Annotated in this window: 57 protein-coding genes, 1 rRNA gene and 1 riboswitch (1 of these 59 only partly in view); of the genes, 17 read left to right on the top strand and 41 right to left on the bottom strand. The window is 37.9% G+C overall.

The features are described from left to right. Window positions 1–831: ribosomal RNA gene (locus NYE67_RS01980) — 16S ribosomal RNA — on the bottom strand; it reaches 724 nt to the left of the window's first position. A 478-nt stretch (window positions 832–1,309) separates the two neighbouring features. Then, on the bottom strand, window positions 1,310–1,684 hold the full coding sequence (locus tag NYE67_RS01975) for a membrane lipoprotein lipid attachment site-containing protein (RefSeq protein WP_340726823.1): 375 nt from the start codon (window positions 1,682–1,684) through the stop codon (window positions 1,310–1,312). Between the two features lie 226 nt (window positions 1,685–1,910). Here NYE67_RS01975 and NYE67_RS01970 point away from each other — a divergent pair, with 226 nt between their 5' ends. Further along, the gene (locus NYE67_RS01970) at window positions 1,911–2,300 is read left to right on the top strand and encodes a (deoxy)nucleoside triphosphate pyrophosphohydrolase (RefSeq protein WP_340726822.1); all 390 of its coding nucleotides are present in this window, start codon (window positions 1,911–1,913) and stop codon (window positions 2,298–2,300) included. A gap of 252 nt (window positions 2,301–2,552) precedes the next feature. On the opposite strand, the gene NYE67_RS01965 is transcribed toward NYE67_RS01970, so the two are convergent. Continuing rightward, window positions 2,553–3,464 (bottom strand): HNH endonuclease, encoded by a 912-nt coding sequence (locus NYE67_RS01965; protein WP_340726821.1) that lies wholly within the window; start codon window positions 3,462–3,464, stop codon window positions 2,553–2,555. Between the two features lie 195 nt (window positions 3,465–3,659). On the opposite strand from NYE67_RS01965, the gene NYE67_RS01960 reads away from it, so the two are divergent. The 3 genes from NYE67_RS01960 to NYE67_RS01950 all read left to right on the top strand — a co-directional run bounded on the left by NYE67_RS01960 (window position 3,660) and on the right by NYE67_RS01950 (window position 6,625). Beyond that, window positions 3,660–5,363 carry an ABC transporter ATP-binding protein gene (locus NYE67_RS01960; protein WP_340726820.1) on the top strand — a complete coding sequence of 568 codons (1,704 nt, stop codon included), beginning with the start codon at window positions 3,660–3,662 and terminating at the stop codon, window positions 5,361–5,363. Window positions 5,364–5,428: 65 nt separating this feature from the next. Further along, entirely contained in the window at window positions 5,429–6,349 is a 921-nt protein-coding gene (locus tag NYE67_RS01955; RefSeq protein WP_340729002.1) for a dipeptidase, read from the top strand. A gap of 78 nt (window positions 6,350–6,427) precedes the next feature. Further along, a complete protein-coding gene (locus NYE67_RS01950; RefSeq protein WP_191701199.1) occupies window positions 6,428–6,625 on the top strand; it encodes a YwbE family protein in 198 nt (65 codons plus the stop codon). Between the two features lie 56 nt (window positions 6,626–6,681). Here NYE67_RS01950 and NYE67_RS01945 read toward each other — a convergent pair whose 3' ends face one another. From NYE67_RS01945 to NYE67_RS01915, 7 genes are all read right to left on the bottom strand, one after another. Next, complete coding sequence (locus NYE67_RS01945; RefSeq protein WP_340729001.1) at window positions 6,682–7,707, bottom strand: M14 family zinc carboxypeptidase; 1,026 nt, start codon at window positions 7,705–7,707, stop codon at window positions 6,682–6,684. A 348-nt stretch (window positions 7,708–8,055) separates the two neighbouring features. Beyond that, entirely contained in the window at window positions 8,056–8,688 is a 633-nt protein-coding gene (locus NYE67_RS01940; RefSeq protein WP_340729000.1) for a 3-oxoacid CoA-transferase subunit B, read from the bottom strand. Beyond that, window positions 8,688–9,386, bottom strand: coding sequence for a CoA transferase subunit A (locus tag NYE67_RS01935; RefSeq protein WP_340726817.1), 699 nt, complete (start codon window positions 9,384–9,386; stop codon window positions 8,688–8,690). Before NYE67_RS01935 ends, NYE67_RS01940 begins: the two co-directional genes overlap by 1 nt. A gap of 131 nt (window positions 9,387–9,517) precedes the next feature. After that, on the bottom strand, window positions 9,518–10,147 hold the full coding sequence (locus NYE67_RS01930) for a general stress protein (protein ID WP_340726816.1): 630 nt from the start codon (window positions 10,145–10,147) through the stop codon (window positions 9,518–9,520). Between the two features lie 134 nt (window positions 10,148–10,281). Next, window positions 10,282–12,255 carry a methyl-accepting chemotaxis protein gene (locus tag NYE67_RS01925; RefSeq protein ID WP_340726815.1) on the bottom strand — a complete coding sequence of 658 codons (1,974 nt, stop codon included), beginning with the start codon at window positions 12,253–12,255 and terminating at the stop codon, window positions 10,282–10,284. A gap of 240 nt (window positions 12,256–12,495) precedes the next feature. Then, complete coding sequence (locus NYE67_RS01920; RefSeq protein WP_340726814.1) at window positions 12,496–13,059, bottom strand: nitroreductase family protein; 564 nt, start codon at window positions 13,057–13,059, stop codon at window positions 12,496–12,498. A 75-nt stretch (window positions 13,060–13,134) separates the two neighbouring features. Beyond that, window positions 13,135–13,638, bottom strand: coding sequence for an amidase domain-containing protein (locus tag NYE67_RS01915; protein ID WP_340726813.1), 504 nt, complete (start codon window positions 13,636–13,638; stop codon window positions 13,135–13,137). Window positions 13,639–13,799: 161 nt separating this feature from the next. On the opposite strand from NYE67_RS01915, the gene NYE67_RS01910 reads away from it, so the two are divergent. Beyond that, on the top strand, window positions 13,800–14,822 hold the full coding sequence (locus NYE67_RS01910; protein ID WP_340728999.1) for a DUF2804 domain-containing protein: 1,023 nt from the start codon (window positions 13,800–13,802) through the stop codon (window positions 14,820–14,822). Window positions 14,823–14,898: 76 nt separating this feature from the next. Here NYE67_RS01910 and NYE67_RS01905 read toward each other — a convergent pair whose 3' ends face one another. Continuing rightward, window positions 14,899–15,318, bottom strand: coding sequence for a hypothetical protein (locus NYE67_RS01905; protein WP_340726811.1), 420 nt, complete (start codon window positions 15,316–15,318; stop codon window positions 14,899–14,901). Window positions 15,319–15,580: 262 nt separating this feature from the next. Next, the gene (locus NYE67_RS01900) at window positions 15,581–15,895 is read right to left on the bottom strand and encodes a hypothetical protein (RefSeq protein WP_340728998.1); all 315 of its coding nucleotides are present in this window, start codon (window positions 15,893–15,895) and stop codon (window positions 15,581–15,583) included. A gap of 135 nt (window positions 15,896–16,030) precedes the next feature. On the opposite strand from NYE67_RS01900, the gene NYE67_RS01895 reads away from it, so the two are divergent. Continuing rightward, a complete protein-coding gene (locus NYE67_RS01895) occupies window positions 16,031–16,378 on the top strand; it encodes a hypothetical protein (RefSeq protein ID WP_340726809.1) in 348 nt (115 codons plus the stop codon). 33 nt (window positions 16,379–16,411) lie between these two features. Here NYE67_RS01895 and NYE67_RS01890 read toward each other — a convergent pair whose 3' ends face one another. After that, the gene (locus NYE67_RS01890) at window positions 16,412–16,843 is read right to left on the bottom strand and encodes an NUDIX hydrolase (protein ID WP_340726808.1); all 432 of its coding nucleotides are present in this window, start codon (window positions 16,841–16,843) and stop codon (window positions 16,412–16,414) included. A gap of 274 nt (window positions 16,844–17,117) precedes the next feature. On the opposite strand from NYE67_RS01890, the gene helD reads away from it, so the two are divergent. Both helD and NYE67_RS01880 read left to right on the top strand, forming a co-directional pair. Beyond that, window positions 17,118–19,394 (top strand): RNA polymerase recycling motor HelD, encoded by a 2,277-nt coding sequence (gene helD / locus NYE67_RS01885; protein ID WP_340728997.1) that lies wholly within the window; start codon window positions 17,118–17,120, stop codon window positions 19,392–19,394. 279 nt (window positions 19,395–19,673) lie between these two features. Then, window positions 19,674–20,153: a hypothetical protein gene (locus NYE67_RS01880; protein ID WP_340728996.1), complete on the top strand. Its 480-nt coding sequence runs from the start codon at window positions 19,674–19,676 to the stop codon at window positions 20,151–20,153. A gap of 266 nt (window positions 20,154–20,419) precedes the next feature. On the opposite strand, the gene NYE67_RS01875 is transcribed toward NYE67_RS01880, so the two are convergent. After that, complete coding sequence (locus tag NYE67_RS01875) at window positions 20,420–21,292, bottom strand: GNAT family N-acetyltransferase (protein WP_340726805.1); 873 nt, start codon at window positions 21,290–21,292, stop codon at window positions 20,420–20,422. A gap of 334 nt (window positions 21,293–21,626) precedes the next feature. Here NYE67_RS01875 and NYE67_RS01870 point away from each other — a divergent pair, with 334 nt between their 5' ends. Continuing rightward, complete coding sequence (locus NYE67_RS01870; RefSeq protein ID WP_340726804.1) at window positions 21,627–23,630, top strand: sensor domain-containing protein; 2,004 nt, start codon at window positions 21,627–21,629, stop codon at window positions 23,628–23,630. 41 nt (window positions 23,631–23,671) lie between these two features. Here NYE67_RS01870 and NYE67_RS01865 read toward each other — a convergent pair whose 3' ends face one another. Together NYE67_RS01865 and NYE67_RS01860 are read right to left on the bottom strand one after the other, a co-directional pair. Further along, entirely contained in the window at window positions 23,672–24,160 is a 489-nt protein-coding gene (locus tag NYE67_RS01865) for a threonine/serine exporter family protein (RefSeq protein WP_340726803.1), read from the bottom strand. 50 nt (window positions 24,161–24,210) lie between these two features. Beyond that, window positions 24,211–24,957, bottom strand: a complete 747-nt coding sequence (locus NYE67_RS01860; RefSeq protein WP_340726802.1) for a threonine/serine exporter family protein — start codon at window positions 24,955–24,957, stop codon at window positions 24,211–24,213. Window positions 24,958–25,139: 182 nt separating this feature from the next. Here NYE67_RS01860 and NYE67_RS01855 point away from each other — a divergent pair, with 182 nt between their 5' ends. Next, a complete protein-coding gene (locus tag NYE67_RS01855; RefSeq protein WP_340726801.1) occupies window positions 25,140–26,540 on the top strand; it encodes a polysaccharide deacetylase family protein in 1,401 nt (466 codons plus the stop codon). Between the two features lie 49 nt (window positions 26,541–26,589). On the opposite strand, the gene NYE67_RS01850 is transcribed toward NYE67_RS01855, so the two are convergent. After that, window positions 26,590–27,348 carry a LamB/YcsF family protein gene (locus NYE67_RS01850; protein ID WP_340726800.1) on the bottom strand — a complete coding sequence of 253 codons (759 nt, stop codon included), beginning with the start codon at window positions 27,346–27,348 and terminating at the stop codon, window positions 26,590–26,592. 84 nt (window positions 27,349–27,432) lie between these two features. Between NYE67_RS01850 and pxpB the strand changes: the two genes are divergently transcribed. Beyond that, window positions 27,433–28,134, top strand: a complete 702-nt coding sequence (pxpB, locus tag NYE67_RS01845; RefSeq protein WP_340726799.1) for a 5-oxoprolinase subunit PxpB — start codon at window positions 27,433–27,435, stop codon at window positions 28,132–28,134. Then, complete coding sequence (locus tag NYE67_RS01840) at window positions 28,128–29,054, top strand: 5-oxoprolinase subunit C family protein (RefSeq protein WP_340726798.1); 927 nt, start codon at window positions 28,128–28,130, stop codon at window positions 29,052–29,054. Before pxpB ends, NYE67_RS01840 begins: the two co-directional genes overlap by 7 nt. Before the next feature lie 49 nt (window positions 29,055–29,103). Here the strand turns inward: NYE67_RS01840 and NYE67_RS01835 are convergent, their stop codons facing one another. From NYE67_RS01835 to NYE67_RS01790, 10 genes are all read right to left on the bottom strand, one after another. Next, the gene (locus NYE67_RS01835) at window positions 29,104–30,426 is read right to left on the bottom strand and encodes an ABC transporter permease (protein ID WP_340726797.1); all 1,323 of its coding nucleotides are present in this window, start codon (window positions 30,424–30,426) and stop codon (window positions 29,104–29,106) included. After that, the gene (locus NYE67_RS01830; RefSeq protein ID WP_340726796.1) at window positions 30,416–31,114 is read right to left on the bottom strand and encodes an ABC transporter ATP-binding protein; all 699 of its coding nucleotides are present in this window, start codon (window positions 31,112–31,114) and stop codon (window positions 30,416–30,418) included. Before NYE67_RS01830 ends, NYE67_RS01835 begins: the two co-directional genes overlap by 11 nt. A gap of 382 nt (window positions 31,115–31,496) precedes the next feature. Continuing rightward, window positions 31,497–33,635 (bottom strand): beta-propeller domain-containing protein, encoded by a 2,139-nt coding sequence (locus NYE67_RS01825; RefSeq protein ID WP_340728995.1) that lies wholly within the window; start codon window positions 33,633–33,635, stop codon window positions 31,497–31,499. 169 nt (window positions 33,636–33,804) lie between these two features. Next, a complete protein-coding gene (locus NYE67_RS01820; RefSeq protein WP_340728994.1) occupies window positions 33,805–34,203 on the bottom strand; it encodes a VOC family protein in 399 nt (132 codons plus the stop codon). A gap of 29 nt (window positions 34,204–34,232) precedes the next feature. After that, window positions 34,233–34,610 (bottom strand): VOC family protein, encoded by a 378-nt coding sequence (locus NYE67_RS01815; protein WP_339214928.1) that lies wholly within the window; start codon window positions 34,608–34,610, stop codon window positions 34,233–34,235. Between the two features lie 38 nt (window positions 34,611–34,648). Beyond that, window positions 34,649–35,293 (bottom strand): alpha/beta hydrolase, encoded by a 645-nt coding sequence (locus tag NYE67_RS01810; RefSeq protein WP_340728993.1) that lies wholly within the window; start codon window positions 35,291–35,293, stop codon window positions 34,649–34,651. Between the two features lie 26 nt (window positions 35,294–35,319). Next, entirely contained in the window at window positions 35,320–36,120 is an 801-nt protein-coding gene (locus NYE67_RS01805; RefSeq protein ID WP_340728992.1) for a protein phosphatase 2C domain-containing protein, read from the bottom strand. A 149-nt stretch (window positions 36,121–36,269) separates the two neighbouring features. Further along, on the bottom strand, window positions 36,270–36,647 hold the full coding sequence (locus tag NYE67_RS01800; RefSeq protein WP_340728991.1) for a VOC family protein: 378 nt from the start codon (window positions 36,645–36,647) through the stop codon (window positions 36,270–36,272). 211 nt (window positions 36,648–36,858) lie between these two features. Then, window positions 36,859–37,059, bottom strand: a complete 201-nt coding sequence (locus NYE67_RS01795; protein WP_191701229.1) for a cold-shock protein — start codon at window positions 37,057–37,059, stop codon at window positions 36,859–36,861. A 331-nt stretch (window positions 37,060–37,390) separates the two neighbouring features. Then, on the bottom strand, window positions 37,391–38,194 hold the full coding sequence (locus NYE67_RS01790) for a carbonic anhydrase (RefSeq protein WP_340728990.1): 804 nt from the start codon (window positions 38,192–38,194) through the stop codon (window positions 37,391–37,393). 244 nt (window positions 38,195–38,438) lie between these two features. Between NYE67_RS01790 and NYE67_RS01785 the strand changes: the two genes are divergently transcribed. Both NYE67_RS01785 and NYE67_RS01780 read left to right on the top strand, forming a co-directional pair. Beyond that, window positions 38,439–38,753: a DMT family transporter gene (locus NYE67_RS01785; RefSeq protein WP_340728989.1), complete on the top strand. Its 315-nt coding sequence runs from the start codon at window positions 38,439–38,441 to the stop codon at window positions 38,751–38,753. Window positions 38,754–38,784: 31 nt separating this feature from the next. Continuing rightward, entirely contained in the window at window positions 38,785–39,129 is a 345-nt protein-coding gene (locus tag NYE67_RS01780) for a DMT family transporter (protein ID WP_340728988.1), read from the top strand. A gap of 24 nt (window positions 39,130–39,153) precedes the next feature. Here the strand turns inward: NYE67_RS01780 and NYE67_RS01775 are convergent, their stop codons facing one another. From NYE67_RS01775 to NYE67_RS01750, 6 genes are all read right to left on the bottom strand, one after another. Continuing rightward, window positions 39,154–39,873 carry a ZIP family metal transporter gene (locus NYE67_RS01775; protein WP_340728987.1) on the bottom strand — a complete coding sequence of 240 codons (720 nt, stop codon included), beginning with the start codon at window positions 39,871–39,873 and terminating at the stop codon, window positions 39,154–39,156. Window positions 39,874–40,011: 138 nt separating this feature from the next. After that, window positions 40,012–40,341, bottom strand: coding sequence for a four-helix bundle copper-binding protein (locus tag NYE67_RS01770; RefSeq protein WP_340726786.1), 330 nt, complete (start codon window positions 40,339–40,341; stop codon window positions 40,012–40,014). A gap of 66 nt (window positions 40,342–40,407) precedes the next feature. Beyond that, window positions 40,408–40,866, bottom strand: coding sequence for an NUDIX domain-containing protein (locus tag NYE67_RS01765; RefSeq protein ID WP_340728986.1), 459 nt, complete (start codon window positions 40,864–40,866; stop codon window positions 40,408–40,410). A gap of 134 nt (window positions 40,867–41,000) precedes the next feature. Then, on the bottom strand, window positions 41,001–42,191 hold the full coding sequence (locus NYE67_RS01760; protein ID WP_340728985.1) for an acyl-CoA dehydrogenase family protein: 1,191 nt from the start codon (window positions 42,189–42,191) through the stop codon (window positions 41,001–41,003). 10 nt (window positions 42,192–42,201) lie between these two features. Continuing rightward, the gene (locus NYE67_RS01755) at window positions 42,202–43,374 is read right to left on the bottom strand and encodes a saccharopine dehydrogenase family protein (RefSeq protein WP_191701237.1); all 1,173 of its coding nucleotides are present in this window, start codon (window positions 43,372–43,374) and stop codon (window positions 42,202–42,204) included. A gap of 137 nt (window positions 43,375–43,511) precedes the next feature. After that, entirely contained in the window at window positions 43,512–44,990 is a 1,479-nt protein-coding gene (locus tag NYE67_RS01750; RefSeq protein WP_191701238.1) for an aldehyde dehydrogenase family protein, read from the bottom strand. Window positions 44,991–45,248: 258 nt separating this feature from the next. Here NYE67_RS01750 and NYE67_RS01745 point away from each other — a divergent pair, with 258 nt between their 5' ends. Continuing rightward, window positions 45,249–46,046, top strand: a complete 798-nt coding sequence (locus NYE67_RS01745; protein ID WP_340728984.1) for a TIGR00266 family protein — start codon at window positions 45,249–45,251, stop codon at window positions 46,044–46,046. Window positions 46,047–46,263: 217 nt separating this feature from the next. On the opposite strand, the gene NYE67_RS01740 is transcribed toward NYE67_RS01745, so the two are convergent. From NYE67_RS01740 to NYE67_RS01720, 5 genes are all read right to left on the bottom strand, one after another. Next, window positions 46,264–47,088: an undecaprenyl-diphosphate phosphatase gene (locus tag NYE67_RS01740; protein WP_340728983.1), complete on the bottom strand. Its 825-nt coding sequence runs from the start codon at window positions 47,086–47,088 to the stop codon at window positions 46,264–46,266. A 22-nt stretch (window positions 47,089–47,110) separates the two neighbouring features. After that, window positions 47,111–48,181, bottom strand: coding sequence for a metallophosphoesterase (locus NYE67_RS01735; RefSeq protein WP_191701241.1), 1,071 nt, complete (start codon window positions 48,179–48,181; stop codon window positions 47,111–47,113). A 243-nt stretch (window positions 48,182–48,424) separates the two neighbouring features. Beyond that, complete coding sequence (locus NYE67_RS01730) at window positions 48,425–50,620, bottom strand: sensor histidine kinase (RefSeq protein ID WP_340728982.1); 2,196 nt, start codon at window positions 50,618–50,620, stop codon at window positions 48,425–48,427. Between the two features lie 186 nt (window positions 50,621–50,806). Further along, window positions 50,807–51,499, bottom strand: a complete 693-nt coding sequence (locus tag NYE67_RS01725) for a response regulator transcription factor (RefSeq protein WP_340728981.1) — start codon at window positions 51,497–51,499, stop codon at window positions 50,807–50,809. A 128-nt stretch (window positions 51,500–51,627) separates the two neighbouring features. After that, the gene (locus NYE67_RS01720; protein ID WP_340728980.1) at window positions 51,628–52,494 is read right to left on the bottom strand and encodes an EamA family transporter; all 867 of its coding nucleotides are present in this window, start codon (window positions 52,492–52,494) and stop codon (window positions 51,628–51,630) included. Between the two features lie 118 nt (window positions 52,495–52,612). On the opposite strand from NYE67_RS01720, the gene NYE67_RS01715 reads away from it, so the two are divergent. Both NYE67_RS01715 and NYE67_RS01710 read left to right on the top strand, forming a co-directional pair. Beyond that, entirely contained in the window at window positions 52,613–52,843 is a 231-nt protein-coding gene (locus NYE67_RS01715; protein ID WP_340728979.1) for a DNA-binding protein, read from the top strand. A gap of 178 nt (window positions 52,844–53,021) precedes the next feature. Beyond that, entirely contained in the window at window positions 53,022–53,990 is a 969-nt protein-coding gene (locus NYE67_RS01710; RefSeq protein WP_340728978.1) for a hypothetical protein, read from the top strand. Between the two features lie 98 nt (window positions 53,991–54,088). Here NYE67_RS01710 and NYE67_RS01705 read toward each other — a convergent pair whose 3' ends face one another. From NYE67_RS01705 to NYE67_RS01695, 3 genes are all read right to left on the bottom strand, one after another. Further along, window positions 54,089–55,075 (bottom strand): homoserine dehydrogenase, encoded by a 987-nt coding sequence (locus NYE67_RS01705; protein WP_340728977.1) that lies wholly within the window; start codon window positions 55,073–55,075, stop codon window positions 54,089–54,091. Between the two features lie 228 nt (window positions 55,076–55,303). Next, on the bottom strand, window positions 55,304–55,702 hold the full coding sequence (locus NYE67_RS01700; protein ID WP_191701248.1) for a hypothetical protein: 399 nt from the start codon (window positions 55,700–55,702) through the stop codon (window positions 55,304–55,306). A 188-nt stretch (window positions 55,703–55,890) separates the two neighbouring features. After that, complete coding sequence (locus NYE67_RS01695) at window positions 55,891–57,195, bottom strand: O-acetylhomoserine aminocarboxypropyltransferase/cysteine synthase family protein (RefSeq protein ID WP_340728976.1); 1,305 nt, start codon at window positions 57,193–57,195, stop codon at window positions 55,891–55,893. 116 nt (window positions 57,196–57,311) lie between these two features. Then, window positions 57,312–57,426, bottom strand: a riboswitch (SAM riboswitch). Window positions 57,427–57,671 lie beyond the last annotated feature (245 nt).

The raw sequence follows: 57,671 nt of genomic DNA, 5'->3' as shown, positions 1-57,671 counted from the left end.
CATCGTTTACGGCGTGGACTACCAGGGTATCTAATCCTGTTTGCTCCCCACGCTTTCGCGCCTCAGTGTCAGTTACAGACCAGACAGTCGCCTTCGCCACTGGTGTTCCTCCAAATCTCTACGCATTTCACCGCTACACTTGGAATTCCACTATCCTCTTCTGCACTCAAGTTCCCCAGTTTCCAATGACCCTCCCCGGTTGAGCCGGGGGCTTTCACATCAGACTTAAGGAACCACCTGCGCGCGCTTTACGCCCAATAATTCCGGACAACGCTTGCCACCTACGTATTACCGCGGCTGCTGGCACGTAGTTAGCCGTGGCTTTCTAACAAGGTACCGTCAAGGTAGCGCCAGTTACTACGCTACTTGTTCTTCCCTTGCAACAGAGTTTTACGAACCGAAATCCTTCTTCACTCACGCGGCGTTGCTCCATCAGACTTTCGTCCATTGTGGAAGATTCCCTACTGCTGCCTCCCGTAGGAGTCTGGGCCGTGTCTCAGTCCCAGTGTGGCCGATCACCCTCTCAGGTCGGCTACGCATCGTTGCCTTGGTGAGCCGTTACCTCACCAACTAGCTAATGCGCCGCGGGTCCATCTTATAGTGACAGCCGAAACCGTCTTTCAACTTTCAAACATGTGTTTAAAAGTGTTATTCGGTATTAGCCCCGGTTTCCCGGAGTTATCCCAATCTATAAGGTAGGTTACCCACGTGTTACTCACCCGTCCGCCGCTAAATCAGAGAGAAGCAAGCTTCTCTCATCATCCGCTCGACTTGCATGTATTAGGCACGCCGCCAGCGTTCGTCCTGAGCCAGGATCAAACTCTCCATAAAAGTAGTTTGAAAGCTCATTTGCTTTGCTAGCGATTCAACTTAATTAAAAGTTAAAATCTATTGTTTGCTTCATTTAAGAAGCTTGTTTCATTAACGTTGCTTGTTCAGTTTTCAAGGTTCATTTTGTCCGTTTGTCGCGTTTTCTCTCGGCGACTTGTATAACTATACACGCCATTTAAATAAACGTCAACACTTTTTAAAATGTTTTTTTCTCTTTTTTTATTCTTTCTTTTCTCTTCTTATTATATACACGTAAAAAATAAATTTTCAAATACCGTTACTTACCCCCTAAAGTGAGGGAAATCCACTTGGTAACTTAGCTGTTATCAGAAATTCAAACACATTATTCAGAAGTGAGATGTCTCTTCTATACCTTTTCAATAATTAATAGGATTGCTGTTGGAGTTGTTACATCCGTAACTGGATTGAGAGAGGCAATGAAACTGGCATTACCAATCATACAATTTCTCTATTCTCCTTAAAAACCTGTAAGACTATCTATTGGTGTATCCTGCCCGTTTACTTTCACGTTTATCGTGTCAAACTCTGCATCACCACGATTGAGTTTATATACATACATTTTCAACTCGTTATTTTTTTGACCCGTGCTATCCAGTTTTATGTTTAATATGTTATCAACTACTTCAAGGTCCGGGGTAACATTATCAGTAGATTGAAAAATAATATAGCTGGCATTCTTATCGATATTATTAATCCATTGAAGCTGATAGTCGGGGTTTATAATTTCCTGTACTTTATTAGGAATGTTTTGAATTTCAGTAATACTCATTTTCGATGAATTACAAGCTGTTAATATAAATGTAAATAACAATAAACATAATAATTTTTTCATTTCAATTCTCCCCCCTCTTTAATTAGTTTTATCTTCAAACCCTCTAGTACATCATTAATGGCTCTAATCTTGCTGTTTTTGTAAATTTGCAAACCCAATTAAATACCATATATATACAAAAGTATATACTATAGGGCAAGTGAACAGTTATTTAAAACCTTATTAACCTCTACTAAACACTCACAAGCTATAATTAGGTTATTAATTAAGAATGGAATGATTAATTTTGAAAAAACAAGTACATGTCGTTGGAGCTATTATCGAAAACGATAAACAGGAAATTTACTGTGCACAACGTAGCCCTCAAATGTCATTACCAAACTATTGGGAGTTTCCAGGTGGAAAGATTGAGAAAGATGAAACACCACAGCAAGCATTAAAACGCGAGATTTTAGAAGAATTTACTTGTGAAATTGTTGTAGGCGATAAAGTTGAAGATACAACTTATGATTATGGTACGTTTATCGTTCGTCTTGAAACCTATATGGCTAAAATTGTGAATGGAACACCTGTTGCTTTAGAGCATTCAGATACGAAGTGGGTAAAGCGTGCATCACTCAATGAACTAGATTTTGCACCAGCAGATATTCCAACCGTTGAAAAGTTATTAAAATAATTATTTAAAGGTGTGCTTTTATGGAGCAGTTAGTTAAAAACTTGAAGCTTCTTTTCAACCTAAGAGAAACTCACGTAGTGACAGAGACTGGTAGAAATGAGATTATGCCAGATGGGAGCCCGTAGTAACAATGAATATCGTATTAGATACTCCAGTCCAATACGATATTTATCATTATTTAGTAGAGGAATAAAATAAAGCAAGGTGTTATCCAAAATGTACTTTGGAATAGCGCCTTGCCTTTGCTATAAACTATTCTTCTCCCCTAAAAATCTCCCGCTTATGCCATTTAAAATACGGCTTGTTCTCCTCTACTCGTGCTACTCGCATTTTTTCATGAATGTCGTATTTTCCATAGTCGATTCGGTCAATTTCTGAGGAGATATGGATTTTCCCGGTGCCATCAAATGCGATATAGCCATTGTCATATAAAGCATCATGATTGCGGCACAGCAAAATTCCATTGTATGGATCTAGTCGTTCCTCATTTGTTGCGTCTTTCCATGGCTTCGAATAGCTTGCATGTAATAATTCAGGTAAAGAGATACCACATAAAGCACAATGATTGTCCCATAATGGCAATAATTGCTTTCTGAATTTTTCTTGGCCTTTGCGGATTTTCACTTTTGCTTTTGCTTCTGTTTCGATGAGAACCGGTGCCAATGTTTTGCGTTCCTTTTGCGCAATCAAGCCAATTGCAAATTCCAGTTGCTCTACATTTTCTTCATAGATATTCGCATCACTCATGAGCTCAAGTAATTTAATTGCCAGCATTTCATTGCATGGATATAAAAAGCCTTGATTCCCATCACCATTTTCCTGAAACGGGGAATATTTAACTGGTAATAACGGTTGGATTTCATCAAAATTCAATTTAATATTAATGGGAGAGGTTAACTCTTCGTATTCAGCAGAAAAAAGATGGCCGACTGCTCCATTATCCTCTAATGGATTAATCCCCTCATAACAATCTTCCTGAGCGGTACTGATGGCAACAATTTCCCCTTTGACACAGTGAAAAATCGCATCTCCCTTTTTCACTTCTTTCATCCGCTCCCAAGAATGCGGTGTTTGACCACTACTATCCAAAATCGAGCACCATACGACTTGTTTTTCCTTTGCCTCATCGTATGTACGGCCTTGCATTACAATATAAAAATTCATTCGTACACCTTCAATTCTTTTCCTATAAGTGTATCATTTCTAATTTCCTATTATAAATAACTTGCCTAAAAACATTTTCTTTGTAAATCATTATTTCGCCTCTCGAAAAATTCCCAAGAAATGTTATAATCCATTTAACCAAAAATATTACAACAAGTTACACTCGGTTTAGGTTGTGTACAGAAAGGACTTGAAATGCTAGCAAGATTTTTCACATACTACAAGCCTCACAAACGATTATTCATTATTGATTTCTCCTGTGCAGTGTTTGTAGCTATTTTGGAATTACTGTTTCCGTTGGCGGTGAAATGGTTTATTGATGACCTGCTCCCGACTAATGATTGGGGTATGATCACTAAAATCAGTGCCCTTTTATTACTGACTTATATATTAAGTACAGTGATGAACTATATCGTAAACTATTTGGGACATAAGCTTGGGGTCAATATCGAAACCGATATGCGCCAGCAGCTATTCAACCATGTACAGCGTCAGCCGTATACGTTTTTCGATAATATGAAGACTGGTCATTTAATGAGTCGGATTACAAATGACTTGTTTGATATTGGCGAATTTGCGCATCACGGTCCGGAAGATTTATTCATTGCCATGATGACATTCATCGGGGCATTTACGATTATGTTCAATATTAATGCAACGCTTGCGACGATTATTTTATTTTTCGTACCACTTTTAATAGCCGTAATGTATTGGAGCAATAAGCGCATGAAAAAGGGCTGGAGCGTTATGTACAGTGAAATTGCAAACGTCAATGGCAGGGTGGAAGACAGCTTCTCAGGTATTCGAGTTGTGAAATCATTTACAAATGAAGAATTCGAAACAACACGCTTTAAAGATCAAAACGGCTTGTTCCGTAAAGCGAAAATCTATGCCTACAAAGTAATGGCAGGTACACATTCAAGCATTTACTTTTTAACGCGTCTACTGACATTGCTAGTGCTTGTTGTTGGTGCTTGGCTTTCATTTAATGACAACCTTTCAGCCGGTGAGTTTGCGAGCTTCATTTTATTCACGAATGTTCTAATTAAGCCGATCGACAAAATCAGTGCCTTACTGGAAATGTATCCAAAAGGAATGGCCGGCTTTAAACGTTTCTGTGATTTGCTGGACCAGGAGCCGACAATTGTTGATAGTCCAAACGCAATTGCTATTGAACATTTAGACGGGAATATCGAATTTAAAAATGTAAGCTTTAAGTATGCGGACAGTAAGCAAGTTTTAAACGACCTATCCTTTAAAGTGGAAGCTGGCAAAACGGTTGCGTTCGTAGGGCCATCTGGTTCAGGGAAAACGACGATAAGTGCGCTTATTCCCCGTTTTTATGATATTACGGATGGGGCAATTACAATCGATGGCTACGATATTCGTGATTTGACGCAACAATCACTTCGCAGGCAAATCGGAACTGTTCAACAAGATGTGTTTTTATTTACAGGAACTATTAGGGAAAATGTAGAATATGGTAAACTAGGTGCGAGCTTTGAAGAAATTAAAGCGGCCGTTGAACAGGCAAATTTACTGGAGTTCATCGAAAACTTACCAGATGGCTTTAATACAGAGATTGGTGAACGTGGTTTGAAATTATCAGGTGGACAAAAACAACGTCTTGCCATAGCGCGTATGTTCTTGAAAAACCCGCCGATTTTAATTTTAGATGAGGCGACGTCTGCGCTTGATACAGCCACAGAGCGTATTATCCAACAATCATTAAATGATTTAGCGAAAAACCGTACAACATTAATTATTGCTCACCGTTTAGCTACGATCCGTGATGCAGATTATATTTTCGTTGTAACACCAAATGGCATTGAAGAACAAGGTACGTATGAAGAACTTGTCGCAAAAGGCGGCATTTTCGCAGGGCTTCATCATGCTTAGAAATTTTCAGGTGAATGATTTAGGTCATTCACCTTTTTAAAAAAATTAGAAAGGTAGGTATCCTTATGAGCATTCCGATTATTGATTTACACTGTGATGCATTGTTACGCATGCAAAAGAACGGATATAAATTTCTTAATTCCCCTAAGCTTGATGTGAATTATGAAAAATTAGTTGAAGGTCATGTGATAGCACAAGCGTTTGCTATTTATGTTGATTCTGAGCTTTCGCTTGTAGAAAAACGTGCAACTGCGATCAAGCAAATTGAGTGCTTTCGTAATGAGGTATTACGCGAAGGTGTAGTACATATTAAAAAATGGGCAGATTTCGAAACACTTCAACCTGGACAAATCGGGGCATTTTTAACAATTGAAGGTGTCGATTTTTTCGGTGGGGACCTTAAAATTTGGCATCCATTTCATCAGCTTGGCGTATTATCAATTGGACTCACTTGGAACTACCCTAACGAAGCAGCAGATGGAGCACATAGCCAATATGGGCGTGGAGTAACACCGTTTGGTAAAGAAATTATTAAACTTAACAATCAGCATAAGATTTTCACTGACGTTTCTCATCTGAATGAACAAAGCTTTTGGGATGTTATAGAGCAGGCGGACTATGTCATTGCCACGCATTCGAATGCGAAAACTGTATGTGATCATGTTCGCAATTTAAACGACGCCCAAATACGGGCGATGATTGAAAAAAATGCGCCCATTCATATCGTGTTATATCCTGAATTTATAAACGGAACAAATCGTGCGAGTATGGGGGACGTAATTCGTCACATCGATTATATTTGCTCGCTTGGTGGAAAAGAATTAATTGGTTTAGGCTCAGATTTTGATGGAATCGATTATAAAGTTGAAGGACTTGAACATGCAGGGATTTATCAAAACTTTATTAATGAACTTCTCAAATATTATAGTGAAGAGCAAGTACGAGGCTTTGCTTATGCCAATTTTATAAATCATTTACCTAAATAGTTTTTAACCCTACTTCCATGTAGGGTTATTTTTTTTGACGTGCTATACTTAGGAAAGTCTAGTGAAAGGACGGATTTAATGAACGGCAAAAATCGTAGCGATGTATACCCTGGTCTGGAAGTTGATATCGTATTAAAAAAGGACCAACGTACAGGGACGACAACACGGGGCGTAGTAAAGGATTTATTGACGAACTCTAGCTCACATCCACACGGCATAAAAGTCCGCTTAACAGATGGACAAATCGGCCGTGTATGTCAAACATATCCGAAGTGAAAATTAAAACAAAAAACTCCCCCTCCTACATTTTAGGTGGGGGAATTTTTTATACTTTATTTTTGAGTATCCAATGTATCCCAGAAACTGATATCTGCAGTTTCAATTGAACGATCTGCTATTGCTCGAACCGCAGAATCAAGTGTTGTAATCGTTTGTTTGATTAAATAACCATTACTTTTTTGACCAATAACTGCCGACTCATTGAAATGATCGGACATTCCGCGCATTTCAAAAAGGAGTGTAGCAATATCATATTGAACCGCGGCACCATTTCTGCCGATATTCTCACCATTGCCGCCATTATATTTCGCTAAATGTCCCCATCCAGTAGAATCCACAGCATTAAATACAACAGCTCCTAATTTTTTCGATTTCTCTAATACTTCCGGCTTTACTTTATCATTTGTAGGATAAAGCATAGATCCTGATACTAATTTTCCGTCTCGTCTTGCTTGAGTACCTTGATGATGCAGGTCAATCATGTAGTCAATATCATACTTTTGTAAAACATTTTTATGTAGAGCCTGTGTTTCTGGGTGCACTTTATCAACATGATCACGATTTAAATCTGCCCCTACAGCATTGTATCGTGTTAAATTACGTCCACCATCAGCGATATAGTCATCAAGAGAAAAATCGACATCTCCCATTGCACCATCTGCATTTAACATAGGCACAATAAGAATATTGACCTTATCAAGAACACCTTTTGTTTTACCTGTTCCCAGATGTTTGATATATTCCAATGCACCTTCAGTAGTTAAATGTTCATTACCATGCTGTTGCGTTAAAAATAATATAGTCGGGTTATTTGGATTCTTAATATATTTTGCCATGTAAATATCTCGATCTTTTACAGTTTGACCAATCACTTCAAGCTGCATAGCATCTTGTTTCGCTTCTTGCTTTTTAAGATAATTAACCATTTCATCGTAAGTATATAGAATAGAAGTTTGAATCGATTCATTTCCACCATAGTTTGGTCCCTCACCTACAGCATAGGTAGTTAATGCAGCTGGTGTAACAGCTCCTAGTGCCAAAATTCCAGTTAAAGATAGCGCAAATACTTTCTTTTTCATAAGACCCCTCCACTCAAAAAAGTTCTGAATTAATAAAATAATCCGTACATTAAGAGTATCGATTAGTTCTTTAATCGTATATAGAGGAATTCTATCAATTTTCTTTAATAAAATTAGAGAATTTGTTACAATTTTCTATTTATAGGATATATTTATATACTCATTTTTTCGCCAAATATACATAGAGTAAAAGTCACTTAAAATTTACACCGGACAATCTTAATTTTTTTGTGGTATGGCAGTTATTCTACATTTACTTTATTGTGACATTTGCAATAGCGATAAAATAGACGGTATTGTTTATATAATACTCGTCTATTTTTATAATAAGGTTCTTCAACTTCTTTATTACAACTTTACTTCAAACTCAGCTTCTGTTTTTTCTTGCACTTCCTCTAATGTCACACCTTCTTGAAGCTCAACTAGTTGCATCGTGCCATCAGTAAAATCAAATACAGCTAATTCCGTAATTAGACGGTGAACAACGGCTTTACCGGTTAAAGGTAATGTACATTCGCGCTTTAATTTGGACTCACCGTATTTATTTGTATGCTCCATAATAACGATTACTTTTTTCGCGCCAACTACTAAATCCATTGCGCCACCCATTCCCTTTACTACTTTCCCGGGAATCATCCAATTCGCAAGATCTCCTTGCTCTGACACTTCCATTCCACCGAGGATCGCTAAATCAATATGCCCGCCTCGTATCATCGCAAAGCTTTCAGCACTATCAAAAAATGTTGCACCAGCCTTTGCAGTTACCGTTTCCTTCCCAGCATTAATTAAATCGGCATCGATTTCCTCTTCCGTTGGATATGGTCCAATGCCAAGAAGCCCATTTTCAGATTGAAGCATTACATTAAACTGTGGAGGGATTTCATTCGCAATGAGTGTTGGTATACCGATTCCTAAATTGACATACATACCATCTTCAATTTCCTTTACAGCACGGCGAATAATCTTTAAGCGTGCATCCATTATGCTTCCCCCTTTACAGTGCGGCGTTCTATCCGTTTTTCAAAGGAGTCGCTGTGCACAATATGCTGCACGTAAATACCTGGTAAATGAATTTCATCCGGATCAAGCTCGCCAACTTCTACAAGCTCCTCCACTTCCACTATCGTAACTTTCCCGGCTGTAGCACAGAGCGGATTGAAGTTGCGTGAAGTTTTACGAAATACTAAATTACCAGAGCGATCGGCTTTCCACGCTTTAACAAGAGCAAAGTCTCCTGTAATCGCTCGCTCAAGTAAATACATCTTGCCATCAAATTCTTTTGTATCTTTTCCTTCTGCAATCGGCGTTCCAACACCTGTTGCAGTATAAAATGCCGGAATGCCTGCACCACCTGCCCGGATACGTTCAGCCAGGGTCCCTTGTGGTGTTAGCTCTACATCAAGCTCACCATTTAAATATTGCTGTTCGAATGTTTTATTTTCGCCTACATATGAAGCAATGATTTTCGTAATCTGCTTGTCTTGTAACAGGATGCCAAGCCCAAAATCATCGACACCGCAATTATTACTGACAACCGTTAAATTCTTTGTCCCTTTATTCTTTAATGCCTGAATTAAATTTTCTGGAATGCCACATAAGCCGAAGCCCCCCACTAATAAAACAGCCCCATCTTCTATATGTTGTATCGCCTGCTGTACAGAAGCTACTACTTTGTCCATGTTCTCTATCCCCTTTCACATCTTTACAAAATATTCTACAAAACTACAAATTCCCCTTCAAAAACCATATATTCCGTTGATTAAATCAAAAAGGAGCCACAACTGCTCACATGTCAGTTGGGCTCTCATGATCACTTTTTATGTGGACCTTGATAAATACTTAGTTCCTTTGTATGCGGGTCGCGAACGTAACGCTGGTTGTCCTTCAATGGAATGATATCCGGATCTTCTACTTCATCGCCACGTCCAAACTCACCTGCTACTTCGCTATTCGGAGGCAACGGATCATACTTCTTTTTTTGCTCCTCAAATGGAATTGGTCGCTCCTCTTCAATATCCCAGCGGATCAAATTCGATGGATTAGAGCGGTTCGTAATCCAATTATCAAGGGTATGTCCTTCCCAACCCTCTTCATCAAATGGATCACTTCCTGTTATGAGGACTTTACCCCCATCATTTATAATCTTTTCATATTCAAGACGTTCATTTTCCGGTAAGTTTAGGCGGCGTAATTTTTCCTCTATCGGTGTTTCCTTCGTAAATAGCGTTTTAAGAATACTGCGGACACCATTTGTCGTAATTAGAGAAATTTGCTGATGACGAGCAATGGAATGGAACTCGTCCACATCTTTAGTTAATACGTAAACATGGGTTCTATCTATCTCCTCGCCCGGTTCACCGCCACGTAATTCTTGGAGTTTCTCTAGCAATTCCCCTTTAGTATAGGCGACATCAATCGACTGTTTTGGTTCATTAAACATTTGCATCCCTCCATTAATTCTTCTTACTGCCCTTTTCCCCATCTACATTACACAAAACCTATTTTGAAATAGCAATCGCCTATAATAATGCAAAAAAAGAGCCGCCAGTAGTATGTTTGGCGACTTCTTTTTCATTAGATTTTATATTCTTTTACGATTTGATTCAGCTGATCTGCGAGTTCGGCTAACTGTTCTGTTGTCTCTGCGACGTTACTCATCGTTGCACTCGTTTCAATAACCGTGGCAGTCGTTTCTTCCACACTTGCTGTTGTTTCCTCAGTAATTGCCGAAATTTCCTGCATGGATTGATTAATCTCTTGTCCTTTACTACTCATTGTTTGTAATTGCCCAAGGACTTGTTTTGTAAATGCATCCATTTGTAAAACAGATCGTTCAATTTCTTTAAACGTATCAGCAGTATTCGAAAGCTGATCGGTACCCGTTTCGATTGTCGTAAATCCTTGCTGTAGTGAGTTACTTAACTCATTTGAACCATGTTGAATCGTTGTGACAATCGCGGAAATTTCTATCACTGATTTTGCCACTTGTTCAGCAAGCTTCCGTACTTCCTCTGCTACAACGGCAAATCCTTTTCCATGTTCCCCAGCCCGCGCTGCTTCAATAGAGGCATTTAGTGCTAGTAAGTTCGTTTGATTAGCTACATCTTCAATTATATTTACAAAAGATGTGATTTTTCCAACACGCTCACCTAATTCCTCCATTTTATGAATTGCGGTATCCATAATGTAGTGGATTTCCTGCATATGTCCATTGGAAGTTTGCATCATTTTTGTTCCTTCCGATGAAAGTAAAAGTACATTACCGGAAACTGATTCGAGCTTTGTCCCTTGTTCTGCCGTTTCCTTTAAATCGTTTGAAAACTTATTAACAGCCTCATAGACTTCGGTAATTTCATTTGTTTGCAATTCGATGCCACGTGATAATGTTTCCATTGTTTCAGCAATAGCCTGAGACCCTGTCGACACATCACTTGTTGACAGAGCGAGACTAGCACTTTTTGAATTTACACTGCTTGATGCTTTCGAAACTTCACCAATCATTCTATGTAGATTTTCCTGCATTATTTTCATATCTGTCATTAGCTGGCCGATTTCATCTTGACGGTTATGCTCTTCCATTCGTTGTGTTAAATCACCTTCACTTAATACATGCAGAAGTTTAGATGTATGTATGATAGGCTTTGTTAATGTGCGACTGTAAGTTAGCGCAACGACTATTGCTAGTATAATAGTGATTATTAAGATGACGGCACCACCATTTATCATCGAGAACATAGCAGATTGCGTCTTTCCAATATTTTGGGTTAAATGGATGCCTCCGATAACAGTAGTTGCTGTAGGATCTTGCAAAGGTAAAAAGCTCTCAATTACTTTTTTATCTTGATTTTTTAATTGGCTTGCTTCTCCATTTAAAACAGCAGAAATTGCATTTCCTGTTAGTTTACTCCCGATATTTTCCTTTTCAGATGCTTCAAAAATCTCTCCATTTGCATCTATCAGCTGCAGCTTTGCATTTGGAAATAAGCTTTGAACACTTGTCACAAATTCATTTCGAACCCCCATTTGTAATGTACCGATTGTTCGCCCATTCCATTCAATTGGTGCAAAGGCTCTCACTGCCAAACCGCTTGTACCATATTCAAACCCACTATACGTATTTCCTTGCAGGGCACCTTGAATAGCGACAATTTCGGATTTATCATCTCCGTAAGCAGATGGATTATGGCCTCTTACATGCACTGCTCCCTTTTCATCGCCAATTTCAAAAATGGCTAGCTTATGCTGTGCACTAAGTTTATTAAATAACGCTTCACCACCGGATTTTATTAAGGTGCGGTCTTCCTCTAAGAGTAGTTGCTGTATTTCCGGATCTTTCGCATAGAGCTCAACTAAATATTGTAAATCAGATGCCGTCTGTTCAAAATACTTCGTTACAGAATGTTCCATTTCATTTTGTTGAGAATATTGCACTTCTTCAAAACTATTAAATGCTGCAAAGTAATTGTAAATAACTGTAGCAAAAACGGGAATAATACCAACTAATAAAAATATTAATATTAGTCGCGTTTTTAAACTTTTATAGCGCATAGTTGCTCCTTCTTAAACACCTGTTTATTTTTTCCTCATATAATTGCATTTTATTATGTATTTATCTCGATTTCAAACTAATTTTTATGTTTAAGAGAAAAAAGTCTTCAAAGCAAGGGTATGCCATGTTACAAATCTTTAAACAGGTGGAAGTCACACCCATATAATTGATGAAATCCCTTAACGAACAAAAAAAGAATGCACGGGGAAATGTTGATTCCCTCATGCATTCTCATATTATTAAATCTCGAACTCTGTCACAAAATCCGTAAGCTCTTTACGCACTCTTGCTTTTGGCAGTTCATCAAAATAGCCGAACTGGAACATTGAAATTACTCGTTCATGTGGCTGTGCTTTTAATGCTTCACGGAATTTCGGATTATCTAAAAATCCAGGTGTTTTCCAGCATGTACCGATGCCTTTTTCCCATGCAAGCAGCTGTACGTTTTGTAAATAGCAAGAAGCCGCGGCGTAATCTTCCAGGCGTTCTTTTTGACGAACATCCTCCGTCACTAATACAAATGCGTAAGCACCCGCTAATGTGAACTTTTTCATTTGAGCAGCAAGAGCCTCTTCTGAAAGTTCTTCCCATTTTGGGATAGCTAGATTTCTTAGTAATTCATGTACTTTTGGAAGTTGCTCGCCCGCGCCTACTACTATACGCCAAGGCTGACGGTTGCCGTGATTTGGCGCCCATTTTGCTTCATCTAAAATCCCCAACACTGCTTCCTTTTCAACTTGCTGTCCGTTAAATAGTTTAATTGATCGACGTTGTAATACTGCATCTCTTACTGATAATGTCATCGACAAAACCCCCTTCTGTTACTAATACTACCTTATCATGAAATTTCAACATTTAACATATGTTAGAAGGTTGCTTTACAACGTAAACTCATCCTCAATATGAAAGAAATAGTAAGTCATTTGTGGTGTATAGGCTGTGGAGTCCTCATAAGAATATTCCCGGTCGGCACTGTTCGACGTATGGGCATTTACATATGGAATACCTCCCTCAATTCGCGTAACAATTGTACTATGATCAATTCTTCCATCCCCCTGGAAATCATAAAAAATGACATCCCCTAGCTGTAACTGTTCAACTGAATTTACTCTTGTTGCCCGGAGTCCACGCTTTGACGTTTCCAAATACCAACGGAGTGAATGAGCAACAGACCAGCTATAGCTCCAGCGCTCATTTAAGCCAATCATCCACCAGCCTTGCCCACGATTCGGTGCCCCTCGCATCGGCGCCCCTCCAGCATATAAACATTGTGAAATAAAATTTGTACAGTCATCCTGAAATCTAGGAAACTCAGGATTAAAGCTATCCCACCATTTATTGGCATAGGCCACTGCAGCCTCTCGATTATAGTATGAAACCAACTTTTTTCTCCTTTTTTCACAACCTATGTCGAATTTCTCCTTTTTATGTACTTTATATGAATGTAGAGTGAAAATACCCTGTTTTTGTAATTGTTTGATACAATTATTTTAACTGCATTATGTTCATTTGATTTTTAAAGATAGTTTAAGGGGGAATATAGATGAGGCAACACGCAGAAAGGGAAATCGTCCTTCCAACGGTTCTATGCGATAAAAAAGGGAATCTGAATCCGGAGGCAATCGGCTATGCACGAACACCCATTATCGATTGCAATCTTTCCGGTCATTTTATGCGCAAGAAAAAATGGAATTATTGGTGTGTCTTTGGTGAGGAAATTTTGTTTTCCGCTACGATTAGTCACTTAGATTACGCTGCGGTGTGCTTCGTCTATTTTCTCGAGTATGAAACACAGCGCTATTTCGAAAAAACAATTTTAATTCCACTTGGGGCAAATGTAAAAATGCCTGAAAAAGTGTTGGAAACTATCCAATATAAAAATAGCGAAGTCTCTATTGAAATGGCGTACTTCAACAATGAAACTCATTTAACGGTCAATGCGCCAGATTTTGATGGAGAGTCATTACATGCTGAGCTAAAGATTGAGCATCCAAAAAATGATGAGTCCCTTAATGTAGTTATTCCATGGAATCGCAAAACATTTCAATTTACAGCAAAACATCATACGTTACCGGCTTCTGGGGTTGTACATATTGGCAATCGCAGCTTTACCTTTACTCCTGAAGAAAGCTTTGCGGTGCTGGATTATGGTCGTGGGATATGGCCTCGTGAAGCAACATGGAATTGGGGAATGGCCTCACAGCGCGTTCGTGGTCAACGAATTGGCTTAAACTTTGGCGGGAAGTGGACAGACGGTACAGGTATGACGGAAAATGCCGTTTTTGTCGATGGAAAGATGACAAAAATACATGAAGATGTATTATTTCACTATGACCGTACCGATTTTATGAAGCCATGGACTGTAAAATCCAAATTCAGCGGGCAGGTCAATTTAATGTTTACACCATTTTTTGAACGAGTAGCCGAAACCAATGCGAAGGTCATTGTTTCCTCTGTCCACCAAATGGTAGGCTATTATGATGGATTTATTCAGCTCGAAGACGGCACAACTTTACAAATCCAGCAAATGCTTGGCTGTATTGAAGAGCATGTGACGAAGTGGTGAAGGTAAAAATACGGATAATAGGTCTTATTTGACTATTATCCTTTTTTACTGGCTGATTTTAGGTAAATTAATAGCTTTAAATTAATTTATCGAGAGTATTAGATATTTCCTCAATCAATTCTTTGTGAATGTATAGGTCTCCTAAAATAAAGACAATTAGGAATAAAAGATATAAGCCCAAATATAATCTCAGTTTTTCAGAAAATATTATAAAGAAGATGCATGATAAATAAAATGTCAGGAAGATTATAGTAACCATCCATAATTGATATGCTTTGTTAATCGGTAATATAATCAATAATGCTTTAGCGGCATTAGAATGATCTTGCACATTGTATATCACATGATTTACTTCTTTATTTAAATATCCTTCTTCAATTGTTAACACCGTATTTTCTTCATCAAAGTAATACGTATAGCCAGTCAAATTAAAATCTGTCTTTTTTATAAAGATTATTAATATTGCTATTAAAAATATATAAATAACTACCGGCAATAGTCTTTTATTAAATTTAGAAATAGTATTCCTCCTTTATATTACTTTTATAAATTGGACTGAATAAAAGAAATGAGCAAGTCATTAAACTCTATTCAACTTGTTTATCGAAAAGGGTGTGATCTGCTGTTAACCCATGGCTAAAGACAATAGCATATTTCTGGTGGGAAACTACCTCATTGTTCCTCTTGAGGACTGTATAAATTTCTCAATCATTGAATATCTCTCCTGATTGGAAATTTAGTGAATTCATTACAAAAAGCTACCCTTTTCCATCCCTTCCATCAAGTTTTTTTACTTGTGAAGTCCAAATTCTATAAATGCATTTACCGTTTTCTTCTACTTTATCTTTATGCACAATAAGCTGTAGATTTAAATGATCTGCCCATTGCGGAAGCAGTTCGGTTAAAAAATCGATTACTTTTTCATCAGGCGTTGCATAACCAACATTTTGTTCTCTAAATAAATAAAGCGAAATATCCGTATACAATGAGTGTGTCCATTCATACACTTCCATCTCAGAATCGAAAATCCTCTTATCTTCCGGATATTGCCCATTCACCCACTGTATGTCCATAAGATTATTCCTCCTTAAGTTTTAAATTTCAATAAAAATACTTTACCCTTTCTTGAAGTAATCCCAAAATTCGAGTTTAATTATATTTTTAAGGTATTTAAGGTAAATAAAACTACTATTTTCTCGGAGGGCACTATGAACACTAAGCAGCTAAATGAAAATTTTTATTCGAAAAGAGCACTTGTTGGTACAGCCAACCATTGTATATGTGGTGATTGTGTTTTATACGCGGAGCAAATTATGTTTAATGTTGAACTTATCGAGTTTTTACATAGTAAAGGTCTTGACCCACGTAAAGCCGATGAAGTCTGGGCCTACCTTGAAAAAGATGGGTATAAATATTACACCGCAGATTTTTTCCAAGTGTATGCAGATAAAGAAGAATCATATACTTTTGGCAATGCAAAAGTTATAATTCAGGAAAATATTTACGCTGAAAAAGAAACACCTCGATACAGTTGTACAGTCGATGTTCGTTTTTAAAATATAGCGGTGACATCCTCTCTTCTTTTGCCCTTAAAAATCTATATAAAAAGGGTGATTACTTTCATCTAGGCAGCATTCGATTCTTTGTCGAAAATTTCCGTATTCCACCAGTTTTAAAGCCTCTTCAATTGAAAAAAATTCTACTTCTAAGCTTTCGGTAGAAGTCGTACATTGTCCTCCAATAGGCTTTGCTAGAAAGAGCGTGTTACAGATTGACCTTTTTACATTTTGAAAAATTCCGCAAAACTTTATTATTTCAACATCTATACCCGTTTCCTCTTTTGTCTCCCTAATAGCGGCTTCTTTTATCGATTCACCTTCTTCTACTTGACCTCCTGGCATCTCCCACCCTCTTAAAGGGCCTTTGATTAGCAGAATTTCGTTTTGATCATTAAGAACAATTGTTGCTGCTGAAACGATATGTTTCGGGGGTGTATAGATTTTTGTTGTACCTTGTTCCATTAAAAATCCTCCTTCATTATTTCAATTATTAAATAAACCTCACTTAAAATAATACCATTATATGGTTTTTATTAGTTTGAAATATTTCGGTAACTCCTAAGTATTATTAGTGCCTTAAATATCATGACTTCCTATTTCCATACATCTCCTTGAATATACACGTCGTATTTTGATAAGATAATTATCTGACAATGTTGCAGATTCTCAAAAAAGTAAAAACCTAATCTTTACGCTGTGCAATGAAGTGTAATTGATTGATGATAGGGGGAACGACATGACGGTAAATGAAGAGTTCAAACAAGAACAGCAGCGGTTACATGATACGGTTCATTATATGGACCAGATTTTGCATAGTTCGAAAAGAGATATCGAAACAGCACAGGAAAATATACGCTCTGCAATGACCAATGTGGAATACTTGGATTCGAGTGACAGCTTCTTAAATATTTTAATGAATACTCGCTTTTTCGAATTGGCCCGCAACCAAAAAGAAGGCTTGGAGGCGATTCGCCAAAGACCATATTTTGCGAGAATCCACTTCCAGCGTGAGCAGGAAAATGAGGAATTTCTTTATATCGGAAAAACTTCCCTCTTCCACAGCGAGACACATGAACCTATTATTGTCGACTGGCGTTCCCCTGTTGCAAATGTCTATTATGACGGACGGTTAGGTGAGATTACTTATGATGTTCGCGGTGAAGAACTTACGGGACATTTATTTGCAAAGCGACAATATAAAATTGAAAATGCAAAGCTCCTCGACTACCGGGACGTCGACTTAACAACGAATGACGAGTTGCTGCAAGAGGCACTAGAAGGTAAAGCAGATGTTCGCTTAACCGAAATCGTCTCCACAATACAGAAAGAGCAAAACGAAATTATCCGAGCCCATCTACGTCAACCGATTCTCGTACAAGGAGCAGCAGGGTCAGGGAAAACAACGATTGCCCTGCACCGGATTTCATATTTCCTCTATACGATGGGTGACCATTTCAATCCCGAACAACTCATGATTTTAGCACCAAACCGTTTATTCATTGACTATATTGCAGACGTTCTCCCTGAGCTAGGTGTCGATAAAATATGCCAAACAACTTACGCTCAATATGTACTTGATGCCATTAATCTTAAGTTGAAGCTCCAAAATCCAAATGAACAGCTCGAACGGCTAATCGCCAATCCGTCCTCTACACATGAAGGCTGGATGATTCCGAAAATGAAAGGCAGTCCGTTTTATGAGCTGATGATGAATCGCTATTTGCAGCATTACGAAGCCAAGTTAGCCGCTTTATTTGATGATGTATTTATTGAAAAATACCGGATAATGAAAGGCGACCATTTGCGAAAGCTGTTCTTAGTAGAATTTCATTATATGCCTGTTGAAAAACGGCTCGAGCGCATTAAAAAGGTTATTCAGAACGAAGTAAAACGGAAAACAACTGCTGTATTAACTACATTGAATACACGATATGAAGACGCGATTGGCCGTGCACTCAATGGTATGCGAGATGCAGAAAAGCGCCGTCATACTGTAACAAAACTAATCGACGAACGTGATGATCGCATTCCGAAAATTAAACAGGAAGCAAAAACTGTCGCATCTTCTTATATGAGAAAATTCCAGAAGGCAAAAATCAAGCAACTATATCGAACATTCCTTACAAGCCGTGAATTATTATTTGAACTGGCTCCCGAATGGTCCGTCGAAGAAACAGAGTTATTTTTAGAGGCACACCAAAAAGAGCAATGGGCACTTGAAGATTTAGCAGCCCTTTTATTTTTACATGCGAAAATTAAAGGGATTGAGGATAAATGGAAAATGCGGGTCGTCTTTATTGATGAAGTACAGGATTATAGCTACTTCCAGCTCGCTGCTTTAAAGGCGGGACTTGAAACGGATATGTTCACGATGGTTGGCGATTTAGCGCAGGGTATCCATAGCTATAGATCTCTTACAGAATGGCAGCCGGTCCTTGAGCTTTTCCCTCGCGCAACCTATGCTACCCTTCAAAAAAGCTACCGTACGACAATTGAAATTATGGAAGTTGCCAATGAAATTTTAATGCAGATGGATGAGGACTTACCGCTCGTTGAACCCGTTGTCCGTCATGGGAAAAAGCCTGAGTTTATCACAGCGAAAAACTTTGATGACAACATCATTAAAGACGTGCTGGCAAAAATTCGTGAAAACCATCATCAATCCATTGCACTCATATGCAAAACAACAGATGAAGCTGTTCAGTTGGTTAAACTGCTTGAAAACTCGGATATCTCTGCACAGTTGCTTGACGAAAACTCGGCAATCGATCAGCAAAAGCTTCTAGTCATCCCAAGTCATTTAGCAAAGGGATTAGAGTTTGATGCAGTTATTCTCACGTCATTTGACACACCGTATTATGACAACCCGCTCGATCGGAAGCTTTTATATGTAGCTTTAACCCGTGCCATGCATGAACTTTATTTGATTGGTCCTTCGAAAGAGGCTTTTTTAATGAAGCCCATTAATGCAAATATATCGGGAGAAGCCCCTGTACAATTAGAAAAAATTTAACGGTTTCGTATGACTGGGAGAAAGGCGCATTTAACAAATAACAGCTTAATTAGTACAAGTTTAACGCTTAGAAATCTGAGCGTTTTTTTGGGGGGCGAAATATTTTGCTTTCCTTATTGAACTATAGTCCAAACTACTTCATACCTTATTCTTTAATTCTAATGATATCTCCTCTTCAAATAGGATTTTTGGAAAGGGCTGTAGAATTATATTCTTTATTGAAAGAAAAGCAAATCATCTTAGTTACTAGTTGTTCAGTTAAATAATAGGGGTGATGAAATGGGTATTATAGTTATTGCTTTAATTTTCTTATATGGTTTTATTTTGTTCAGAAATGGGATGGCTTTAAATAATGTAACGATTGAATTTACCATCTTATACGTAGCATGCTCATTGACTATCCTTTTATTTTGGAAAGCACGGAAAGGGATTTCTAAAAAGATTGGCATTGTTATTTGTGCCTTATTGATTATACAAACAGGGTTTATCAGTTATTATGCATATGATAGACATTCGGATCGATTAATAAATGAACAGCATCGCTTGTTAGTCATTTTAGGGAGTTCCACTGACTATCAAAAATTAAACTTGAGTTATCACGATATTGAAAAAATAAATATAGTTGGAGATGCGAAGCAAGGTAATTTTCATCACCCATTTGATTATATAATTGAACTGAAAGTTAAAAATGAAAATAAAATTTATCAATTTCAATGTAAAGGACAAGGACCTTGGTGCGAGGAAATGGGATTAAACTAACTTCTCAGTTAGTTGGAGAACATAGCCTTATTATAGAATTCCCATCTCTTTCTGATATCTAATTAGCAAGTGTTTTAACAATGGAATTAATGAAGACACATAATTTTAACGATGCTCCTGTACTAATTGCATTTGTGTATATATAGTTGGTGAAGCAACAACGAAAACAAGGACACAATTCATAGACGAATTGTGCCCTTAAATACTATTTTTAAAATTATTTTCTCCCTATTAACTGAAGCACTAAATAAAGTTTTCTCATTTTCTTACCCAATATAAATATAATAATCAACCTGTGACGACTTCATAAATCCGGCTTTTTCATATACGCGGAGTGCACCCATATTTTCAATCTCTACATCAAGTAAAATAGTTTTATCACCTGAACGGATTGCATAGTCCTTCACGAAGTTTAAAATTTGCGTACCGACGCCTTGGCGCTGTCTCTTCGGTGATACTGCAAACGCAGTAATCCATTGTACTTCCCCTTCTTTACGGGTTGTCACAGTTCCAACAACTTCGCCATCCATTTCGGCTGTCCACATTACTAAGCCTTCTGTCGTCGTATTAAACTCAATTAACTCCAATGATTCTTCACGCATATCGCCAAAAGCATCACTAAAAATTGAAATGAGCGCTTCCGTATCTTTTTGCATGAAAGGACGTAAAGTCACCGCTCCCTTATTCTCCATAACTTCCGCATGAGCCTCTAAAGTTGCCTCAGAAAAACTGTATAAATACCCGTTTTGCTCTAAAAACTCTTTTCCGAATTTAGAGCCTTCTATTACAAGAGCAAGCTCCCCCTCACTGTTCCGGATCGCCATACCTTCTTTTAGGACATTTAAAATCGCTGTTCCAATTCCAAGCTGACGGTACATTGGGGCAACTAGCATCGACCATTCATACGTATTTAAACCCATTAGATCCACAGCAGTTCCTGCCCCAACTAATAGATTTTTTTCATCATCATATACAAGTACATAAAACCCGCGTGTTTCATAACTTTTAGCAATTGTTAGATTCATTACCTGATTTAATAGGATGCCATCACAAACAGCTGATGTTTTACATAAGTTTTGTACTTCTTCATATGTTTCTTGATCTAAAGGATACGACACGGTAATTGCCGATAAATTCATTCTTTCTACTCCAATTCTATCTTCTATAATGTTTCTATTTTAGTAAAGCTCACGTAGTTACGCAACAATAGCGCGCAATTATCAATTTTAAAATGACTTTCAAAGCTATTCTCTTATTTTTCCTCTTATTTATACCACGACGATAAGAGCACGACATTCTATTGATGCCAAATATAAGAAATATGTACAATTTTAACTATCCTTCTTATAAAATTGAGGTATAATAATCCTATTAAACGCTTATATATAAATATAAAAGATTTTTTTTAATGACCAATGGATGTTGCCTCATTATAATTATAGTAATAATTTATTAAATAAGGAGATTTAAAGAATGATAAACGAGCAAACCCTTTCTACTAATATTGAACCAATACTAGTTACTCCCTTCCCTTCTTTTATACTTCTACCAAATGGAACAATTGTTAAAGGAAATTTTCATCATTTCGACTACTCAGAAGTCAAGACTAAAGAACTAAAAGAAAACCCTGTTTACAACACTCTTTTTTCAGAAGTAAGTAACGAGACAGTGGAGTCCATCTTAACAAGTACTGTAGCTTTATGCTTACACAATGTTCCAATATTGATGAAGGGTGAAGCTTCCAAAATCTGTACAGTTTATACAAAACCTATCCTCTTCGAAAATAAGGAAGCTATTTTCATTTTATGTGTTCCTAATGAAGAAATGCGTTTAGTAGATGACGAACAGCAACACTTAATCGATTTAAAGAGTGGTATTCAGCAATCCTTTATGACTGTGACACTCGATCAGGATGGTTTTATCATACAAACCAACCAGCAATTTTTAAAGGCAAGCCATTGGACACCAAAGCGGGTTCTCGGCAAAACGTTTTGGCAGCTATTCCCAAATAATGGTGAATCCGAAAAAGTCGCTTTGGAAATTTGGAAAACACTGCAAAGTGGGCAAATTTGGCAAGGTGATGTAGAAAAGGTGACAAAGGACGACGAACATTATTGGGTGCATTTAACCGCCATTCCGATGCTTGGCCCTGCACCAGAGCTAAATCAATATTTCCTAATCGAACGAAACATTACAAAGGAAAAAGCGATTCAGTTCCAGCTCGAAAAAATTGCCTATATCGATACTGAAACAGGATTAATGAATGTGCACCGCCTTGCACAAGTGATCGATGAAATGATTCAGGAAGATCGTCATTTTTCATTTGTTTACTTAAGCATCGATAAATTCTATACCATTAAAGATCTGCATGATGATTGTGCAGAGAAATCACTTATCATGGAATTCACAAAACGTCTGAAAATGTATTTCCAAGATAGTACAATGGCCCGTATTAACGAAAATGATTTTGTTGTGATAACACCTCTGCCTGAATGGTTTACACAAGGTTTCCTTAGTTATTTACAGCAAAACCCAATATACAACGGAAATGTTGCTGTTCCCCTTTCCGTAAGCGGTGGCATTACTCGCTACCCTGAAGATCAATTGACATTTACACATTTGATGAAGGCATCATTGGCTTCCATTACGTCTGTACGTAATGCTGGTGGTGACCGAATTGTTTCCTTGTCAAAATCTTCACATGTTACATTGAATCGTAACTCAATCATAGAAAAGCGGTTATTACTGGCATTGGATCAGAAAAATTTACATGTTCTTTACCAGCCACAGCTCGATGTAAAAACTGGGAAATTTACAGGAGTAGAAGCTTTAGTTCGCTGGGATGATGAGGAAATTGGTGTTGTCTCTCCTGATGAATTGATTCCAATAGCAGAGGAAACAGGTCTAATTAATAATATCGGTTCATTTATGCTCGAAAAGGCATGTGAGCAAGCCGTTCTTTGGAAAAAGGCTGGTCATAATATTAAAGTAAGTATTAACTCTTCTGTCCGTGAGTTCCGTGACAAAAACATGGCAAAATCAATTTTAGCTACTCTTGAACGTACAGGTTGCCCTGCTAATTTACTGCAAATCGAAATTACCGAGAAATTTGCATTGGAAGCAGAAGCTGAAACTAGCATCATTAAACAGATGCGCACACTTGAGAACGAAGGAATTGTTTTTGCATTAGATGACTTTGGTACGGGCTACGGCTCATTCCGTTATATGCAGCTATTGCCGATTTCTATTTTGAAAATCGATCAAACTTTCATACGCTCACTGAAATTTGAAAAAACGCAGCAGCTTGTAAATGGCATGGTTCAGCTTGGCAAATCGATGAATTTAACAGTCGTTGCAGAAGGCGTAGAAACAGAAGAACAAAAAGAATTCCTAACAAATATCGGCTGCGATATTTTACAAGGATACTTTATTAGTAAACCAAGCTCTTCTAATGGCATTTCATCTTTACTTGTATAGTAATAATAAAGAAGCTCGTAAGGCTACTGTAAAACAGTGCATTACGAGCTTCTTTTTTTCGATTTCATAAAGGATTGCATTGAAGTCTTCCCCTGGCTCAATAGCCTGAAAATAATTTGCATAAATACTTCTGCGAAAACAAGCCCCATCGCGATGGCTCCAGAGATCATAAATGCCCGCATCCCATTTTGCAGACCCATAATATAATCGAGTTCCATAACGTTACGCATTGTATTGTAGGCTATTCCTCCAGGCACAAGCGGAATAATTCCTGAAACACTAAAAATAATCATGGGCATTCTAAATTTGCGCGCAAAGAAATACGCTACTAATGACACAACAAATGCCCCTAAAAACGAGGCTTGTACCTCATCGACTCCGATTTCAATCATGACGTAATAGATTGCCCAACCGACTGCACCGACAAAGCCACATGCTGGAATTGTTTTTGTAGGCGCATTAAAAATTACACCAAAGCACGCTGTTGCAACGAAACTAATAACGACTTGAATAAGAACACTATCCAACATCCAGCTTTCCTCCTATTCCAATATTGCAAAGTATACTGACAGCCAAAGTTTTAGAAGGACAGAACAAGTGCAATTCCCGAGCCAATCGCAAACGCTGTTAAAAAAGCTTCAGCTCCCTTTGCCATCCCTGCTGTAAAATGCCCAGCCATCATATCCCGTACCGCATTTGTAATGAGCAAACCAGGTACAAGTGGCATAACTGAGCCAATAATAATTTTATCGATTTCTTTACCATATCCATAATAGACTGCAAAAGATGCCACAATACCAATAGCCACCGCAGCAAGAAATTCCGAGAAAAATTTTACGCGCGTCATATTATGAATGATAGTAACGATATATAAACCTAACCCTCCTGCAATAAAAGCAGCCGGAATGTCACTTACAGTCCCCTTAAACAGCAGTAAAAAGGCACCACTCGCTATACTCGCAGCAAGGACCTGAATGGCTATTGGAAGGAAATAATTCGTTTTTTCTATTTTCTTCAATTCTTCATATGCTTGTTCAATTGATATGAGGTGGGATGTAAGCTTACGCGAGACATTATTGACAAGAGCGATTCGATGTAAATCCGTAATTCTTGTTGGAATCGATGTAATTCTGGTAGGTTGCGTTTTACCAAGAGAAAAAATAATTCCTGTTGGCGTTACGTAGCTTTGTGCATCCATCATGTTTTGAGAACGGGCCATACGCAGCATCGTGTCTTCCACTCGATACGTTTCCGCACCACTTTCAATCATGATACGGCCTGCAAGTAAAAAGCAGTCTATTGCCATTTCAGTATGTTCATTATCCATACGATGGACCTCCTTCCACTTCTTAGCTCATATTACTTGAAGCACCCTTAAAATAACAGCCTTTTTTCATACAATATATGCTACTATGATAGTGTATTTTCTAAAATGATTAATAAATTTAATATATTTTTTATAGCTTTACTTAGATGTCTATTTTTAATAGAAAGGAACCGAAGTACATCATGTCAAACCCTTACAGAAAACGCCGCGGTCCTTGGATTGATTTAACCCTTATTAGCTCTATCATTATACTGGGAGCTATTACTGTCTACTTAACTGTTTTGAGCGATAACCCACTTTTCCCGAGTAGTGAGGAGACATCTGCAGAAGAGCAAGATTCTACTACAAGCGAAGAGCCATCAACTTTTCCTGGGGTAAAGATTGTCACAGACATTTCGAATGATGATAAAATGCCTTTCGCAATTCAATATCCACTTACGGAATACAAAACGTTCAATCAAGCGGTCACTACGTATATCGAAGAATCGAAAGAATATTACATAAGCATGATGCGCCTTCAGCAAAACGAAAAACAATTATCCGGCGAACTAAATATTAGCCTTGATACTTTTGAGTATGACCATTACTACTCCTTCGTATTAACGAATAAGACAATTTTAAATGCAGTAGAGCAACAGACAACAATCACAACATTTTTAATCGACAATGAAACCGGTGAATTATTCGATATTCGTACACTACTGAATGAAGATCTAAAAAGTTTGGAAACTTTTGCTGCACATGTTCAATCTGAAATGGTAAAGAACACAGCCTATAAAGATTATATTAAGGAAAAAGAGCTCGCTTCTGCCACTCAACCGAAATGGCGATTATTTAAGCGCTTTGCATTAAAGGGAGATTCCCTCATTATTTACTTTAATGAAGGAGAAGTGACAGAACTTGAAGCAGGAATACCAACAGTGGAAATGTCTCTATCATTCATTAACCCCCTTTTAGCCTCGGATTTCCAAATTGAGATGCAGGCAGAGGAAACGATTGTTCCGAAAAATGATAAGAACTCTTCAAAAAAACGAATTGCCCTTACGTTTGATGATGGACCACACCCGGAAGTAACGAAACAGATTTTAGTACTCTTAGAAAAATATGATGCAAAGGCAACTTTCTTCATGCTTGGCAGCCGTGTTCAATATTATCCTGGATTGGCGCGTAAAGTGCGTCAAGCTGGTCATGAAATTGGCAACCATTCGTGGACACACGGTGTTTTAACGAAAATGTCTCCATCGGAAATTCAAAAAGAGTATGAATCTACAGAACAGGCCATTATAAATGCTACCGGTGAGAACTCGACTGTATTCCGTCCGCCTTATGGAGCGGTTAATGATGAAGTGCGAAAGCTTATTCCTTGTAAAACGGTTAACTGGACAATTGATACCCTCGATTGGAAACATCGTGACTCAGAAAAACTTCTGTCAATGCTAAAGGATGGATTACATAACAATGCGATTGTATTAATGCATGATATCCATCAATCAACCGCAGACGGATTAGAGCCAGTACTCGCCTTTTTACAAGATGAGGGCTACGAGTTTTTAACAGTTACTGAAATTTTGAAGTATCACTAGAATATGACGAAAGGGTGATTATCTCTATTATCGAGATAACCACCCTTTTTTATTGAAATGCCTTTACTACAATACCTTGCTGCTCCAATTTCGTACGGGTCAGCTGGGCAAATTGTACGGCATGCTCCCCGTCCCCATGCACACAAATACTATGTGCCTGAAGTGGGAATTTCGTATTCTGAACGGAAGTGACTGTTCCTTCCTTTATCATCTCTATTATTTGTGCGATAGCCCTTTTTTCGTCTGTAATAAGAGCATTTGATTCGTTGCGCTTTGTAAGCGTGCCATCTTGCTGATACGTCCGATCCGCAAATACTTCGTGCACAGTTTTCAAGCCGATTTTTTCTCCTGCTTTCGTTAATTCACTCGAGGCTAATCCATATAAAATTAACTTAGGGGAAATATCATATACCGCTTGTGCAATGGCTTTTGATATATCTTTCTGTACCGCCGCCATATTATAAAGCGCTCCATGAGGTTTAACATGTTGCATTTTTACGTTTGTAGTTGTTAAAAATCCTTGCAGTGCACCGATTTGGTATACAACGATGTCATACGCCTCTTGAGGAGAAATCTTCATCTCCCTGCGCCCGAAGCCATTTAAATCAGGCAGTCCCGGATGTGCACCGATTTGCACATTGTTTTTTACCGCCAGCTCCACCGTTTCGCGCATGACAGTTGGATCTCCTGCGTGAAATCCGCATGCGATATTGGCAGAAGTTATATAACGTAGTATTTCCTCTTGTTCTCCCAACTTATATCTTCCAAAGCTCTCGCCTAAATCACAATTTATATCAATCGTATACATAGCCTCTCCCCCAACAACTATCAGAATGTTATGCTATTATCATGCCATACATAATCATTCATTCCAATAATGAGGTGAAATTACATGCCGGTTCTGCAATTTAGGCAATTAAGCGACAATGCTCTATTTGTTCAATTTAGTACGACGATTAATGAACAAGCACACCACCAAATCCAGCAAGCTATGATAACTATCCAACAGCACCCTTTTCCCGGTTTTATCGAGCTTGTGCCGAGCTATACGAATCTTTGTATTTATTACGATCCATTTATAGTTAGAAAATCTCTACAACCCAATTCATTAAAAACGAGCTCTACAAAAGTACAAAACTATATTGAAACCTTACTTACTAATCAAGACATTTCATCTCAAGAAATGGGCCGGCTAATAGATATCCCAGTTATTTACGGTGGTGAATATGGTCCTGACTTAAACGATGTTGCACATGTTAATGGATTAACACCGGAACAAGTGATAGATATACATACCGCTAAACAGTATCTCGTCTATATGCTCGGCTTTGCACCTGGGTTCCCGTTTTTGGGCGGGATGGATAAACGAATCGCAACACCACGTCATTCCACTCCAAGATTACAAATCGCGGCCGGTTCAGTAGGGATTGCCGGAGAACAAACAGGCATTTATCCGCTTGCAACACCAGGCGGATGGCAAATTATCGGTCGAACGATGACGCCATTATTTTTGCCTGACAAAAACCCTCCTACATTATTACGAGCAGGTGACCGAGTTCGATTTGTAGCCGTAAAGGAGGTCACCTCATGCTAAAAGTTATGAAACCAGGAATTTTTTCTACCATTCAAGATGGAGGGCGAACTGGCCATCAACAATTTGGGATTATTGCAAGTGGCGTAATGGATTCAGTTGCCTACCGAATCGGCAATGCACTGTTAAAGCAATCTGGTAAAGCCGCCATTGAAATGACATTAAATGGCGGGGTATTTGAATTTAAAAAAGCCACAGCATTTGTTTTGACAGGTGGAATGATGCACGCAACACTTAATAATCAGCTAGTCCCCATGTATAAAGTTATTTCCGCTAAAGCAGGTGACGTATTAACGTGTGGGACTATAATAAATGGTGCAAGAAGCTATTTCTGTATTGCAGGTGGATTTTTAGTGGATGAAATACTCGGTAGTCGAAGCACCTATTTAAAAGCGAAGTTTGGCGGTTATAAAGGACGAGCACTGCAACCGGGCGATGAGATTCCTTATGAGGAAACGCGAATAAAATATGCTGCATATCAAGTAAATACAAAGACCTTCTACGAAAAAGCAACTATTCGTATACTACCAGGAACCGAGTGGCAGCAATTTAGCCGTGGTATGCAAACTAGCTTTATTAATCAATCTTATACAATTTCGAATAAATCCGACCGTATGGGCTATCAATTAGACTCCCACAAGTCCATATTTCTTGAAAAACCGTTTCAATTACTTTCCGAAGCCGTCACATTCGGTACGATCCAATTACCTCCAAGTGGACACCCGATTCTATTAATGGCAGATCGGCAAACAACAGGAGGCTACCCGAAAATTGCACAAGTAATTACCGCTGATTTACATCGTTTAGCGCAGCTTGCTCCCCAACAGACACTACTTTTCCAGCTTGTATCACTCGAACAGGCCGAAGAAGCTTATTTTGAACTAGAACAGCAATTACGCTTGCTCGAAGCCGTTTTGAAATAGAAAAAACCTCGTAAAAGAAGAGCCCTACTTTTACGAGGTGGAATTTTCCCTATAATTCTTGTCTTAGTGCCTGCATTACTTCGATTTTCGTTGCTTTTCGTGCTGGTCTTAATCCTGATATCATCGCAACACCGATACTAATTGTTGCGGCAATCACTACTAACTGCCATGGAATAGCAGAAAATTGGATATTGCCAAAGTTTTCTTCACCTGTTGCTGCCTCTAAAACAATCGGCAGTAAAAGATTAGATGCAAAGCTTACTAGGTAGGAAATAGCAATGGCTATAACTGTTCCGATAACACCTATAAATGTACTTTCCATTAAAAATAGTCGCTGAATCAGTTTTGGACTCGCTCCAATTGCCTTTAGTACACCAATTTCCCTTGTACGCTCTGTTACCGCCATTGTCATTGTATTGAATATACCGATTGATGCAATTAGTACTGCAATCGTCCCAACAAATACCAGACCTGCCTTTAACACTAAGAAAAAGACATTTAAGTCCTCAAGCTGTTCGGTAACCGAGTATACACCGTAGCCTTTCCCACGTAAATCTTCCAAGATTGGTTTCACGTATTCTAAGCTTTTTGCATAAATATCATAGCGTTCAAAAAATAATTGGTAATCAGCCGGGTTCTCATCAATTACTTGCTTAAAGCTATTTTCAAGAACTGCACGTTGCTCGTCCATCATATAAATTCTATTTTCAACTGCCCATTCATATGCAGGCTTTGGCATCACACCAACAATCGTATATGTCATACGATCTGAAAGCTTGTTCGGATCATCATACGACCTTATCGCAATTTCAATCTCCTTACCGATTAATGAGCTCTTATAGCCTTCTTCTTCTCCATTATAATAAGTACCTTCTGTTTTAGCCGCTTTTTCTTTTTCCTCAATCAATTTGCGGTCTGCCTCATTCAATAACGTTTGACCGAAATGATAGCCGACAACAATTTCATTTTCATTTTTCGGGTATGTGCCTTCTGCTAACGGCTTTGCTATAGAAGCATAATCAGTGAAATTCGTTAATCGTAAACCAGAAATTGTATCCCGGTCTTCAAAAAAGCTTTTCACCTCTGCATCTATTGTCGTTGTTTTTAAAACAGTCTGTACATTTTCTACTGCTTCAATTTCTGCTACTTCCTCTTCCGAAAACTGTGCTTCCCCACCCATAACTTCAATTTTTGTGACGCTTTCACTCGATAAAATTTCTTCCTCCATTGAAGCTTGCAACCCAAATCCGATCGAAGCAAGTACGATTAGAAACGCACAGCCCATTGTAGCGGCAAGCACCGTCATAAATACGCGTAATTTGTTCTTCTTAATATGCTGCATGACAAAGTCTACTTGATCTTTAAATAACACGGTGATTACCCTCCTTTACTAACTTGCCATCATGCATGCGGAAGCGTTTATCAGCAATCATTGCAACTTCCTCGTCATGTGTAATAATAATAAATGTCAATTCAAGTTCTCGATTTAACTGCTGAATAAGCATCAAAATATCTTGCTCCGTTTCCGAATCAAGGCTCCCTGTAGGTTCGTCCGCCAATAATATTGGGGCATTGGTTACAAGTGCCCGTGCTATACTAACACGCTGCTGTTGCCCCCCTGATAATTCATTTGGGTAATGATCCGTTACTTCCGTCAAACCAACCTTCTGCATAATAACTTCAACACGTTTTCTACGCGCTGAAACATTCATCCCTTTTAATTTTAAAGGCAATTCTATATTTTCAAATGCCGTTAAGCTTGGCATCAGTTGAAAGTTTTGAAATATAAAGCCGTAATTTTCTAAACGAAACTTAGCGCTCGCAGCTTCATTAAATGCCGCGATCTCCTGTGCATTAACGACAATCGAACCATGCTCTGGCTTCATAAAACCTGCTAATATTTGCAGTAAAGTAGATTTTCCAGAACCACTCTTCCCTACGATTGCTACAATCTCACCGCGCTTTACATCAAAGGATACATCCCTCAGTACGGGTACTGTTTTTTCCTTCCCTTTTTTACCGATTGAAAATGTATGTTGTAAGTTATTCACTTTAATCATCATTGTTCACTCCTTTTCCCATACATTTAGTGTAAACGGTAAATCTTAATATTTAGAAAGGCTAAAAGTGAAGAAATTCTTAAGAAAAAAGACAAGTCCAATAAGTTGCGATTTTCCTTTGGCGGGAGCCGCATAGTAGCAGTAAAGGTACGCCGTAAACCATACCTTTACTGCTACTATTACTGCGGCATGAGACCCCCGCCAAACAAAGAGTGTCTACCTATATATCGTTACGTTCCAGGTGCGTCGCTATGCCTATGCAAGGCGACGCCTACGCTCAAAGATTTATCTCTAAAGGAAAGGAAACTAGTCACTGCATTAGTTCTTTCAAATAAAAAACCGCAAGCACATATTTTCCTGTGTGCCTACGGTTAATTTACTGTTAAAACCCTACTGTTTGCTGCTTTTCAAACGTTTTCCCATTGAAACTTGTTACCTTGGATGGAGACACTGTAAACAATTGATCCTCTACATATAATAATCGTTGTACTACATTATAATAATCTTCATATTGTTCACCTGGACGTGCCTTTTCCATCATGTCAGCTACAAGTTCAATTCCTGAAGCCGTTACTTTATAAATGTGCGCACCCGTTCCTTCATACTTTAAACGGTCTTCCTCTTCTGTCGGTGAGTAAAGTGTTACAGGGAATCCATAATAGTTTTGGCGTGGATCTCTGAATAATGCTTTGTGATCGTGTTGAACAGGAGAATATGTGCCACGTCCTCCAATCACTAACGCTTGTTTTTCTTTCGGATTATTGAAATCTGTTACATCAAACAAGCTCAGTTTCATACCTTTCGTTAAGACAATCGGCTCTTTAGAACCCTCTTCCATTCGAACTTCCGTATCATAGCCAATTCCAAGTAAATGATTTTCATCAATCGGATGCAAGTAATTACTGAAACCTGGAATTTTCAGCTCCCCTAATACTTTGGGAGCTTTTGGATTTTCTGTATCAATGACAAACAGCGGGTCAGTTTCTCTAAATGTTACTAAATACGCTTTATTGCCCATAAAACGAGCGGAGTAAATACGTTCGCCCTTTGCTAAATCCTTGACTGCCCCAACCTGCTTCATATTTTCATCTAAAATAAATAAATGATTTTTCGAATTTGCTGCAGTTCCCCAGGCATTGCCTTCTGTCGTGGCAATACGGAAGTGACCATCATGCTCATCCATTGAAAATTGATTTAATATAGAACCTGTTACTTTTCCTTGTGCCTCCATTTTTAAAGCTGTTTTATCTACTGAAATTTTATAAATTGTCGTTTCATTATTTTGTGGTGCTGGCATGATATTGGAGACGGCTGTATCTGCGGTTTCAATTTCCGGCCAGAAACCGTAATGATTCATAGACGCAATATAGATCGCATTTTCGGACATATACATTTGACCGCTGCTTCCTAAAAAGCTCTCTGTTTTCCATTCATTTGACTTCACATTGCTGACATCGATTGCCGAAACGATCAAATAATTCGGCTCATTGCTTTCCGGTAAAAGACGGATTTTATCGATTGGCATAATTGTTTCCTTTTTACCATCATACGTAGACGGACGCAATTCAACATTCGGTGTATCTTGAAGCATCCAGTAGTTCGGTGTAAGACTCGACACTACATATAAATAGTTTCCGGATTTGCGAATATTTAATATACCACCATCATGACCTACTTCACGTACTAATGTTGCTTTTTTGGCATCGGTCACATCATAAAACACTACTGTTGATACGGATTTCCCATCATACGGTTCCTTTTGTGTCTGAACATAGGACGAGTATCCAACTATTAATGTTTTATCATGTATCATTAGATGATTCGGATAAATATCTTTACCAACAGTTATACGCTTCACCACTTTTAAATCTTTCGTATCGACAATTGCTACCTTGTTATCAATAATCGTGTAAATATATCGGCCGTCTGTAACCGTAATGTCCCCTTCATCAATACCTTCTACTTGATTATTTGTAGTAGAATGACTCGGACCCCCGCTACTTTTTGCACTATTATCCATCGACATAGCGGATTCCTCTTTTGCCATATCATTTGTTACCATATCGTTAAATCGATTCGACAATGAATTTTCTACCGCTAAAAATGCGCGAAAATAATCTTTTAAATCTTCTGTTGAAACAATATTTTTCACTTTCTTAACGACTACAAGTGTCACAGACTGTTCCTGCTGCAATTTAGTTTTCTTTGCAAAGGCATCTTTTTTAATTTGAAGTGTGTATTTCCCTAAATTTAACCCATCTACAGATAAAATTTTCCCGCTGCTATTAATCGAAAGTTTAGCCTTTGTAACCTTCTCATTTTCATCTAATACAACGATAGAACCATCCGTTAAACTTTCTTTCGTAATTGGTTGCTTCAATGTAATCGAATACGTTTCCCCTTTAAATGAAATACCCGTTGCATGCACTTCTGTGTTTTTAGTAAAGAAAAAATAGCCAAATACTAAAATTGCGACAAGTGAAGTAATTAATCCCATTCCAAAAAGCTTGCCATTTTTCATAAAAACCCTCCTTTTCCATTCTTTTGTATTTAATTAGACTTGGAAATAACGGAAAGGTTACAGAACAAAGAAAAAATTTTACACATATCTTTACAAACAAAAAACCACCGCTTTGATCAAAATATAATCAAAGCGGTGGCTTGTTTACTCCAATACAAAATAACCCTCTTTATTTAAAGGAAGGGCTAAGCTCACTCCATACATCAAATTTATTACCATCCGGATCAAAAAAAGTAAAATTCCGGCCAGCATGTCCTCTGTCTTCAATTTCTCCAACGTTTATTTCACTTTGCTTAAAATCTTTATGTAATGCTTCTAATACCTTTATTCCATCGACTTCAAATGTTAACGAAAAACGCTCACTCCCGTAAATATCCAAGAAATTGGAGCTTTGGCCTTCAGGGGACTTTACAAGAAAGATACTTTGATTGGCCAAGTTTAAAATAGCTTTGTCCTCATCTTTGTAGCTTAACTCTGCTTCTAGTTTTTTTACATACCAATCAGCAGCAAGGTCTACATTCGTTACTGGAATATATGTTGTACCTATTCTTAGTAATTTCTCACTCATTTTTATCTCCTTTCAGCTTTTAAAAGCCTTTATTTACAGACTCCCAATGGATTGCCATCCGGATCATAAAAAGTGAAAAATCTAGTGGATCCTTCCCCTCCAATTGAATTCACCTTTACACCTTTGGTCAGAAGAGTCTTATGGGCTTCTTCTATATCTGTAGGAATAAAATTATAGTATTTGCCTACCCCAAACTTGTTCTCCGGGAACTTCATTGGTACGTGATTCAAGGTCTTCACCAAACATACTACCGTTTGGGACTCTTCTCCGATTTGCATGACAGCTGCCTCTTCTTCAATGTAAATTATTTTAAAACCCAGTACTTCTTCATACCATTTAGCTGAAATAGCTGGGTCTTTTACAGGGATAAAAACACCTTCCATTCCCTTAAAAATCGGGATAGTCATCTAATCAACTCCTTGTTATTCTTCCTTGCAATCTGTATTTAAAATTCATAAATTTCTTTAATTACACTTTTTAATACATCAATTGAAGTAACAGGGTCATTCTCATATTGCAAACCATGATTTACATTAGGGAATAGTGTGGAAACAATGTTCGTATTTTGAACTATTTGCTCATATCTTTCAGCATTGTAATGCTGATCGTTGTCACCGATAAAACACAATCCTCTGTTTTCTGCTTTTACCATCGCCTCAAAAACATCTTCCCTTTTAATAAGCGGAGTTAGCCAAACTGCTTTTGCATCTTTAAAAATATTTCTTTTTAACTCAGATGACATAGCAATCGTTCCTAAAGATTTGCCGATCAGACAAAAGGATTCATACGATTCATCATTTAAAACATGATCGATAACTACCCTTACATCATGCTTAATCGCATCACTAATTTCATCGATACTGAAATTATCATAGAATTTGTCATTATAAGAGTAATTGACTTGTAACACATCGGAGGATTTATTTAAAAACACTCCAGTCGAATAATGAAAGAGAGGAGCTTGCGTGCTATATCCAGCTCCAGGAAGCATGATTACTAAATTTTTTGAATCCTCATTGGTGCTTAATAAAGTGTAGGGAATTTTCATCTCCTTATATCCCACTACTGAATCCGTTTTTACTTTAAACATAGAAATGCCTCCTATTCTTCATAAATTTATAAGTCACTTGGTTCACTCGCATTTCTTTCTACATTAACTATCCACGAAATAATAGTAGTGCTATCTCGTACTCCCTTTTCTTCAATCTCCTTTAATAAATTCTGCACGGAATCTTGATGGGATTTGGCGTTATCAAATACCTTAATAATTTCGGTAGCGTTATGGAAATTACCATCAGGGCATTCCGTTAAACCATCTGTTGTAAGAAAAAGATGGTTCTTTCCTTTTCTTAATTCCCTACGCCCCGTACTATAGCATGGTACATCCAGTTCAAAGGTGTTTACTTGTCCTATCCATTCATAGAAATTTCTTTGGTTCAAAAGATATTGATCCATCTTAGCCAATTCGGGGTGAAACAGATGAAGGATACAATCTCCAACTGAAAACCACCAAACATACTTGTCTTTTCTTAAAACGATAAGACACGCAGTTTCCCCTTGAATCTCTCGACAACTCGCTAGAAAAAGTGGATTTTGAAAAATATGTACTATGTATTTGTCCATTTGATTAAAAGATTCTCGTAATGGCATGTTAAAAATAGTCGTTAAATTTTGTTCTTCCTCTGTAATAGTATTTATGACAAGTTCGGCGCTCTCTGCTGAATTATGTGCATCGAGGAGCACTACAAATTCCCAATCCTGTTCTTCATCTGACCAAACTATACAGCCATCCTCGTTTTTATATTGACCTGCCGATGAATTACCTCCAAAACGACCGATTGTTAAGTTGTTGACTTGCTCAATATGTAGTATATCTACAAAATGATTTTCACTCCCCACCCAGCTAAATTTATACAATTGCACCCCCCCTTTATTCTTTTTAGATCCACAATTTTTAAATGGAAACTAATCATGACTAAACTTTTACTAAAACCTATATTTCTTCCTATATATCCCAATTTTTTTATAAAAATCAGGAGACTTTTCGCCACATCGAATGCTAGGAATTAAATTTGCAATTCGCTCATTAAGGCGTGTGTATTGTCTTCACTATCTTTAAAGAAAGCCATCCATGTTTCTGTATGTTCCATTTTTGCAACAATGTGGGGCTCGTCGTTAAAGAAAACTCCTTTTCTAATCAATTCTTTATAAGCTTCTTTTATATCTTCTACCTGAAAGTAGATAACAGAACTTGAATTTGCAAATTCCTCTTTTTCAGGGATAGATAGAAGAAGCCTTTGCCCACTACATTCAAAGAATGCCATACTATCTGAACTAAAAAGTAATGGTAATCCTAATTTATCTTTATAAAACGCAATTGCGTTCTCCATATTTTTTATTGGCACCCCAATCTGCCCAATTTTTTGAATCATATTTGCTTCCATCCTTACTTCCCCTATTCATTAATTTAAGTAATTATAAACTAAACAATCCTTTATCCATTTATTTCGGGATGAAGGCTGCTATAACCTCTTAAAACAAGAAATCTTTATTTAACATGAAAAAACTAATATTCCTTTCCCTGGTAAATTAAGCACCAAAAAAAGAGGCATCCTCGTTAAAGGATACCTCTTCTTTATTATTACATCATTAAAATTAAAGTTTTACGATGTTTGTAGCTTGTGGGCCACGTTGACCGTCTTCGATTTCAAATTCAACTTTTTGACCTTCGTCTAAAGATTTGAAACCGTCGCCTTGGATTGCTGAGAAGTGAGCGAATACGTCGTTTCCGCCTTCAACTTCGATAAATCCAAAACCTTTTTCTGCGTTAAACCATTTTACTGTACCTTGTGTCATTTAAATGACCTCCATTATTCGTATTAATAAGATCATAATTCCTCAAAAAAGAAAAAAATTCACATATTACAAAAAGTATTAAATAAAACACGAATACTCTTTGTAATAGGTGAATTTATTAATGTATTGTAATCCGTCTTATTAACCATAGTATATAACAAATAATTAGTAATGTCCAGTACAGTGTTTATAAAGTGATTATTCTACCCCGTATTACTGTTAACATTTAATGTCCTTTATCAAAAAGAGACCATAACGTGATGGTCTCTTTAGCTATGCACTAGTTTGATTACATACTACCTCTTTAAACTATCAGTAAAATTTTTCATTTCTAATTTTTATTAACTTCCCGGTCATTCAATGGTTGAACTGGACGATGATTGTCCGGGAAAATGTGCTGGAATGCTTGTATCTGTTCTTTTGACATTTCAATTGGCTGTTCAAAAATGATCCATTTTACCTCTTCTGTACAAGGAGGTGTCGTTAAGGACCCTGCATAATGGAAAGATATTTGGTTTTCAGGCAACAAAGCCTGTAAATCAATCAGATAGTCTTCCGTATTTGCTTCTTCGGTTTTTCCAGCCGGTAATTCATTCCAAAGAGCTGCCATTATTTCATTTTCCTTTCCTTCCTGAATCATCAATCCAAGGACAGCTAGGTTTCCATTCTTATCACTATGTACTAAATGCAGCTCCATCTCATAACTTTGACCATTAAACTGATGCTCACTTGGCGTATGGAAATGGAATTGTAAAAGCTTATATTCATTTCCCTCAACAATCATGCTGTTATTTTCTGTTGTAGCATTAGCCTGGACGGTATGACCGTTGTTTATGAGTGTAAAATTGGTTGGCTCATAGTTAGTCTGATTTTCTGTTAATTTTTTATCTACTTTCGCTTGGGAAAATTCCAGATTAATCGGTGATTGTTCTTCTCCGTTAACACACGCTAAGTTTTCATCGTTTAGTTCACCCCAGTATTCAGGACCTGTAACATCATCATAAGACCATTCCATTTGTTCCGTACTAGCTTTTTCATCTTCTTTTGGTTCAATGGTTTCTGTAGATTGTTCCGCACACGCTGCAAGAGACAAGTTTAAAAATACAGCTAAAGATAAATATCCGAGTTTTTTCATTAATAAAACCTCCTTTTTTAATACATTATCTAGATTACTAAAAATCTGATGATGAATCGCAGAAATATACTTAAAATTAGAAATTCAGTTAATAAATACTACTACTTTATCCATATAAAGCATCATAAAGAATTTAATATTCAATCATTTTATAATACATTTTGTGCATACACTTACAGTTTTATTTAAAAAAGGTAAAATAATATTGAAAACACAAAAACATTAAAAGATATGAGGGATTACTATGAACGCATATTTTCTATTGGCAGTTGCCATTGTTAGTGAAGTGTTTGGAAGTACAATGCTAAAAGCGTCAAGCGGCTTCAAAAAATTATTACCTGTCATTGGAATAGCTATTGGTTATGCCATCGCTTTTTATGCTTTATCGTTATCGCTGAAGACACTTCCACTTGGTTTGGCATATGCGATCTGGTCTGGAGTGGGGACAGCTTTAACTGCATTAATCGGAATTATCGTTTTTAAAGAGGGCTGGAACAGCAAAAAGCTTTTAGGGTTAGGGTTAATTATTGGAGGCGTTGTTATTTTAAATATTGGCTAACCTACTATCTTAAAGAAGAGAGGAAAAAAATATGAAAGCATACTTTTTATTAACAATATCAATAATTTGTGAGGTATTCGCTACAACGATGTTAAAAATATCAGATGGTTTCACACTACCTTTACCTTCAGCTGCAGTAGTTCTAGGTTATGGACTTTCATTCTTTTTCCTTGGATTAACTTTGAAAACTTTACCGTTAAGTCTGGCTTACGCTATTTGGGCTGGAGTAGGAACCTTATTAACGCTCTTTGTAAGTGTAGTATTATGGGGTGAAGTTCTAAGTATCCTTAAAGTAACAGGCATATTATTAATTATAGGCGGGGTTGTAGTACTAAATTCCGCAACCAATCACAAAGCGGCAGAACCTACAAACTAAGGTACAGCCGCTTTAAAAGCACATTTATAATATTTTCATATAAACCCCTATTATCACCATCCCTATCACTGTCCAAAGTAAAACTTTAAACACTGACGATTTGATTAATGCCGGGAATAAAATTTCCGATACAGTAACCATAAAAATGATTCCTAAAGTTAAGCCTATTAAGATCGTGTTGATTGACTGGTGTACAAATCCTAAAAAATCACCAATAAAGATACCTAGTGCAACTGGTATCGATACAATAAAGGTAATTAAAAATACAATAAAAAGATTCATTCGCTTTCCTGCCAAAATCAAGGGGGTAAACAAAATAATACCTTCGGGGATACTATGGAATAACAGTGTTTGCAACAATGCCATTGTAAAATCAGAACTTTGATTTGCCCCTAAAATAATTCCCATTGGTATATTGTGAATCGATAGACTGAATATTAATAATAAACTTGCACGAATATACAAATTATCTTTTTCAATATTTTTTTCACTTTCGTTACTATGTAAAGTATTATGCAATACTGCAAAAATAATGATTCCGATTGTAAACCCTAAAAGCGTACTTGCCCAGCCTCCTAATTCAACTGCTTCCGGAAAAATTTCAAAACTAATTAAGCCAAAGATAATACCTGCACAGAGCCCGTAAAAAATATCTACTCTCTGATGCAGTCCTTTGAAAAGCCAAGCTATTAGACCACCAATAAATAAGCCTAAAAAGGTACATAAAAAACCTAATAACCACATGCCGTATTATCACCTTTCCATCAGTATAATAAGTGGTATGGTTTATCAGGGTGATTTATGAAAAATCCTTAAAATAAATACTTATTCATAATAAAAAAAGCGAATCCTCTATGGAAACGCTCTTTCAAAAAATAAAAATTATGCAATCAGACTTCGGCATGCTTCTGCACATTTAAAACAAGCCTCTGCACATTTTTGACAGTGTTCATGATGGTGATTTTTACACTCATTACCGCATGCTTCACAAATTTGTGCACATACTTGGGCCAGTTCAGAAATAAATGGCGTTCCTCTACTGATTGCCTGTTCAAAGTAAGCACAAATATCTGCACACTCTCTATCAAGACGAATACAGCCTACCATCATTTTTACATCTTCTTCTTTTAAACAAGCATCATAACAATGATTGCAAGCAGCCATGCATTCATGAAGTGCCTCTATTACTGACTGATAATGTTCATGTGTCATTTAATTTGCCTCCTTTAACTTATTATTTACTCTGATACCCCTCCATTGCATCCTAAAACATACTCATTAATTTATATCACCTAAATAAGTTGCAGCTCTCTCCCCGTTAAAATAAGAAATCAACTGGGGTCTCATTGCTTGCGGGTATAATTTAAAATTCAGTAATTCCTTAATTGGTATCCATTCTATACCTGATTGTCCAGTGTCGGGGTTGCTTCCGTTATCAAAGCTATCCTGATGTACACGACACAAAAACATAAATTCCGTTTGCTGTGCATGAGCATGTCTAGCAGAGAATTCATGGTTTTTTCCAATGTATTCACGTACAAAAATTAACTCTCCAATTTCCACTTTGGCACCTATCTCTTCCATGCATTCTCTTTCTAATGCTTGATGCAGATTTTCACCATGTTCTTGACCACCGCCCGGTAAAGTATAGTATGTACTATTATTTTCCTGTAATTTTATAGCTAATAACTTTCCGTCCTTTACGATAACTGCTTTTGCTGAATTTCTTATTCTCATTTCATTCTTTCCCCCTTACAAATATTTTTTTAGGCTCTTATTTTCCATCCAAAATTGTGGTTACTACTTCTTTTTACTATATTTAACATTAACAAAAAAAGCGAAAGGTTCATAAACCCTTTCGCTCCACTCTATTATTCAAACGGCCAGCTAGGCAGCATACAGCGCAGTTTTTTATCGTTGCGTTTCCCGAGTACATAATCAGCTTGCATAATTGTATGAATTTCCCGCGTTCCCTCATATATAACAGGAGCTTTTGAATTTCGTAAATAGCGCGCTACTGGATACTCATCGGAATAACCATATGCCCCATGAATTTGTACAGCGTCATCTGCAGCTTTATTTGCAAAATCACATGCTTGCCATTTTGCTAAAGAAGTCTCACGGGTATTGCGAACACCTTTGTTTTTCAGCTCCCCTACACGGTATACAAGAAGTTTACTCATTTCATAGCCCGCTTCCATCTTTGCAAGCATTTGACCGACTAACTGATGCCCACCGATTGGCTTCCCAAAAGTTTCACGTTCCTTACAATACTTCACACTGGCCTCGATACAAGCTTGAATTAGACCAACCGCACCGGCTGCTACGGTAAAACGTCCATTATCAAGGGCGGACATGGCAATTTTAAAGCCTTCCCCTTCTTCACCTAGTAAATTATCGATCGGAATTTTTACATCGTCAAAAAACAGCTCGCCAGTATTGCCTGCCCGGATTCCGTACTTTCCTTTAATCGCCTTTGAGCTAAAGCCAGCCCATTCCCGTTCCACAATAAAAGCGGAAATACCGTGATGCGCCTTTTCCTTGTCTGTATAGGCAAAAACGATGAAGTGATCCGCAATATCACATAACGAAATCCATGTTTTTTGCCCATTCAAAATATAATAGTCTCCGTCTCGTTTGGCAAAGGAGTTCATCGCAGCCACATCAGATCCTGCACCAGGTTCTGTTAAGCCAAATGCACCAATTTTCTCACCCTTTGCCTGAGGTGTTAAGTATTTTTCCTTTTGGGCATCTGTACCCCATTGCATAAGCGTCATGCTGTTGAGACCTGTATGCACAGAAACAGCTGTACGAAAAGCTGTATCCCCACGCTCCAGCTCTTCACATACTATCGCAAGCGAGTTATAATCCATTCCAGCCCCGCCGTATTTTTCGGGAATACAGACTCCCATTAGCCCAATTTCGGCTAGGCGCTTCCATACTTTAGGATCAAATCCACCATTCATATCCCACTCTGCAATATATGGGATGATTTCAGTGTCGACAAATTGCCGCACTGTTTTACGTAAAAGTGTTTGCTCTTCAGTAAACTCGAAGTTCATAAAATCACTCCTACCATTTAACAATCATTGATGAACGATGTGATGTCTCTCTAATGTCGACACCACGCTTTGCCATTTCCTTAATGAATTCACGACCCGGTACTACTGATTCCGGAGCAATTACACCACGCTCGGTAATCATCCCATTGCCAACCATTTGCGCTACGACTGAAATTGTATTGGCTGTCGCACGTGCCATTGCCGTTACATTTTTCTCTAAATCTTTGCGTACTACCATTTCATACTCGTACGTAATTTGTTCTTCTGACTTTTCCCCTGAAATAATCGCACGCAACAATACAGCATCCGTTTTCTTGCCTAAATCCAATTTTTTCTTCAATACTTCTTTAGTTACTTCCCGAACATTTACTTCCTGCCCGCTAGCTTCTACTATATTGTTTTTATCTAGGAAACCTAACTCAGCTAGTAATTTGAACTTTTCGGCATGACCTTTATAGCGGATTGTTTTGTATTCTAATGTTTTTACATCCGGGAAAGTTTTGTATAAAGTCGAAATTCCCCCCGATGTATAAAACGCCTCTAGTACACCAAACTCATCAAAATAAATGGGCTCAATACCTGTTAAAGATTCTACCTCGGCTAAAATGCCTTTTTGAATCATTTTAGATGGCTCTGTATAGTGGTCGAATACACCATCCAAAGAAAATACACGAGTATAATGCAGCGGTGGCTTCGGCTCTGTTGGAATGCCACCTACGTATAATTTGATTGAGTCTACCGTATCAAGCTTCGTTGCACCATATCCTGCTAGAATATTTACCATTCCAGGTGCTACTCCTAAATCTGGAATAATTGTTACACCTTTTTCAGCAGCCAAATTATTTAGCTGAAAAATTGATTCAGTAATGCCGCCTATATGACCGCCTAAATCAACCGAATGAACCCCTACATCAATTGCAGCCTTTGCTACGCGTTCATTGAATGTATAGAACAATGCATTAATAACTACATTTCCACGTCCCATTACTTCACGTAAATCTTCATCACAGTCTGCATCTAGCTGTACAACCTCTACTTTTTTTGTATTTAAAGTATCGACGAATTCCTTCGCGTTTTCGATTGATAAATCTGCTAAATATACTGTTTCTACTTCTTTACTATCGACTAAATCGCGTGCAATTTCTTTCCCCATCAAACCAGCACCAAGCACTACTACTTTCATGTAAACATCCCCTTTTTTTGTATGTCAATTATGCCTCGGCACAATTGCGTCCTGTGACATCCTCCGAAAGCTATCTCATTCAGGAACTACTTGAATGAAGATAAAGTAATCTAAGATAATTCGCACTAGGCGAAAGATCATGCGTTATCGATTTGAGCGCGTTGCAACTTCCCACTGTAATCAACGTAAATGCTCTTCCATTCCGTATAGACATCAAGAGCTGCTTGCCCTGAATCGCGATGTCCATTTCCAGTACCTTTTGTACCTCCAAACGGTAAATGGATTTCAGCTCCTGTTGTCCCAGCATTTACATACACAATACCTGTATCAAGTAATTGCTGTGCTTTGAAGATTTTATTTACATCCTGTGAGAATATTGAGCTTGATAAGCCAAACTTCACATTGTTGTTTACTTCAATTGCTTCTTCTAAACTACTTACTTCAATAATGCTAACGACAGGACCAAATATCTCCTCCTGTGCCAATATACTCGTTGACTCCACATCGGTGAAAATCGTAGGTGCATAATAGTAGCCCCTTGCCAAGTCACCGTCTGTTAATATTTCTCCACCTATAAGTAAGTTTGCACCTTGCTGCTTGCCTATTTGGACATAATGGTTAATTTTTTCGAGTGCTGCCTTATTAATGACTGGCCCTATTTTGATTGTTGGATTCAGTCCGTCTCCAATTGTCAGCTGCTTAGTTGCTTCCACAAGACGTTTCTCCAACTCCTGTTTTACATCTTTATGCACGATAACTCGGCTACATGCTGTACAACGTTGACCGGCCGTGCCAAACGCACTCCATAAAATGCCTTCCAATGCTAAATCTAAGTTTGCATCATCCATCACGATGACTGCATTTTTCCCGCCCATTTCAAGCGATACTTTTTTCAAATGTTTTCCGCCAAGCTCCGCTACTTTGCTACCTGTTGTTGTAGATCCCGTAAAGGAAATAATGCGTATGTCCGGATGCTCAACCATTGCAGTACCGACTGTAGGTCCAGAGCCAAATACTACGTTTACAACGCCTGGCGGTAACCCGACCTCTTCAAAGATTTTAGCTAATTCGTATGCCATAAAAGGCGTTTCGTTTGAAGGCTTCCATACAACTGTATTGCCTGCTATAAGAGCTGGGAAAGCCTTCCATGTTGCAATCGCAATAGGGAAATTCCATGGTGTAATAAGCCCTGCTACCCCAATTGGTGCACGTACACTCATCGCAAATTTATTTGGCAACTCCGAAGGAACAGTTTCACCAAACAAACGTCTCCCTTCCGCTGCCATATATAGCGCCATATCAATACCTTCCTGTACTTCGCCACGTGCTTCTTCGATTACTTTACCCATCTCTTTTGTCAGCGTTTGTGCCAGATGTTCTTTTTTCTCTTTTAATTTAAATGCAATTTCATATAAATAATCGGCACGTTTTGGTGCTGGGACAAGTGCCCACTCTTTTTGTGCCTCTTTCGCTTTTTGTGCAGCTAATTCGACTTGAAATTTTGTCGAAAGTGGTATTGTTCCTAACTGTTCACCATTTGCAGGATTTATCACAGACATTGTTTGCAATGAAGTATCTTCCATCCATTCTCCACCAATAAAATTTAACAGTTTCATTACCCCACCTCACAAATTCTAGTTTTCTCTTATATCATTCGACATTTTCTACTTTATCCCCTTTTTTTCTACGCAATAATATACATAAAATTCTGACAAATACCGAGTAAATTGAGGGGAAATAAGGAAATACTCAATCCCGGTAAATATTAATTTGCTTAAATATTTGCCAAATATATTTCCGTTACTTTGAAACTTTTGAAATTTATAAGCGTATGTATGTTGTATATAAATTTTGTTTATTAAGGGGATATGTATATGAAAAACCACGAAATTGATTATGTATTACATGGAGACGACATGCAGTTTGTAGAAGTAGAGCTCGACCCTCAGGAAACGGTTGTGGCTGAAGCAGGAAGTTTAATGATGATGGAAGATCATATTCAAATGGAAACTGTATTTGGTGATGGATCTGCAAACCAAGGTTCTGGTCTGATGGGGAAATTACTAGGTGCAGGAAAACGATTAATTACAGGCGAAAGTTTGTTCATGACGATGTTTACGAACAATGGCTCCGGTAAACGTAAAGTTTATTTCGCCTCACCATATCCAGGTAAAATTATTCCTATGGATTTAAGCCAATTAGACGGCAAAATTATTTGTCAAAAGGATGCATTTTTAGCTGCAGCAAAAGGTGTTTCAGTAGGCGTAGAATTTCAGCGGAAATTAGGAACTGGATTCTTCGGTGGAGAAGGCTTCATCATGCAGAAACTTGAAGGAGATGGGATGGCTTTCGTCCATGCGGGCGGAACGATTTATGAACGCAAACTTCAGCCAGGCGAAACATTGCGTATTGATACAGGGTGTTTAGTTGCTATGACACAAGACGTCCGTTACGATATCGAAATGGTACGCGGTATTAAAACAGCGCTTTTCGGTGGAGAAGGTTTATTCTTCGCCACACTATCTGGTCCAGGAACAGTCTGGGTGCAGTCATTGCCATTTAGCCGTTTAGCTAGCCGCGTGTTCGCAGCTGCACCGATTTCTCAAGGCGGTGGCGGTAAAGATGCTGGTGAAGGCGGCATCGGCGGATTATTTGATATGTTTAATAAATAGCTTAAACAAGGCATGTTCTGAACCCTCTTTCAGAATATGCCTCATTTTGATTTAAAATGTTTGCATCGTTTCTTCTCATTTACTCATTTCAAAACATCCCACTGGCGAATGGCTTCCATTACTTCCGATGTTACATTGCTTGAATCGGCTATAATCGCCAATACAATTCGACAAAAAGACGCCAAATTATTACAAATATTTGACGTCTACGGAATCATTATATAGATAGAATAAAAATTAAAATTAAAGCCAATACAATTCGATATACTGCAAAGGGTGTGAGCTTTACCTTGGAAATTAACTTCAGGAAGAACTTTATCGAAATAAGGGCAAATATAAATGCGCTTATAAAGCCTACTGCATAAAAGGAAAAGTGATCGGCATTAATTTGGTCCCAGTTTTTTACAAGTGACAAACCGCTCGCCCCTGCCATTATCGGTACCGCCATAATGAAAGTAAAATCTGCAGCTGTTTTATGATCTAGTCCAAGTAAGACGCCTCCTGAAATAGTCGATCCCGAACGCGAAAACCCTGGCCATAGCGACAAACATTGAATAATCCCAATTTTGAAGGCTTTACTGTAAGATATATTGTCTAAAGAAGTAATTGAAGGTTTTCTAGGTCCAAATTTATCAGCAATAATCATAAATATAGCTCCGATTATCAGCCCAATAATTACTGTTTTAATGCTGAATAAGTTTTCGTCTATAAAATCTTCAAATAACAGACCAAAAACTCCTGCTGGAATAATACCGATTAGCACATGCCCTAAATTAAACCGGGTCGATTGCTGCCCTTCCATTTTATATAGTCCGACTAAGCTCAATAACCGTTTCCACATTACAAAAACGACTGCCAATATTGATCCTAGCTGTATAACTATTTTAAAAGTATTTGCAGACCCCGAACCTAAAAACTCCTTCGTCTGCAGCCACATATCATCAACAATAATCATATGTCCTGTTGAAGAAACTGGTGCAAACTCGGTCATCCCTTCCACAAATCCTAAGATTAAAGCTTTTAATAGCTCTATCCATTCCATATACTTGCTCCTTTTGCAAACGTTATTCGCTAAATTTCACATCAATTACCCAGAGTTCGGATTGACTGCCTAAACGTGTAGGAGGTCCCCAGAAACCAAAGCCACTTGAGACAAGCGCATGCATTTGTTCCTTTTGACGATGGCCATAATCCAATTCAAAGATTCGTTCTGTTATGAAATGATTTGGCCACATCTGTCCTCGATGGGTATGTCCAGATACGTGAAAATCTACACCTAAATTAGCCGGCTCATCCAAATCCATTGGCGTATGATTCATAACAAACCAAGGAAGTTCCTGATTTTCTGGCTGTAGCTCATTTAATGCCAACCTTTTCTTATTTGTTAAATCTTCACGTCCTGTTAAATAAAAACGATTATCCACTAAAATTGTTTCATCCATTAAAATACGAACATTCGATTCAGTCATTGCTTGTTTAAATTCAGGAATTTCATTGCCATAATACTCATGATTTCCCGGTACTCCATAAACACCATATGTTGCCTGAAGGTTTTTCATCACTTCCCCCATGCCTTTATTAATAAAGCGCTGAGGACTGTCATCAACAAGATCTCCCGGTAATAGCACTAAGTCCGGTTTTTGTTCGTTGGAGAGCTTAACAAACTTTTCTAAATGCCCTGTCCCAGATAACAGACCGAGGTGGAAATCCGATGCCATAACAATACGCATATCTTCTCCAGGCTTATTTATCTCGATAGTAGCATTCCGTACTACTGGAGAGTATGCAAAATATGTACCCGCAATTAATAAAATGACTAGTAAACCAACAACACCTGTTCCAACCATTTTCGTCGAAAGCGGTGAAAACTTAATTATCAGATTAGCTATAATACAGAGAATCAGCCCATACTGCAAAAAGAACATCCAATAACTACCTAGTACTGTTAAAGGCGTCAGTAATGGGTGGAGCTTTCCTATAAAATAACCATAGGAAATGAGAAATAAAAATGTCCAATAAACAATTGGCCAGCGGAATTGCTGAATGGACAGTAGCCATGCCCTCAAATTCCAGCCGAGATAAAACGTAATGCCACTATATATTGCTATCGCCAAGATGCCGAATAATATTCGCATTATACTTAAACCCCTCACATATTTAATGTTGCTATTTTACTACATTTCAACATTTTGACGTTAGTAAAGAAGATTATTTGTAAAAAATTTATTTCAGTCCATGCTTATTTCTAATAGATTTAGTCATCTTCAATATCCCTGTAATATGGTTTTATATACATTCTCTTATATCCCACCAACTATTTTTCTTACATAAAAAAACTGCAGCAAGGGTCATCATCCCCTTACTGCAGTTTCTTCTGCTTATTTTTCTGTACGAACACTCACTGTTACTTTAAAAAGATCTCCGTCTACTGCTATTTCCAAATGCCCACCATGAAGGTCAACTATGGACTGTGCAATCGCAAGGCCTAGCCCAGAGCCTTCCGTATGACGCGACGTATCTGCACGTTTAAAGCGTTCAATTAATTGTGATGCCTCTTCATATAGCTCATACTTTGCAACATTTTTAACCGTTAACTCTGCGTTTCCATCAACTAATTTTAAGTTCACATAAACACGCGTACCTTCTAATGAATACTTACGAGCATTGACGATTAAATTATCGATTACACGCCACCACTTTTGTCCATCCACATAAGCATAGATTGGCTGCTCCGAAATATTTACTCGTAAATCTAAATTTGCCGCCGCGAAATCTTCCCCATGCTCACCAGCCGCCTGCTGCAACAGTTGGGCTAAATCGATGCGTTGCTTGGAAATTTCTATATTGCCACTCGCCATTTTCGATACTTCAAACAAATCTTCTATCAATGTTTTTAAACGATTCGATTTTGCATCTAAAATCCCAATATACTTAGTGCGTTCTTCCTCGGTAATCGATGGATTTTTCAGTAAATCCGTATACGTAATAATTGACGTTAACGGTGTACGCAAATCATGACTTACATTTGTTATTAGTTCTGTTTTCATTTGTTCACTTTTAGCTTGTTCATTCATACTAGTACGAACGCCTTCACGCAGCCCGTTTAAATTTTGTGCATGTTTCGCTAAAGGAGATTTCCCCTTCACTTTTAGGTCTTTTGTTAAACGGCCGTTTGCCATATCTTCTGTATGCTTCATAATACGGTTTAGGTAGCCCATACGACGCATGAAAATATAAAGTGTTGGCATGAAGAATACTACAAATAAGAACATATAAAACAGGAAAACTCCTGCGTCTGCTGTTGCCATCACAACTGCAAGTCCAAACCCTCCGAGGAACACTACAAATAGTAATATTAGCGACTGCATCCCTACAGAGCGATTATCAAACATCGATTTGGCAGCGTCTACTAATTGTGAAATAAATGTTTGAGGCCAAATTTTTTCTAAATCTCGTTGCCCCTTTAAACTTTCTAAAATTGAAACTATCATAAAAATAACTGCCGTAATAAGAGCAAAACTAATAATTCCTGTGACGAATAGATCAAAAATCTGACTATAATGACCAACTATATAATTATTAATTTGTGTTCGAATAGACCTTCTAAACATTTCACTAGATATAATTGCGAAGTTAGCGACAATAACCGTTGCCACAATACGAATATCAATCGGTAAGCGTTCAAATTGTTCACGCAGTGGGAATTTCCGGTTGAATAGCTCCCACGTTGGTTCTAAATAAGTCATTAATAATACAAAGCTAATAATTCCTGCAAGAACAATTCCATAATATACATATTTCGTAACATTAAATGCTTTCTTGTCTGTTCCTAAATAAGAGTTATCAAACCAGGATTTTGGAACCGTCACAACACCCGAAATACTTTTCAAATCCCGGTCAAGCGTATAACTGTCTCTAATAATTCCTAGATTATCATGGTCAGAAAAATGAATCGTATAATTACCATTGAAATCTTTCCCGACATTATTAAACGTATTCTTAAAGACCCATTGCTCCTCAATATCGCCATTACGGTAAACTTCTCCCGTTTTTTCATCTGTAAATTCGTAAGCGAAGTGACTATATTGACTTAATGTATTTTTTCTTTCGCTGTTAATCTGTTTCAGTTCTTCTTGGATCGCTTTTTTCTTTATTGCGATTATTTTTGCCTTTACATAATCATCATCTTCGAAATTTTTCTTTATATCCTCGATTTTTGCATCACGCTCTTGCTCAATTGCTTCAATAACATCCGCGTCTTCGGCTACCTCTATATCACCTTTATATTGCTCTTTAATATTTTGAATTTGCTCCGCCAGGGAACCATAATGTGTACGGTAACTATGCATTTCTTCTTCCGAAACGGTTAAGGCTCCTTCAAAATCTTGTTCTGTCGGTACATTAAATAAGTTTTGTGAAAGCTCGGATACTAATCGCTCCGAATCACGCTTAAAATCTTGTGATTCATTAAATGTTTTCCCCAAATAACTACTACCACTTGTAAAAATTAAAATGACTGCGGTCGCCACCACAAACATAAGAAAAAGTTGGAGGTAAATTTTATTGTTCTTCATTCGTTATTCCTCCTAATGGAATGAACATCTACCCATCATGCAGCAAATGCTCCTTTTTATATTGATAAAAAATATAAAAACTGTTTAACTAACGGGACAAACCGCCCTGTAAAATAATTAAAAAAATACGTTCCGAGATAATAAAATCCGACTACCGCGCTCATTGCCCCCATCCAAGTAAAAACTTTACTTTTCAATTTTATAACCTAGACCCCATACAACTTTTAAATAGCGGGGATTTTTAGGATCGGCTTCAATTTTTTCACGGATTTTACGGATATGGACTGCTACAATATTTTCAGCGTTATATGCAGGCTCATTCCAAACCATTTCATAAATTTCACTAATCGAAAAAACACGTCCTGCATTTTTTAATAATAGCTCGGTAATTTTATACTCGGTCGGTGTTAGTTTGACAGGCTCCCCGTCGACTCTTACTTCCCTTGCTGCCGCATCAAGTTCAAGTCCTTCAACTAGTGGAGTTGCTTCCCCAAGTCCAAGTGTTCCGAAATTGACATAGCGTCGAAGCTGGGATTTTACACGTGCCAACAATTCAAGTGGGTGGAAAGGTTTCGTAATATAATCATCTGCCCCAACAGATAGGCCGTGAATTTTATCTGTCTGTTCAGCCTTTGCACTAAGCATAATAATTGGAATATTACGCTCTGCACGAATTTTGAACGTTGCGGTTATTCCATCCATATTCGGCATCATTACGTCCAAAATAATACAATGTACTTCATTTTGCTTCAGCAGCTCGATTGCCTCATTCCCGTCTGCTGCCTTCAACACCCTATATCCTTCATTTTTCAAATAAATTTCTATACCGTCCCGTATGTCCTGATCGTCATCAGTCACAAGAACCGTCAGCTGATCCATCCTGCTCACCTCACAACTTTTTCTTATAACTTTATAATAAATGGAACTTCTTAACATCTACCTACTCAAAATCTGAAGAATTTCTTAAGATTATCTTTAGCTTTGATCATACAGAAAAAAGCTACCTCCTATGAAGCAGCTTTTTTTGCACCTATTGTTAATACTACAATTCCACCTAATAATAATCCAACGCCAATCCAAGCTACAAATGTTAAATGCTCGCCAACTAAAAATACGCCAAGTAATGCTGCTGTTAAAGGTTCGGCCAAACTTAATGTCACTGCAGCGGACGAGCTGATTTTCTTTAATCCGCCCAAAAATAATATGTACGCCAAACTCGTTGCAGCAAGCGCCATAAATAGCATTGCCCAAAGATTCACGCCTTCTGTTACCCAACTGAAACCATCCTTCGCTGCCAATGGCAATAGAAATAATGCGCAAAGTGTAAAGGTCATCGCTACCGCGGGTAACGTTTCCTCGCGTTTCATCAGCTGCTTACTTACATTCGTATACAGGGCAAACATGAAGCCTGCTGCCAGTGCCAATGCAATTCCAACAGGGTTTATCGTTGTATCTCCCTGATTCATAAACAACAGTAAGCAGCCGACAATCGCCAACACGGTGGCAACTGCCCAGACAAGTGTTGGGCGTACTTTCCAAAAGACCCATTCAATTATACCTGCAAATACCGGTGAACTTCCTATTGTCACAACTGTCCCTACCGCCACACCTGTAAAACGGACAGATGTGAAAAACAAACTTTGGAATAAAGCAATTGCAATCGCAGCCAGAATAGTCCACTTCCATGACCATTGGCGAAACGAAATTTTTCGCATGAGGATAACTGCGATTAGTAAAACTCCCCCGCCAATTGCCGAACGAATACCAGCAACTGCGAACGAGGAAATACCTTCTGTTAAAAATGTTTGTGTTGTACCGACTGTGCCCCAAAGCATCGCAGCCAATAAAACAAATATGTACGGTAAAATATTCACTATTACACCCCGCTTTTATAACCATTATGCTATCATACGTTGAACAGCCAATCGAGATGAACTTTATCTAAATTATATTTATAATAGAGTTAACCCAAAATTAAAAGGAGGCATCATGATGTATAAAACAGTCGAACAAACTGCAAATGATATAGGCATGTCGGAGCACCAGATTCTACAGTACATTTATGCTGGTCGTATTAAAGCAGTGCATGATGGTGAAAACTTTTTAATTAACAGTGCGCAATTTGAAACGTACCATCAGCAACTTGAGCGAATTAAAGAGGAAATCGAAATTTGGAAAAACACTCCTATCCCAGAAGATGTGGATATTAAGGATGAGGACTAAAGAAAATTGCAAAATCTACTCTTAGAAAAAGGCGTGATAATATAGTCACGCCTTTTTGTGATTTAATTTATCTAATTCTAAGAAGCTCGCCTGATTTATGTTAATATTAAGTATTATTTACACAAATTAACCATGTGAAATTCCATTTACATTTAAAAAGCTCTATAGGGGGATTGTAATGAGAACGTTTTTATTAGGAACAATATGCATTGCAGGTATACTGAGCGGGTGCACTCAATTAAATACAGATCAGTCCAAAGAGATAAATGATTTAAAAAAACAAATGGAACAGATATCACTAGAAAATGAGGCTCTCATAAAACAAGCAAACAGTGATTATTCAACTATTTCAGCAATAAATATTGAAAAGTATCCTCAGACTCTTTATAAGAAAAAAAGCTTAGATATCGATGAAGATGGTGAAGAGGAAATTATTGCATTGTACGTAAATGCAGGAAAAGTGGAAAATGGTTTATTCGCTTGGGACGATGGCCAGAACTGGTTGTTAGTAGTGCAGGATGGTGAAAATTCTTATCCGCTATTTGATGATTATATTCAACTAGGCTCCCTGGATTTTAGTACCGCAACTTTTGATGGAAAGCCGGGAATTGTGATGCACATGACGCAGCACAGTAATATCATTATCCAAAAATTCACTTACGATCAAAAGGTAAAGGGATTTCAAAAAGAAACCTTTTATAAAAAAGAGAATATGAACGATTATTATAATCAACCCGCTTCCTATGCTCTTTTTAAAGACGCTTATGAACTTATGGAAATAGCCTTTGAGAAAACGGTCCCAATACAAGAAGCCAGTGAAAATACCCTTCAGGACCCTCAGGAGAGATGGTATATCATAGAGCCGGTCTTACAGGAATTTAGAAATGCTCAACATCTTTTCGAGCTAGCCTTTACCCTGAATCCTGAACTAAATGTTTCTTTAAACGGTCCCATTACCTTCCTTAACGAAATGATTATCGACTCACCAACAGCCGTTCAAGTGGATCAGTTAAAAACGATTTATAGGATGATAAAAGAGAGTGAGATACAAGAGTTAATTATAGAAGAAAACAATCAACTACACCCATCTGTTAGAGACCTGTTTCAAAAATTTGATTCTACCCTTAATGTACAGCAGAGTTCGTAACAGCAACCTAAAGACACCATTGTTTCTAAAGAGGAACAATGGTGTCTTATACTTCATGGATAATATTTAATTCATTAAGTGAGATAGCTTCTCTCTTGTTAAATTGTTACTGTAAAACCTGCCCGTTTGCCAATAATCTCCGCATAATCTTCTACCATAACGCTTGCTGTCGGATACATACCTGCTCCTGGTCCGATTACGGATAATGTGCCGATATAGTCTGTTTCCATCGTTACGGCATTAAAGACATCATCCACCGGATAAAGTGGATGTTCATTATTTACTAAGAGCGGTGCAACTTTTGCATGAATTGTACCATCTTCCAGCTTTTCAACTTCTGCCACATGACGGTAGCGTAGCCCTTGCGCTTTCGCATCGGCTACTTGCTCTGCTGATATTGTATCAATGCCAATCACATCTACATCTGCCCAGTTTGGCTGTTCTCCAAATGCTAAGCTTGATAAAATCATCAGCTTTTTAAAGGCATCTTGACCCGAAATATCATTAAATGGATTTGCTTCTGCATAGCCTAATTGCTGCGCTTCTTTTAGCGCCTGATCAAAACTCCAGCCCTCTGCACGCATTTTCGTTAAGATGTAGTTTGTCGTTCCATTTAAAATTCCCTGTACACATCTAACTTCATTTACAAGCAGAATGTTTTTCATCGTTTTTATAATAGGCACACCACCTGCTACGGTTGCCTCAAAGCCGATAAATACACCATTTAACTTTGCTAATGCTTCGAGTTCTTCGCCCCGTTTCGCAAGCATCACTTTATTCGCTGTAATGACATGGCATTTCGCCTCAACAGCACGTTTTAAGTATGTGAATGCAGGTTCTTCATTTACAATCGCTTCAAATACTACTTGCAGGTCACTCTCCGCCAGTACGTCATCCATTGACTCTGTCATTAAATGCTTTGTTCCCGGTACACGCTCACGGCTTGCATCGGTTACTAAAATCTTCGCGACCTCCAGTTCTACCCCCAGCTTTTCGCGAAGCTCCTGCCTCTTCTCATTTAAAATATGGTAAATTCCCTGACCTACTGTGCCAAATCCTAAGATCGCTGCCTTGATTGTTGCCATTGCCTTTCTCCTCCAAATTCTTAACACATATATATTGACGAATAATTCAAATAATTTATCTTAAAGAAATTCTATCCTATATAATACATGAAAACAAGGAGAATCTCTCCTAGAAGGACATTTGTTTACTGTAAACGGTCAAATTTCATTTAAATTCTATTGTTTAATAGCTAAATCGGGTAAACAAAAACACTAGCAGAAATTCTCTGGCTAGTGTTTAAAGTTATTTTATACTGCTACATTTACAGAATTATATACGCGTAAACGATGCGCATTTAAAATTTTTGTCATAACAAGTTCTTCTTTTACGGAGTAGTTTGGCACCGCATATGGGCGTTGCACTAACTGGAACTCACCATATTTTAAAAACCATTCGCGTGCTGGAGTTAAAATATGCGCACTTCCATGAACGTTATACTCCTCAGCAACTTCCTTTATGACATAGCCTGTTGTTTCCAGATTGTGAGTTTGTTCCGAGAAAGCACTATGCCCAAAAACCTTTTGCCACATGACATTTACATCCGCTAAAATTTGCTGAATTGCACAAGCATTTACATATTCCTTTACTTCGTTTAATTCATAAATAATGTAGGCTGCTACATTTTGTGCACTGTATACTTTCCCCATGTCGAACAACTCCTTTTCCTTCAATAATGCTGCAACATTATTTCAAATATTTTGGTTGGTAGTTTTATTATTCCAATTGTATTACTAGGTATTTATTTTGTCAATAAAACTTATATAATTAGTAGGAATTAATTTTCTAAAAATTGCTTAGCTTCTCGAATGGGAAAAGCTAAGCCTTTTTTAAAGGTTTATGCGTTTGTTTCTGCGCCTACTTCAGCCGCTACTTTCGCTAATGCCTGTTCTAAATCCGCGATAATATCTTCTGCTGCTTCTAATCCGATCGATAAGCGAATGAGCTCTTCCGATACGCCGGCAGTTTTTAATTCTTCAACAGACAACTGTTGGTGCGTTGTGCTCGCAGGATGGATAATCAATGAACGGGCATCCCCAACGTTGGCTACATGCGAGAATAATTCCACGTTATCAATTACTTGGCGCCCTGCTTCACGTCCACCTTTAATGCCGAACGTAATGATTGATCCGAAGCCGTTTTTCAAATATTTTTTCGCCAAATCATGTGTCTCAAAATCTTCAAAACCGTTGTAATTTACGTATTCCACAAATGGGTGGTTTCTTAAATACTCGGCAACTTTTTGTGTGTTTTCATTGTGACGGACAATACGCAAATGAAGCGTTTCTAGTCCTTGTAGGAAATTAAATGCCGCATCAGCAGATAATGTTGGACCAAAATCACGCAATAGTTGAACACGAAGCTTTGTCGCAAATGCAGCGCCTGCTGTGTCAATTCCGTAGCGTAGACCATGGTAAGAAGTATCCGGTTCTGTAAACCCTGGATGTCTTCCTTGTGTCCAGTCAAACTTTCCAGCATCAACGACAATCCCACCGATCGTCGTTCCATGACCGCCAATCCATTTTGTTGCAGAATGAATGACAACATCCGCGCCGAATTCAATCGGATTACTTCCATATGGGGAAGCAAATGTGCTGTCTATTAATAACGGAAGACCATTGTCATGAGCGATGTTTGCTACTGCTTCAATATCGAGTACTTTCAAGCTTGGATTTCCGATTATTTCAGCGAAGATCGCCTTCGTTTTATCAGTAATCGCCGCTTGGAAGTTTGCAGGATCTGATTCATCCACAAATTTTACTGTAATGCCGTAGCGAGGCAATGTAGTTGCGAATAAATTGTATGTTCCTCCGTACAGAGAACCAGCAGCAACAATTTCATCTCCTGCACCGGCTACATTTAAAATGGAGAATGCCACTGCTGCTGCGCCAGATGAAAGCCCTACTGCAGCTGTGCCCCCCTCAAGTAAAGCAACCCGTTCTTCAAATGCCCCCACTGTAGGATTCATAATACGAGAATAAATATTGCCAGTTTCCTGTAATGCAAATAGACGTTGCGCATGAGCAGTGTCATTGAATGCATAGGCAGTTGTACGATATACAGGAACTGCAATCGCCCCCGTTACAGGATCTGGCTTTTGCCCCCCGTGCAATAATAAAGTTTCTGGTCTTAAATTCGTCACTCTAATAACCTCCTAAAATTATTCGATGGTGAAATCGGTGTTTTTGAGGAGGATTTTTTAAATGAAAAAAACCCTCTTCAGTTAAGAAGAGGGTTGCGCATGAGCAAGTTTGCCTCCTCTTATCTTTCAAAATGATTGTCCATTTTGTAGGATTTAGCACCTTAGTCAGTTCATCACTTACTGGTTGCCGGGCATCTCAGGGCCTATTCCCTCCGCCGCTCTTGATAAGAGATATGTGATTTATGTTCCATCGTTGATTCTCAGTATAAAGCAGAGTAATTCTATAAGTCAACCGAAAAATTAAAATTTTCTGATTTTAAATTAATTCATAAAAATATTTTATCTTCCTACACTAAAATTATTATACTATTCTATACAATTTCTGCTTAAAACAAAATTTTTCTCAATATATTTATTCACCAAATATTAACATGTATCATTTTTTGGAAGTGCTATAATCATAATTGTTAAGGGAT

The organism is Solibacillus sp. FSL W8-0474, from assembly GCF_038004065.1.
GTDB lineage: Bacteria > Bacillota > Bacilli > Bacillales_A > Planococcaceae > Solibacillus > Solibacillus faecavium.
Note: the sequence above shows the minus strand (reverse complement) of the source record. Positions and strands in the feature narration are given on the sequence as shown.

Coding starts and splice junctions, on each gene's coding strand:
- NYE67_RS01895 (WP_340726809.1), top strand. CDS start 16,031: ATGAACACTAAGCAGCTAAATGAAAATTTTTATTCGAAAAGAGCACTT.
- NYE67_RS01865 (WP_340726803.1), bottom strand. CDS start 24,160: ATGTTGGATAGTGTTCTTATTCAAGTCGTTATTAGTTTCGTTGCAACA.
- helD (WP_340728997.1), top strand. CDS start 17,118: ATGACGGTAAATGAAGAGTTCAAACAAGAACAGCAGCGGTTACATGAT.
- NYE67_RS01870 (WP_340726804.1), top strand. CDS start 21,627: ATGATAAACGAGCAAACCCTTTCTACTAATATTGAACCAATACTAGTT.
- NYE67_RS01920 (WP_340726814.1), bottom strand. CDS start 13,059: ATGACATTATCAGTAAGAGATGCAGTATTACAACGTCGATCAATTAAA.
- NYE67_RS01780 (WP_340728988.1), top strand. CDS start 38,785: ATGAAAGCATACTTTTTATTAACAATATCAATAATTTGTGAGGTATTC.
- NYE67_RS01775 (WP_340728987.1), bottom strand. CDS start 39,873: ATGTGGTTATTAGGTTTTTTATGTACCTTTTTAGGCTTATTTATTGGT.
- NYE67_RS01790 (WP_340728990.1), bottom strand. CDS start 38,194: ATGAAAAAACTCGGATATTTATCTTTAGCTGTATTTTTAAACTTGTCT.
- NYE67_RS01875 (WP_340726805.1), bottom strand. CDS start 21,292: ATGAATTTATCGGCAATTACCGTGTCGTATCCTTTAGATCAAGAAACA.
- NYE67_RS01840 (WP_340726798.1), top strand. CDS start 28,128: ATGCTAAAAGTTATGAAACCAGGAATTTTTTCTACCATTCAAGATGGA.
- NYE67_RS01765 (WP_340728986.1), bottom strand. CDS start 40,866: ATGAGAATAAGAAATTCAGCAAAAGCAGTTATCGTAAAGGACGGAAAG.
- NYE67_RS01730 (WP_340728982.1), bottom strand. CDS start 50,620: ATGAAGAACAATAAAATTTACCTCCAACTTTTTCTTATGTTTGTGGTG.
- NYE67_RS01815 (WP_339214928.1), bottom strand. CDS start 34,610: ATGACTATCCCGATTTTTAAGGGAATGGAAGGTGTTTTTATCCCTGTA.
- NYE67_RS01725 (WP_340728981.1), bottom strand. CDS start 51,499: ATGGATCAGCTGACGGTTCTTGTGACTGATGACGATCAGGACATACGG.
- NYE67_RS01950 (WP_191701199.1), top strand. CDS start 6,428: ATGAACGGCAAAAATCGTAGCGATGTATACCCTGGTCTGGAAGTTGAT.
- NYE67_RS01960 (WP_340726820.1), top strand. CDS start 3,660: ATGCTAGCAAGATTTTTCACATACTACAAGCCTCACAAACGATTATTC.
- NYE67_RS01940 (WP_340729000.1), bottom strand. CDS start 8,688: ATGGATGCACGCTTAAAGATTATTCGCCGTGCTGTAAAGGAAATTGAA.
- NYE67_RS01890 (WP_340726808.1), bottom strand. CDS start 16,843: ATGGAACAAGGTACAACAAAAATCTATACACCCCCGAAACATATCGTT.
- NYE67_RS01745 (WP_340728984.1), top strand. CDS start 45,249: ATGAAAAACCACGAAATTGATTATGTATTACATGGAGACGACATGCAG.
- NYE67_RS01820 (WP_340728994.1), bottom strand. CDS start 34,203: ATGAGTGAGAAATTACTAAGAATAGGTACAACATATATTCCAGTAACG.
- NYE67_RS01825 (WP_340728995.1), bottom strand. CDS start 33,635: ATGAAAAATGGCAAGCTTTTTGGAATGGGATTAATTACTTCACTTGTC.
- NYE67_RS01810 (WP_340728993.1), bottom strand. CDS start 35,293: ATGTTTAAAGTAAAAACGGATTCAGTAGTGGGATATAAGGAGATGAAA.
- NYE67_RS01795 (WP_191701229.1), bottom strand. CDS start 37,059: ATGACACAAGGTACAGTAAAATGGTTTAACGCAGAAAAAGGTTTTGGA.
- NYE67_RS01715 (WP_340728979.1), top strand. CDS start 52,613: ATGTATAAAACAGTCGAACAAACTGCAAATGATATAGGCATGTCGGAG.
- NYE67_RS01945 (WP_340729001.1), bottom strand. CDS start 7,707: ATGAAAAAGAAAGTATTTGCGCTATCTTTAACTGGAATTTTGGCACTA.
- NYE67_RS01935 (WP_340726817.1), bottom strand. CDS start 9,386: ATGGACAAAGTAGTAGCTTCTGTACAGCAGGCGATACAACATATAGAA.
- NYE67_RS01965 (WP_340726821.1), bottom strand. CDS start 3,464: ATGAATTTTTATATTGTAATGCAAGGCCGTACATACGATGAGGCAAAG.
- pxpB (WP_340726799.1), top strand. CDS start 27,433: ATGCCGGTTCTGCAATTTAGGCAATTAAGCGACAATGCTCTATTTGTT.
- NYE67_RS01910 (WP_340728999.1), top strand. CDS start 13,800: ATGAGGCAACACGCAGAAAGGGAAATCGTCCTTCCAACGGTTCTATGC.
- NYE67_RS01735 (WP_191701241.1), bottom strand. CDS start 48,181: ATGCGAATATTATTCGGCATCTTGGCGATAGCAATATATAGTGGCATT.
- NYE67_RS01880 (WP_340728996.1), top strand. CDS start 19,674: ATGGGTATTATAGTTATTGCTTTAATTTTCTTATATGGTTTTATTTTG.
- NYE67_RS01930 (WP_340726816.1), bottom strand. CDS start 10,147: ATGTTTAATGAACCAAAACAGTCGATTGATGTCGCCTATACTAAAGGG.
- NYE67_RS01740 (WP_340728983.1), bottom strand. CDS start 47,088: ATGGAATGGATAGAGCTATTAAAAGCTTTAATCTTAGGATTTGTGGAA.
- NYE67_RS01955 (WP_340729002.1), top strand. CDS start 5,429: ATGAGCATTCCGATTATTGATTTACACTGTGATGCATTGTTACGCATG.
- NYE67_RS01770 (WP_340726786.1), bottom strand. CDS start 40,341: ATGACACATGAACATTATCAGTCAGTAATAGAGGCACTTCATGAATGC.
- NYE67_RS01860 (WP_340726802.1), bottom strand. CDS start 24,957: ATGGATAATGAACATACTGAAATGGCAATAGACTGCTTTTTACTTGCA.
- NYE67_RS01830 (WP_340726796.1), bottom strand. CDS start 31,114: ATGATTAAAGTGAATAACTTACAACATACATTTTCAATCGGTAAAAAA.
- NYE67_RS01755 (WP_191701237.1), bottom strand. CDS start 43,374: ATGAAAGTAGTAGTGCTTGGTGCTGGTTTGATGGGGAAAGAAATTGCA.
- NYE67_RS01855 (WP_340726801.1), top strand. CDS start 25,140: ATGTCAAACCCTTACAGAAAACGCCGCGGTCCTTGGATTGATTTAACC.
- NYE67_RS01785 (WP_340728989.1), top strand. CDS start 38,439: ATGAACGCATATTTTCTATTGGCAGTTGCCATTGTTAGTGAAGTGTTT.
- NYE67_RS01975 (WP_340726823.1), bottom strand. CDS start 1,684: ATGAAAAAATTATTATGTTTATTGTTATTTACATTTATATTAACAGCT.
- NYE67_RS01760 (WP_340728985.1), bottom strand. CDS start 42,191: ATGAACTTCGAGTTTACTGAAGAGCAAACACTTTTACGTAAAACAGTG.
- NYE67_RS01900 (WP_340728998.1), bottom strand. CDS start 15,895: ATGGACATACAGTGGGTGAATGGGCAATATCCGGAAGATAAGAGGATT.
- NYE67_RS01705 (WP_340728977.1), bottom strand. CDS start 55,075: ATGGCAACAATCAAGGCAGCGATCTTAGGATTTGGCACAGTAGGTCAG.
- NYE67_RS01800 (WP_340728991.1), bottom strand. CDS start 36,647: ATGGAAGCAAATATGATTCAAAAAATTGGGCAGATTGGGGTGCCAATA.
- NYE67_RS01850 (WP_340726800.1), bottom strand. CDS start 27,348: ATGTATACGATTGATATAAATTGTGATTTAGGCGAGAGCTTTGGAAGA.
- NYE67_RS01700 (WP_191701248.1), bottom strand. CDS start 55,702: ATGGGGAAAGTATACAGTGCACAAAATGTAGCAGCCTACATTATTTAT.
- NYE67_RS01710 (WP_340728978.1), top strand. CDS start 53,022: ATGAGAACGTTTTTATTAGGAACAATATGCATTGCAGGTATACTGAGC.
- NYE67_RS01925 (WP_340726815.1), bottom strand. CDS start 12,255: ATGCGCTATAAAAGTTTAAAAACGCGACTAATATTAATATTTTTATTA.
- NYE67_RS01750 (WP_191701238.1), bottom strand. CDS start 44,990: ATGAAACTGTTAAATTTTATTGGTGGAGAATGGATGGAAGATACTTCA.